Below are 54,966 nucleotides of genomic sequence, written 5' to 3' on the forward strand. Positions count from 1 at the left end.
TTTTAGTATTCCATGCTTTTAAATTTAGCTTGCAAAATAATTTTCCCGAAGGGAGCGTGGCATAGCCACTTTTTTTATATTGTTTCAGCAGTTGGTGCAGCTCTAAATATTAATATAGATATGATTATTAATACTTTTGAAATCAGTATCATGTCATAATATAATAGATTTTTGGTTGTTTTGTATCAATGCTTTAATTCTGTTTAATTTATTAGTATAATGATGAAATGACGTATTGGTAATTATTAAAGTAGAATCATTGTAAGAAAGAGGTTAATTAAATGAAGGAAATAGTTTTATGTACAGATGGCTCTTTTAAAAATAAAACACAGGCTAATGCTGCAATAATTTATGATAAATCAAATATTTATGATAAGACTCTGATATATAGAACAGGTAAAGGTAAGAACTCTGAAGAGGCTGAAATTAATAGCGTCATTCATGGATTAGAATATATAAAAGAATATAATGCAATTAATCAAGAAGATTGTTTAATAGAGGTAAGAAGTGATTTAATATTTCTTGTTGAGTTTATAAATGAGAAACTGTATAAAGAATGGAATAATAATGATTGGATTAATGGTCCAAGGGGGAGAGTGATAAAGACAGGTCCTAGGTTATGGTACAAACTTATGCTACTTATTAAACATTTTGGTGAGGAAAATGTCATATCTACAAAGGTTACTCAAAAAGAAGATGATATTCATAAGATAGTAGATAAAGTGGCTTATAATATGCTTAAAATAAATAACATGAAGCTACAAACATTTTATAAAACCACCATTAAAGATTTTTCAAATATAGCAGATTTAATTAATTCATCAGAAGTTATTAAAGTTCCAGAAATGAAATTAGATAAATCAAAATCTAAATTACCTTGGTGTGTATCTAAAAGAAATGCAAGAAAAGAGACTAAAAAAATGCATGAAATTGAGAATAAGCTTACAGATATGTCTTGGTTTGAAAAATTAAATGATAGGGTTGGATACATACCAACAAATAATATAATATTGCAAGAAGAAATACACCTAAATTGTTATCAAATGAATTTCAATGGAAAATTAAAAGAATATAGTGAAACTGATAAAGTAGATAAGCCTATTGTTATTAAAAAGATTTCCGAGGATAAATATGCTTTGGTAATGGGAATCCAAAGATATTTTGCAGCTAAAATACTAGATATAGAATTCATACCTGCTATTGTAACTGATTATAATAATTCTGATTTTAATATACAAATGCAGGAGCTAATTACAGATGAACAAATTGCTAAATAGAGAACTATATGATAAGGATTTGGAGTAGATATACGGTAAAAAATATAATCAAATGGGGAGAGCATTAAAAGAACCTAGCTGCAACTAGGTTTTTAGCTGTTATATATTAAACTTGATAGCTTTCAATAAAATTAATATGATCCAGTGCTTTAATAGTATGAAAACTTATTTGATGAGTAGGATATTTGAACTTCATTTCCTCAAAAAACTTCTGTTTATTCATTTGTCCTTGTGTGTATGCTTCTATATAGTCATATATTGTATCATCAGCCATTGGACCAATTACTACATCATATCTATGGGTTCTACCACTACGACAGTTCACAACGAACTTTAACCACTCATCTGCGTAATCATCAAACTTCTTTATATTTAAAGACTCAATATCTTTAAGTTCATAAACGCTAACTATTGGGGTATTAAATTTACTAGACCATTTTTCTGCTTGTTCTTGAATTTCAGTGCAATAGAAGCCCCATGAAAAATCTTTAGTAAATCTATGTTTACGAATCTCTGGAAATTCAATTTCCATGTAGCTACCTTGATATATTATCTTACTTTTTAAATCTATCATATATAATATCTCTCTTTATTATTTAATCATTTGAAACTCCAATATGAGTATATTCTAATTATATCGAAATATTAAAAACCTTCAAATTAAAGTTATCATAAAATAATGCTACATAGAAACCTAGATAGTACTACTCAAAAAACGAGTCTTTATATTTATGTATCTGGATTAAAGATGTGGGTGGCATTGTTATACAATCTATGTATATGTTGTAAATATATAACGAGAGATTATTAGGTTTATCAATTTAACATTAAATATAATCTAACTTATATTTTTCAAACAAAGTATGTATATTTAACATATATGGTTTTAATAGTGGAGAAAAGCTTAAAATAACTTCTTCAACATCTTTGCCATCTGTTTTGTACATTGCAGAACTAATCCAAGACAATTGAGTTAAAGTATCATCATCTTCTATTTCAAAAACTTTACCTATAAGACCTTTAGTTACTTTTGATAATTCAGAGTATTTCCTTTCGTCTTTCATACCAATAAGAGATGTAAATTCATCTACACTAAAAACATATTCTTTAGAATCTTCATCAGCTTCAGTTACCATACTAGCCAATGCAACAATTATTTTTCTTTCTTCTAAACTCAATTTAAATTCACTATTAAACAAATATTTCTTTATCTGATCATCTAAAGAAACACATTTCATCATATCACCTTCAATTAATAATACAAAAATTCTTTAATGTTAGATTTATTATAGCATAAATGAAGTTTAACACCATTTGATATGTATTGATTGTAGTTGACACCTGTTGATACATTGTACTTAATTATTTTCATTTTTAAAAGTTAAGAAATTTATATACTTATACCCTTTATGCCGAAGTATTTAAAAGTTAGAAAATTTAAGTTGGACTAAAAATAGATTTGTACTAGATAGATTTATTATAAAAATAGCAGAGATAAATTTTTATCCCTGCTTTTCATCCATTGTTTTTAGCTTGTCCAAACTAACCATGACATTGCACATCTAGGTTGTCCATCATATTTACCATTAATCGTTTTAAAACTTGGTTTCCAGTTTAGTTTTAAGCCATTTTGTTCTGCAAAATTTTCTGTAATACAAACAGCTTTATTAGCAATGTATACTGCTCCTTTGCCCATTGCTAGAAGTTCAACGTTTTTACCACTAATTAATGATAATTGGATACTGGTAGCTAGTTTTATTGGATCAGTTTTAGTTCCAACCATGCTAACATATGTTGGTTTTAAGTTGCTTATTACCATGATAAAATTCTCCTTCCTATTTTAAAATTCTTCTTACAATTCTTTTATAATCAAAGATTAAAGGTAATTTCAAATATATTTTAAGGAGATAAAACACAGAAAATTTTAGAGGTAAATTATACAAAAATATAGATTTACTAAATGGAGCAATTTACCACAGTACTGAAAATAGACTTGAGGATATTTAATTTAATATAATAATTACAAAGTAAAACAAAAGGAAAAGGACCATAAGATTTTGGCGAATCTTATAGTCCCTAAAATATAAATATTCACAGCTTTTATACTGCTTAAAACTAACAATTTAAGTATAGAACATTTTGAAATGCAATTCAAGAATTTGAGTTTTGTGGATATTAATACTTCCTTTAATTTTACTAAAAGAGTGGGAGGGAATATTATGAAAACAATGCAAGAAAAAATAAATGAGCAAAAAGCATATATAAAAAATCAAGTTATTAATGGTCAAAATAGAGATCATTTTAATGTAATTGACATGGAAGCAGGGGGAGGAAAGAGCATAGCAATACAAGAAGCATTAGCTGATCTTTATAAGATAGATCCAAGTAGAAAAAGCGTTTTAGTAATGAAGTTTATAGATAAAAATGAGGATAGTTATTCTGCTTGTAAAAGAATAAATGAACTAGCAGGTAAGGAAATTGCAATTGCTGTAAATCATGGTACTCTTAAAACTATGATAGATAAAATAAAAGATTATCAAGTGGTAATAATTACCCATGAAAAATATAAAAGATTAAGCATAAATTCAAAAGAAAGACAAGTTTTTACGCAAGGTAGATCTATTCTTGTATTAGATGAAGAAATTGATATGTTAATAACTAGTAAAAGTGATATATTCAGAATCAATTCCTTTAAAAATATGATTTCGCATAAGAAACAATTAAAAGAAATATATAATGAATGTGTTAGTCCAATAAAAGAAGCAATAGAAGAAGTAAGGGTTAGTGAAAATGGAGCAGAAGGAAGAAAATTTAAATTTTTGAATTATGATACTAATATGAAAAAGAAATTTAGGATGTTAAAAAATTTGATTGATCACTATATAACTGACGAACATGCAAGGCAATATCAAAAAAATATGTTGACATGCAAAAAGAGTGATATTGTTGATATGACAAAGAAGGATTTTGTAGGAGAAATCAAATTTATAGAACAGTTCTATAACGTTGTTTGCTATATAAATGCGGATAACATTTATACATATAATAATAAAATCAAGTATTGGAAGTTGGAAAATAATATTCTTCTTGACGCTAATGGTGGTTTTAATCATTGTTATAAACTGGCTTCACATTTGTTTAAATGTTCAAATCAAGCCAAGATTTTTGATCATTCAAGATGGACAGTGAATGTAGCTAATAATAATGTAACTAAAACAGCTGTTAAAAATTATTCCAATTATGAAGAAGAAATTGAAAGGTTAATAGAAACTTTAGCATGTAATGGCAAAGAAACGCTAGTAATAACATCAAAACAATATGAGGAAAGTTTGAAACAAAAATTAGAACATTGTGGGAAAGAAAAACAGGTTAAGGTTGAACATTTTGGCAACATAATTGGCAAAAATAATTGGAGAGAGTTTAGCCAAGTTTTAATACCAATAACTTATAATTTGCCAGAACATTTATACATTATGAAATATCTTTATTATAGTGACAATAACATCAATATTAATACTAATTGCAGCTCAAGAAAAAATATGATGAAACAATTTATTGATAAAGATTTAGAGAGAATAAGAGTGACATTTATAGCAGGAGAGATATATCAAGCAATTAAGAGAGTTGATAGGGATGTTACACGAGATACAGAGGTGTTTATTATATGTGCAGATGAAGAGGTAGTAGATCAAGTTAATGGGCAGTTAAAGAATTGCAAAAAAGATATATTCTTTGCAAGATTTGAGAAAAAGGAAATACAGAGGAAAGAATATGATACTAATAGTAGAAGAGAAAATTGTCATGCTAGTAATTTTATAAAATTATTAACAGAACTTAATGTTGGTAAATATAAAAAGCAAGATATAAAAGCAAAGCTAGGAATAACACAATCATCCAATTTTTCAAGAGTACTTACTGATCCAGAAGTTTTGGATTTTATTAAGAAGAAGAACATAAAGATAGAAAGAAATTCTATTGAAATTGTTGAGAGCAATTTAAGTTTATATAATTTTCATGGAGGTATAAATGTATGCCAATAATACCAGAAAAATTTATAGTTCTAGAAGATTATATACAAAAATTTAATATGATAAATTTTTATGCAATACCAAAGCCAATTCAAAAAATGATGGTATATAAAGAAAGTGATAATAAAGAGCAGGTTATATCGTTTTTAATATCATTCTTTTTAAATAACATGGGATATTCGTTAAATAAGGTACTTCAAATTATGTCGGCTTGGGAAAAATATAATGTGCCGACATATGAAGAAGTATACATGCTAGATATAATTAATAAAGTTTATGATAAACCAATAAAGTATACAGCAGAATTGTACAAGCAATTTGGATTTATTGATTTTTCTAATCATTCGGACAAGGGATGTGTTAAGTTACCAGTTGGGCTTATTAACAAGTTTGCTATTATACATGATTGTTCATTAAGGATATATATTGCAATACTAATGTTTTGCAAACTGAATAATGTAATTAGGTGTACCAAGAAAGATATTGAAAAGGTAGCTATGGTTTCTGAAAGAACAATAGAAAGACGAATAATTCAACTTTTAGATGAAGAATTAGTTGGAAAACAGGAGGAGAAGGGCATTATCTATTATTCCATAAAAGACAATATTATTATAAAAGATGGCTTTACAAGAGTTAGTATAAAACAGCTACAAAAGCTTATAGATCATAAGGATGAAGTTTCAGATGGATGTATTAAAGTTTACATCTGGTTACAACATCATATAATGCATGAAATTCCAGACTTTGAAAGTCATCAATACCAAATAAAAATAGGAGCTATGACCGGCAAAAAGGGAAATACCATTTCTAATATTACATCAATTCTAAATGAGAAAGGTTTTATTATTAAGAAAACATATAGAGAAGTACGTTTTAATCCTAATACAGGAAAGAGAGAGAAGATTTTAAGGTGCAAATATAGAATAATATAAAATTTAGAACAGGGAAGCAGGGGAATTAATTAACCCCTGTTTCTTTTTCTAATAGTATGAATATAGAAGATATTAATAATTAGTTATTTAAGAAGATAACTAATACTTATATATAACACTAATAACTTAAACCAAAAACAGTTTTCCTACGAAAAATCTGAAAACTTAAAAGAAACCATATAAATTAGTGTATTTAAGTTATCATTAAATTCTCTATTATATTTAAACTATATGTAAAATTAGTGATAACTTGATATAATGAAAATCCTTTAAATTGAGTGATGTCTTAAAATTAATAAATTATCCATGGTTATAGGGGAAATACCTTTAGGCAAGTAACATACTTTAAATTAAGTAAGTATTTATAACAACCAATTAATTTTCCATGGTATACTAAAATAAAAGGTTGGATTGTAAATTTGTAAGTCGTAGACTGAAGATTTTGAGTGTAAAGTCAAAACCATTAGTGTACTGTTTATTTAGACATATAAAGTTAGGTGTTTCGTATTTTTTTACAAACAATAATATAGTAGTATTATTTGAATTTTCTATAAACATGATGATATATTCATATTGTAAATTTAAATTTTGAAAAGTAAGGAGAATTTTCAATGACGAAATTTTATATTATTAAAAACAACCACCTAGTAAACGCTTTTGTTAATAATAAGTATATTGTAAGGCATGATTTAGAGTTTGTATCTATTGTTGAAAGTGCAGATATTCCGAAAGTACCATATGCTTTTAATAAAGGGTTTAATACTATTGAAGAACTTATAAAGACTGTTAATGAGCAACCTGTTGAGACTGCTTATTAGCAGTCTTCTATTTAATTATAAGATGAAAGAGGCATAAATTATTTCTAATTGAGAGAAAGATGAAGTATATAGAAATGGTAAGTATAACAGAAGGCAAAGATATATATGTAAATCATGCAGAAAAACATTCACTGACTTTACACGTTCATCAAGATATAATAGCAAGAAAGGCATTAAGAAATATATACAATATGTAAATTATATTATTGATTTAAATGGTTGCATTTCTTTAATATAAATCAACTTATAGGAAAAACTATTTATGGAATGCTCTCTGGAGGTGGTACTTTTGAAAAAAATAGTGTTTGTAATAAGTCTTTTAACAGTTATAACAACCTTTACATTCCCATGTTCTGCCTATGAATTGGCCATAAAACAACAGCCTAAAATTGAGCAATACGAAGTAACAGAGAACTCAAAGGAAATTATATATAGAGATATGGTTATTTCATTACTTATTCCATATATGCAGAAAGAAATAAATAACTATTACAAAGAATATTTAACCGAATTGCCAGTAATTTTTCCATATAGCGTTGACATAGTAAATGTTGATAGGCAAGGGGGAAGTGGCTATCTAATTAGATTAGAGGTTATAGCACACCCGTTTGTAGGACCAATTAACATTGTTGGTGATGATAGAATGATAATAGAAACTGGAGCATTTGGTTCAGTTTTGATTAAGAAATTTGAACACATTAAGAGTTATCCCCTGCCTTGGAACTGGCAACACATAATTAAAAAAGCATATTAAATATATTTAATGTATAAGTTAATATACATATTCATTAATGGAACTTTCAAATAACTTCCATCAAAAATTTAAAATAATGAGCAAAATTCTTAAACATAGCTTATTATTTAATTAATAAAAGTCAATTTATAAGTTTTAATACATTTACTAAATAAATAGATTACTTATATGAGCGTCATTTTTGGAGGGAATATCTATTTTTTATTTAGCTCTGTTAAATCATGTGTTGAGTTTTTAGTATATTAATGATATTAGGCAATTTCATGGGTTATGGGGAGGATGACTTTACTTTAGCGACAAATCTTGAAGTAGGCATAATAGAAAAAGTGAGTGATTAAGCTCCTTTTTTCTTTTTATTTAAATTTGTTTGGAAACTTTACTAATAACAATAAAATCATAAGTTAATTACTTATATGTAACACTAATGGACTAATGTAAATAGTTTTTCTACGAAGAAACTATGAACTTAAAAAACAATGTGAGTTCTATATTTTAAGTTATCATTAAATCCTCTATTAGTATATAACTATAAGAAGAATTAGTGATAACTTGCAAGAATGAAAATACTTTAAATTAGGTAAATTTATAAAATAACCAATTAATTCAAATTGGTCTACTTAAACAAAATTGGGTTGCAGAGTTCGCAAGTCGTAGGCTGAAGGGTTTGTTATTTACAATCTAATAGTGTATCTGATTAAAATTAAAAATTACTAAAAACACAAATGAACATATAAGTATAAAGGTAAAAGCTAATAAAAATATAAGAGCATAGTAATAAAACAACAAAAGAGTATAAGCAGTTTTATTTATTAGTGATTTGGTGTTTTTGTGACTATTCATAAAAACATAAAAGGATATACCATTAAATAAATATAAATTGTTTGGCATTAGCCTTTATTCGTTAACGATAGAAGTTATCATTTTTTTTCTCTATAAAATGCTTATAGTGAAGTTATGATGACTTTTTAAGTTAGATGTTGTTATAGATAGTTAGCAGCGAATGAAACAAAGAAATATACATTTACAACAAGAGAAGATATAAGGTAAAATGTAAGTGGGTGTGGGAACCTAAATCATTAAGCAAACGATATAGTTAAAAACAAAAAAATATATAGTTTAAGTGCTTAATGAGGCTATAAAGAATAATAGTGAATTTCAATATAAGACATACTTCTTTTATGAGGTTTATAAATATTAAATCATTTAGCATGAATGTATTTATAAATCTAATTTAGAGGTGTGTCTTTTTTATTTTTTATTAAGTTTTGTTAAGCAAATTAGGGGAAGGAGGTCTTGTTAATGATTAAAGTACAAATTGATGAACTAGAAAAAGATGTTGTAACATTAAATAGTGCTATTGAATCCTTTAAACCATACTCTGCTGATTTTATGACAGATAGTGCTAGTAGATTAAAATGGCAAAACTCTGACTTTATAAATAAAATTAGAGATACATTAGAAGTTATGACAGATACAAAAGCTCCAGAACTTTTAAAGAAGATACAGCAATATTCTGATGATGTTGAAAAGCTTGTTAAGGACTTTAGGAAGAAAGATGAAGAATTAAGCAAAGGCTTAAATATTAAGTAGAGGTAATAGTTATGGCAGAAAGATATACTAAAGAATATTCACAAAGTTTAGTTAATGGATATATTGAAGATATAGAAAAGCAAAAGAAAAATATATTACAGAGCTTAAAGGACATGGACTTTGAAAATAATCAAGTTAGAGATGAATTTGAGCATATCGTAAATAAACTTATTGGGAATTGTAATAGATTGATTGAAGATATAATGAACCATAGTAATTTTGAATAAATGACAGGGATATAAAGTTCAAGAAATAAAGGAGGGAAGTCTTTGAAACTTGATCTAAAGATAAATTTCTCTGTTATATTGGAGATTACAGAGAAAATATATACATATAGAAAAGCCCTTGAAACTATGCAGGAGGCTTTAAATAGAATAAATGGTAGATTAGAAAATGAAAATAGTGGAGAGGCTGTAACGGCATTGGTAGACAAGCATAAGGAGTTACAGAATGAAATAGAGTCTTGTAAGGTAGAGTTAGATACATTATATAGATTATTTGATGGATTTTATAATGATATGACAAGCATAATACATCCGATTAATTATGGAGCAGAGGTAAGAGTAGATAGGTTAGATATTTATTGTAATATGAAAACTATGTTTCTATCTATAAGTGCTTTAAAAGATTTAGTATCATCTGGACAAACAAGACTATATTTCAATTACTCATCAGCCTACTATACAACCAGTGCAAATCCATCTATAACTGCTGAAGATAAACTAAAGGAGGAAAATAACTATAGGAAAATTGAAGATATATGGGATATAATTAAGCAATATGGGAATTGGTTTGAAGAAGGTCAAGAGGATATAGAATACCAATTCAATAAATATGTGGTGGCTTATGAGGAAAGAGATAATGATTATGCGGAAGAAGCCAATAAATTGTATATTGAGAAATCAAATGTTTGGGATAGAACAAAGAATCTGGGCAAGGATATATATAATTTAGGAGCAGGTGTAGTAAATTTTGGAGAAGATCTACTTAATTTGGGTGAAGGAATTTTTCAATATGTAATGGGTGGTACAGGTTATTTAATTTCAAAGGTAACTGGAGATACTCCAAGTATGTTTGATTATACTGAATCCATTTTTCACGAGGACAATAAGAAGATAAGGTCAGTATTTAATAACCCATTTGGAGCAGTAGAAGATATGAGCCAACAAGTGTCTGATGAATATGAAGAAAAAGGGGCAGCACATGTAGTTGGTCATTATGGAGTTCCTTTTTTTGCAAATAAGTTGAAATTCAAATCAATAACAGCAAGTGCTACTGAAGGGCCTACAATAAGAAATAGAGTTCTTAATAATATAACTGAAAGTAGGATGGCTAGAGAAGCTTCAGATTATAAAAAATTTGCAGAATATGAGGCTGCATATCAGATAGCCATAAATAAGTGGAAACAAGGAACACCTATGAGTACAATTAACTATGAAATTTCTGCTAATGCGAAAACGCATTTAATTGCTGAACCTGTTCCAATTAGTGGGAAGAAAGGAGTTATTGGTACTCATAATGAAGTTGAATTCTATAAAAAATTAAAATCAACGGGTAAAGATATTAAAAATATGGTGGATCCTAATAATATTATTACTGATAAAAATTTTCCGGGAATAAAGAGTATAGAATATAGAATCCCTAAAGGTGATGGAAAAGATGGTTTTTTAGACGAATACAAATTTATAAAAGATCCAAAAACAACGTATAATCCTACAAGTTATACAGATGAAGAAATGTATGAGTGGGGGAAAGAAGCAATGAAAAATGGATATATGCATGGTTACTTAATTTTAGGAGAGGCTTCAAATGGAATGAAATTCATGGGATATTTTAGAAATGGTGAAGTTACTAATTTTTTCCCTGTTACAAGCTTTAATTAATATATAAGGAGAGTATTTATGGATAAAAAAAGAATTATGAATGAAGAATGGAATAAAAATTTTATTAGAGGAATTTGTATCAGTAAAACAAGAATAATGAAATGTATAGAGGTAATTTTGACAAAAGAAGATGTTGTATTTGATTCAGTTTGTATGATAGCTACCTACAATACATTTGATAATGGTGATCCAGAAAGATGTGAGGAAGATGAAGTTGTATTAAGCATGGAATTTCCGGGTTATCAAGAAGAAGTATCATATTTAAAATATAAAGAGTTTTTTTATTTGATAGAGTATGGAATAAAGGAAAAAATTTCTCTATTTATTGATTCAGATAAAGAAGCAATTTTAAAAGAATTAGGAAATGCAAGGAACTTAATATTAGAAAATTATTAAGAAATATAATTATATGCTAGAAAAAGATTTTAAAGCTAATTTAATAAAAAGTATTATTGAATTAGGGCTTAATGAAGATGATAATATAAAATTCACAATTACGCCAATAACAGAAGAAGGTAAAAATCATAATTCTAAAGATGATTATATGCGACTTTGGATAACAAGCGAGAAGAATTTAATGGGTAGATTTTTTGATTATGATGGAGTTGTAAATATATTTTCTGCCCCAGATTCACGCTATCCACTTTGGGTTACAGTTGAATTGAAAGAACAAAAAGATGATGAATATATAATTGAATTAAAATCTAGCCAAAGATTTAGAACTCCAAGTGTATTACAAAATCAAGAAACTGGACACCCACCATTTAAGGTAATTAAATAGAGTAGATAGATATAGAGTCAGCTTTAAATTATAAAGTTGACTTTATGTTTTTATTGAAAAGAAGGGGAATGTTAACTATCGAATTAGCATAATATTATTTGAAAAATTTTGAATTGAGAGGTAAAATGGTTTATATTAGTATAACTACATATTAATAGAAAGCGAGAAGGAAAATTGAAGTTAACAATATGCAGGAATATTGTAAAATATGATAAATTTAGAAATTATAAAATTATGTTAGATTCAAAATATATTGGTAGTATATATTCAAATGAAAAAAAGTCATTTGAGGTTTCAGAAGGCAAACATACACTTTATGTTAAAATAGACTGGTGTAGAAGTAAAAAAGTTGATTTTGAAGCTATTAATAATGATATAGAATTTGAGTGTGGGAATAGTATAAAGGATTTTTGGCATGGAGCTTTATGGATGTTTTATATAACAATTTTTAAAAATTCTTACTTATGGCTAAAGAGATTAACATAATAAAATAAAATGTGAATTAAATAGCCTTCTTTCTTATAAGTTTATTTAAGATAAGAGGTTTTATAGACTACTAATTTTACCATAGCTGATAAACAGTAAGAAATGATTTGAAATAGTATAAATAGGTGGGAGAAAATATAATGGGGATTATAGGAGAAATAGATACAAAATACGTATCAAAGGAGAATGGCAAAAAAACATATAAGATAAAAAATTTAGCTTCTTTTATAAATTTTTTAAGTGAGGTACATGGTGAGAGATTTTATTTTAGAGGAGAAGGGGGCAAATATGAAAACATAATTGCTTCTGGTTTAAGAAATATTAATATAAATATTGATAATAATAAGGAAATATCATTTAAAACAATGGTTAGAACTTTTTATCAAGAAATTGGTTCAAGAATTTCTGATTTAGATAGAAAAAGTTTTACAGCTTTTTCACAACATCATGGAATACCAACTAATTTAATTGATATATCAACATCACCTTTAGTAGCACTATATTTTGCTTGTTCTGATGACGCGAATAGTGATATAGGGTATATTCATATGATTGAAAAGAAAAATACATTAGATATATCAAATAGATTATATGAAGAGAATGAAATGGATATGGATATTTTTGATTTATTCATGGATAAAGATAGTATTACTAAAAATCGTAACATAAAAATGTTTTTAAATTTATTTTCAAATAATAATTATTTATTTGAAAAATTAATGTATGAGTTATTAGATATTTATTCAAATCATTTATATAAAAAGAGATCTAGATATAAAAAGATATTAAATGGAGAAGAAAAAAATAAAAGTAAACATTTAATTGCAGAATTAGTAAAAACCAAAGATGAAATTACATTAATGTCTGAAATTTATGATTATTTTACTAAATATGTAAATAAAAGAAAACCAAATATTTCACCAAAGAAAATAATTGAAGATACAAATGATTTTGAAGATATAAAAGAAATAATAAATGAATTTAATGCTCAACTTGATATAGTTGGGAAAGTTAACAAGTTATTTTCGATTGAATTGCCTAAAAATATAAATATTATATCTATGTTAACTACCATATATGTAGAGATTTTACCAATAGTATTGAATTTAATAAAAATAGGAGAATTAAATGCTGATTGGATTGATTTTTTGCCTATATTTACTTATAATCCTATTACTAAATTTGAAAGAATTAAGAATCAGCATGGTTTATTTATTTATCAAGGATATGTTAAATCTGATACTTTTCTTGGGTATAGTAGTAATTTAGTATTACAAAAAATTTACAAAGATATTACTGTGGAAATAGTTAACAAAAAGAAAATATTACAAGATTTAAATGTATTAGGTTATAATGAAAAATTTATTTTTTATGATTTTGATAGAATTGCAGATCATATAAAAAATAAGTACTCATGTTAATAATGAACAAAATTACTTAAAATATGAGTATTGTTCAAAAAAGATGGATATAAGTATAGCAAGAACAATGTTAGTTCTATTGCATATAAATTATAATAGAATCTAAAACAGTAAAGATATAGCCATGGGAACAGAGGATTATCTAATGATGGCATTATTTCTATGAACAATAACATTATGAAATTAGTACAATTTTTTAAATAATAAGAGCTTCTTAAAAAGTTAGCATTTTTCTATTAAAAATCTTATAAAAAAGAGGAGAGTGGGTACCTCTCATTCTATCTTAAAGCTATATTTTATTTGCCAAAGTAGTTAGCAATATTATCATTAAGTTCTACTGGTAAAGTACGGAATTCATAGCTAATGTTTCTATAATTAACATAATCATAAAGCGTGTAACTACTTTTGTTGTTTAATGCAACCTCTTTGAGTCCGTCTATATCACCTTTAGGTTAAACTTTTTGAAATCGTTAATAAGTTTTAGTAAAGCACATATATTGAATTTATTGTTAAATGATAGTATAACTTAATAAAATTAAAAGAAAAATATAAAAAATAAAAGCTAAAATTGAAATTTGGGCGAGATTAGACTTCGTTCACAATATGCTCTTCTTGTGAATGAATTATCCTCTCATTCTAAATTCTATCCGCTTGATTAGATATTATTCAATTGAAAATATAAAGTTTATATTTTATTTGCATTGTTAAGCTTTTTATCTTTACTATGTTTGATAAAAACTTAATATTAATCAGATTAATAAAATTTATCAAACATTTTTAAATTTAAAGAGATAGAAAATATAAGGAAATTTTAGGCGTAAAAAGCATAGGAATCCTAAATATAATGAAGGTATACCTTTGTGGAAAAATGTTTATTATAAACCATTAATATATATATTGAAAATCGAGTCTATGAGGGGAGTAAAAATAGATTTTGAAATATTAAATATTTTATAATCTATGTATAGAAACAAATGATAAAAAATCACAAGGAGAGATTACAATGAAGATTAACGAAGTTAAAAAACAAAAACAAGGAACTGAAATTCAGTTTGTGGGAAAAATAAATAAAATGGAAATCAAAAAACGTAAAAATGGACAGGATTATTTGCAAATTAGGATTAGTGATGATTCAGATAGTATTACCTTTCCAATCTGGAGTGAAGCGGAAAAATTAAATAAAATATTTAAAAGTGGACAAACTATAAATGTTAAAGGTAAACTAATTAGTTTTAATGGACAAAGTCAAATTTCATATCCAATTTTGACAATAGTGAATGAAGAAATAGAGAATTATAAGCTAATGCCTAAATATGAAATACCAGAAGAATTGGTTAAGTACTTTGAGGATACAATTAATAGTATGGAGTATAAATATAAGGAGATAGCAATTGCTGCAACAGGAGCTTTGGGGTATAACCAAGAAAGATGGGAAGCATTTACTCATTGTGTTGCAGGTGAAAAAAATTATGGAAATAAGATAGGGGGACTATTACTCCATACTATAGGAGTAATGAAAAACATAGAAGGAATAGTTGGAAATTATATTACTAATCCATTTAATGTTAATGCTGAAGAAGTTATAAATAAAGATAGATTAATGTTAAAAGCAGTCCTTCACGACATTATGAAAACTAAAACATATGAGTATAAAGGTATTATTAAAAGAAAAAATACTAAAATTAGTCATATAGAATTAGGGGTTTCCTATATCAATCAAATTAATATAGAGGTAGGCAACATACTAAATGAAGAAGAATTATATGATATTCAGTATAGTATATTGAGCCAATATGGTGAATATGGAGTTTATAAATTTAAAACTTTGGAAGATAAATTGTTACATATAGGTGATATGATAGATAGCCAAATTTCTATAGAAGTTCAAAAGAAAATATCATTTTAATAGTAAAAAATTAAATGTCTATTGAAAATTATAACCATTAGCATTAGCCTGTATTTGATATGTTTAAAGTTATCATTTTTTCTCTATAAAATACTTATAGTGTTATTATGATAACTTTATTATATTATTATTAGCAAAACTGACTTATATTTTTCGTAGAATAATTTAGTTATTATATTAACGATAATATACCTATATTACGGTAATCATATTAGGGGGAGGTTTTATAGTAGCTTTTCTAATTATGGAGTTTGGGATAAAGGGAACCAGTAGATTGGACTGCCGTTTAAATAGTATAGTAAATTTAGATAAGTAAAAATAGAATTTGTGAAAAGTAAAGAAAACATTAGATAATAAAAGAAAATGAAAAATAACTTGCGATAACATGGAAATGTGTTTATAATTATATTATTGTTAAATATCCATAAATTGTGACCTTCTGTGTAATCATAGGGTTATTTGAGAAAAATGACATGAGAGCGTCGGAAACTAACTTGTCATTTTTCTTTTAATTTTTAGTTCTATATAGATATTAAGATGAGATTAAATGACAGGAGATAACAATGAAGAAAAAAATTAATTTATATTTGGATGATCTTCGGGATTGTCCAGAAGATTTTGTAGTTGCTAGAAATATGGAACAAGCTTTGTATTATCTTGAAAATGATGAATATGAGGTTGAAATATTGTCACTTGACCATGATCTGGGGATAGATGGGGAAGGAAAATTATTATCATCTGGCTATGATTTAGTAAAATATTTTTGTGAAAATGGATTAAGGGCAAATTCTATATATTTGCATACTGATAATCCAGTAGGACGAGATAACATGTATTACACGCTTCTAGCTGCTAAACGAAGGAGATTTATAAATAGTATATCAGTTTATCCATATCCATATGTAAAAAACAAATACACAGAGGAATAAACTAATTATATCCTAATTCAATTTTCATATCTATTAATCCTCTCTCATTTAATTTATACTCTAACAAATCTATTTTTACTCAAATGTAAATTAAGGAAACAAATGATTTGCATAAAACAAGTATTTTTATATATTATGCAAGTTAAAAAAGTAGTGCTTTTTTATCACTACTTTAATATTGACATTAATTTTTTTAATCCATCTGGTAAAAGAAATTTCCTACACCAACTATTGTTTCATTCTTCATATCATCTGTAACTCCAATATAACGCAGTGTTATGGAGGGAGAACTATGGTTAAAGATTTCCTGTAATATAGCCACATCCTTATAAAGCTGATAGTGCCAAAAGCCGAATGTTTTTCGCAAGGTGTGAGTACCGATTTCTTCCAAGCCAATTTTTGAGGCTGTACCATTTAATATTCGGTACGCTTGTACTCTAGTAATAGGTTTATTATTTCCTTTACGGCTTTGAAAAAGATATTCTTCATCCTTCATATATTGAGTATATTTCTGTATATCCTTTTGTAGCTCTGGGTGAAGTTCAGATCTTTTAGGCTTCCGTGTCTTTTTTTCAAGTAAACTTATATAGGATTTATTTCTTACATCAGCTACCTTTAGAACTAAAATGTCGCTAATTCTTAAACCACAGGTAATACCTATGGTAAAAAGCATATATTCTCTCATACCTTTTTTTAATAATTGATTTTGCATTTCTTGAATCTTTTTTCTGTCCCTAATTGGTTGAACTAATTTCATACAATCTACTCCTTCTTCTGAATTAAAGAATTGTGATACATTTAATGTTAAAGTAGAAACTAATATGTTACATAGTAACGATAGCATATACCTAACTCTTGCAATAGAGGCATTTGTAAGTTTTTTAAAGTAACACATGTCTACATTTGTTACATTCATTGAATAAAACAGCAAGTTCTTATGGAGGTAATAGAAAACAGAGAACAGTTTCTCTGCAATTCTATATCCATTTTATGCTGCAATATTATTTGCCAAAACAAACCAACTAATCACACTCCTTTTTTCGCCATCATTATCTCTCGGCATAATTTTAAATGATGGTTTCCAATGTAACTCCAGTCCATTCTATACAGCAAAGCCTTCAGTTATACAAACTGCTTTAATTGCTATATAAACAGCCTTTTTTCCAATTGCTAATATTTTTACTTGTTTCCCTTCCATTAATGGTAGCTGTATGGATGTTGGCAATTTTACTGGGTCAGTTTTCATTCCAACTTTATTGATGTGGGTAATTTTCTGGTTGTTCATAGTCAAATTCCTCCTTAATAATAGATAATAAATGCTACAATTTCTTTATATAAAAAGACCAAATATAAAATCAAATACTTATTAAGAGCTTTTTATATAGAAATAGTTTTAATTTAACAAATAAAAGTAGATAGCCTCACAACTATCTATTAAAGGAAATTTTGAGATCATTATGCGGACTTGAAACTTTTGGTTTTTTATTTCTTAAGAAATAGCATGGTATTTTAAATATTTATAAGTGTTCTTAATCTTTAAGGATATTTTGTTCAATTCATTATCAGTGTTTATTATGTATTTTGGCGCTTCTCCCTCCCCATAGCGTTATCAAAACAATATGATTCTCCCTCTAACGCAGTAATAATAATGAATACTATTTAAGTAGGTAACTATAACTATTAACGCATAAAATGGGGAAATTGAGAAAAACTAAAAATAGTTGAAAAAATAAATTACTATTGGGATGTGTTGGAATATGATTTGGATTGGAGCTTAATTAATAATAAAAGAGAGTAACTTGTAAATGACAGAGGGGTGAATTTATGATACCAGAGTTTGCTGATAGAATTGATAGATATATAGAATCAAATAATTCATATGAAGGTCAACAAAGAGTATTTTTAGATGGAGATTATTATAATTTAAAAATCTATAGTTTACCAATAGAATTTTTATGGTTTAACGAGCAGAATGGTAGATTTATTGCAGAAAAGGCTATGAAGGAAAAAGAATTAGGTTTTAAAATAGATACAATGAATAGAGAACACAATAAATATATTTGTGAACTTTTATTACAAGGAAAAGCAAATTGTAAGGAATTAGAAAATGACCTTAAGAAATGTGGACAAAAGTCACCGGGATACATAAGTAATGATGGTTTTGTAATTGACGCAAATAGGAGATTAGCTCTTTTTATGACGTTACATACTCTTACAGGGGATAATAAATATAAATATATGAGAGTGTACCGTATCGATAAAGATTTATCACCAAAAAAATTATATAAAATACAAGTACAGTTGCAAATAGCAAAGGATTATAAACTGGACTATGAACCTATTAATAGATTATTAAATCTAAAGAAAGGTAGGGAATTATATGGTTTAACAAATAAAGAACTTGCAGATGTCCATAACCGTACAGAGAATGAGATAAAAACAGATTTTGAAGTTCTGACTTTAATAGATCAATTTTTAGAATATATTGGTGAAAAAAATGACTATACGAAGGTATTTGAACTCCATGATCATTTTGTTGAATTTAATAAGGAACTTAAACTATTAAAAAATAAAAAAGGGAATTCTGCAATGCAAAATGATGACGAAGCTATGGATATAATTAATAGAATATTAAAACTTAATACAGATAAATATGGGAAAAGTATTCCTAGAGATTATATTAGGAATATAAGCGATGGATTTATAGATAGCCATATTAAAAAAAATATTTTAGATAATATTATATATAATAAAAATGCTTCTAATGATCAAATATATTCAGAGATTACTTTAGCCTATGAGTTGATTAAAAATAAAAGAGCAATGAATACTCCTATTGAACTAGCAAAAAAGGCAAAAAATGTTTTAATGCAGATAGATAGAAGCAGTGATTTGGTAAAAGGAATAGACTTTAGGAATATTATGAAAGATGTACAAGAGTTAGTTAACTCCTACTTATAGGTGATTTATATGGTCAATATTGACAAACTTGGCAAAAAAATAATTCTGGATCTTGATAATAATATTTCTACAAGCAGAATAATGGTATTGTTGAATAACTATGGTTTTGAGTGGGAACATGGAAAGTACATCCATAATAATTACTATGAAATTCAAGAGTATTTACCAGAACTAATAGCGTATTTTAAAAAAAAAGGTGAAAGTGTTAACTTAACTTCACCAATCATAAATGTTATTAATGCTTCTAAAATTGAAATAGTAGAATTTGAAAAAGCAAAAAAAAATGGTAATGCAGTGAAAAAGTTAGGTAAATTACCTAGAATAGAAATACCTAATTTCCAGAGAGCTTTGTATCATTATCAAGAGCGATTAGTTCTTCAAAATCTTTTAGTTAGGAATTTTGCAAACTTTTCAGTACCGGGTAGTGGAAAAACTACAATGAATTATGCAGTTTTTGCAATTAGATTACAAAAGGGATTAACAAATAAAATATTAGTAGTTGGACCACCAAGTTGTTTTACTGCTTGGGAAGAAGAATATGAGGCGTGTTTTAAGAAGAAGGCTAATTCCTATTTATTAATAGGTAATGAAAGGGATAAACTATATAAAAACTATAATAATGCCATGTTATATTTGACAACATATGCTACAGCTCTAAAAGATGTTGATAAGTTGATTGATCTTCTATGTAAAGATAAGTTCACTCTAATTCTCGACGAGGCACACTATATAAAGCGATTTAATAATGGTTCTTGGGCTAGAGCTATATTGGAATTAGCACCATTTGCTAAATTTAGATCCATAAACACAGGAACTCCAACACCTAATGGAATAAAAGATATTTACAATTTAATGAAGTTTTTATATCCAAGTAATATATTATTTAATAGTAAAGAAAATTTTAAATATATATTAAAATCAAATGATGGAGTGAAAAAGATAAAAGAAAAAATTAATCCGTTTTTTGGTAGAGTAACTCAAAGAGATTTAAATTTACCTCCTTATGATGAAAAGGTGATTACAGTTGAAATGTCACCTATTCAGCAAAAAATTTATAATTTTATTGTGGGTAAAGCATTAAATGAACTTGCAAAAATTGGTCAGAAAGATTTAGATTTAGTAATTAGTTGGTTTGAAGCAAAGGTTATTAAATTACTAGAGGCAAGTTCAAATCCATCTTTGCTCATAAAAGAATTCTGTGAAAATGAAAATTATAATAGTATAGATCAACTAGATATAGTCTCATTAGTAAAAGCTTATTCTAATATAGAAAAGACCAATAAGTTCAAGAAAGTGATGGAATTGGCAAGTAACATCATAGGATGTGGAGATAAGGTAATCATTTGGAGCATATTTGTGGAAAATATAAAATTACTCAATATAGAATTTAAAAAAATAGGAATTCCATGCTATACCTTATATGGGGATGTACCAAAAAATTATAATGAAAATAAGGAGTTTAATAGAGAGAAGGAAATAAAGCTTTTTATGAAAAAAAATGAGGCAAGTATTCTTATTGCAAACCCGGCTGTTTGCGCTGAAGCAGTGTCTTTTCATAAAGAATGCCATAATGCTATTTATTTTGATAGGACTTATAATTGTAGTCAATTTATACAGAGTCGAGAGAGAATTTATAGAATAGGGCTTCAGCCAAATCAAATAACAAATTATTACCTTGTACAAAATAAAAATACTATAGATGAGTCTATACATAATAGACTTATTGAGAAAGGTAAGCAGATGGACGAATTGCTAGAGGAGGATTTATTTGATTTAAATTATAGTAATGATAAAGTTAGTGATAATTATATTGAAGAAGATATTAATTCATTAATAAAGAATCTTAATGGAGAGGGTATTAATGAAAAAATTTTGTGATATGATTTGGTTCGTTAAGCAGGTTCATAATTTTAATAATAAATATAGAACAAATATAGAACTAAATTATTTAAAAGATTTAATTAAGGATACAAGTTTAGGTGGAAATTTAATTCAACCTACTGAATTAATAGATAAATTAGTACTTTATAATTTAATAATACTAGATAAAAGTCAAAAAGTATCACTATCTGAAAATGGAGAAAAAATTATCAAGTGTAATAACACTAAAAAGTATATATTAAATTGTAGAGAGAAAAGTATATTGGCAAATGAATATATAAGAATTAATAAAAAACATATTAAACAAGTGGCTGAATGCTTTTTTAAGGAAAATTATAAAGTAGTATGTAAAGATAGTTGCATACGCTATGAGGAAAAGCAAATAATTGAAGATATGAAATTTTTAGATATAATAGTTTACTCAAATAATTTTTATTATCTTAATCATAATTATTTATGGTTATATCTAGAGGAGTGTAAAATGATTACTGAAGTAGAATTAAACGAACAGTTAATCAAAAACAAATGTATTGGAGATTTAAACGAGGAATTTGTATTAGGCTTTGAAATTAATAGATTAAAAAGCTTAAATTTATGTGCTCAAGCTAATAAAGTTAAACTTGTATCCCATGATTTTATTAATGCAGGATTTGACATACTATCTTTTAGCGACGATTCACTAAATTACAATAGATATATAGAAGTAAAGAGTGTAGGTAAAGGAAGAATATTTAATTGGACTATAAATGAAATTGAAATGGCAAGGTTAATTAGCCATAATTACTTTTTGTACTTGGTAATAATGAAAGAACCTTTAATTAATTTAGTAATTGTAAAAAATCCCATAGAAAATTTAGAAAAAATAGCATATGAAATCAAAGGAACTAATTATGAAGTTAGAATAATAGATAATATATTTGATGATTCTTTAGTAACTTCATTTAATGATATAAAGTTTATTAATATTTAGCTTTTATTAAAAACATTTAATTAAGAGGAAGGTTTATCTTCCTCTTTAAAATATCATAAAGTGTAGATACGATATTAATTATAGATTTAGCTTTTCTATTTGACTTCTTTTATGTGTTATATCTATGTGAGTATAAACTTTTGTAGAATTTAAATCTGAATGTCCCATGAGTTGCTGAATTGTTATTAGATCTATATTTTTTTAATCAATAAACTTGCAAATGAATGGTGTAGCTTGTGTATGGTATATCCTTTTTTTAGTCCAGTAAGATGAATATAATGTTAAAACATTTGTTGTAATGCTATTACAGATAACCTATTATTTCCATCAGATAAAAATAAACAGTTATTATTTAAAGGAAATCTAGATTGAAGGTAACACCAAAGAGTTTCTTACAATGTATCAGTCATAGCATAACACGTTGTTTTTTCCTTTTCCGTGGAGTATAGTAATTGTTCTTTGTCGAAAATTTATGTTTTTCCAATTCAAGTACAAAAGTTCTGATTGTCTCAAACCTGTGAATATAAAGGTTTCAAGTATAGTTTTATCTTGAAGTTTATGGCTATTTGAGTATTTATCTGGAGCCTCAAGAATCTTTTTTAATTCTTCTGAAGTTAAATAAATAGGAATCTTTTCTGGTTTCTTTGGTGCAGTTACAGAAGCAACAGAATTTTTTTACATATTCTTGGCTGATTAAAAATTAAAAAAAGTACATAAACTATTAATCTTTCTGTTTACAGTAGTGGTTTTGAAGTGTTTATCTTAATTTAAAAAGAATATATACCTACGAATTATTGATGTTATAATTTTCTCCACCTCTAAACATAAATTATTTAGCATTAGAAAATGTGTAAATAAATTCATCTCTCTTTGATATGCCTCTACAGTTAATGGAGAGCAATCTTCTTCTGATTTTAAGTAACTGTAAAATTCATTAGAAATTTGTTCAATATTCATTGTGCTAATCCTCATTTTAGTATGAAAAGCTCTGGCTTTATATAGCACATAAGTATAGATATGTGCTGCTTATATAGATCAATGATTTTTCAATGCCTTGAAAAGACTGAATTTATGAGAATTAGTCCAATGATATTTGATACATACAGAATTCGGCTTATGTATTGTTTTATATTATTCAGAGTAAAAATAGATTTTTATATATGAAATTTCATATAATATTGTTATAGGTGATTACTTAAATTTAAATAAACTTTATTAGGAGAGGGTATATATGAAACAAATGAAAAGTCCAGATCAATTTAAAAAAGAATTTGAAGAGGTATCAAAGTCAAGATTTATTCTATTAAATGAATATAAAACAAAAAGAACTAATATAAAAGTTAAGCATATAGAATGTGGTAAAGAGTTTGAAATATATCCAGAGAGTTTTTTGAAAAGTGGCAAGTGTCTTTATTGTAATAAAGGTGGAAGAAAAAGTCACGATGAATTTGTTAGAGAAGTTAGAGATAAATTAGGTGAAGAATATATGATTCTTTCAAAGTATATAAATAATAGAACAAAAATTAAAGTTAGGCATGAATGTTGTGGATCTGAATATGAAACATTACCATACAACCTCACTAGAGGGAAAAGGTGCATTAAATGTCATGGAAATACTTTAAAGACCAATGAAACTTTTGTTGAAGAAGTTAATAAATTAGTGAAAGATGAGTATACAGTATTAGGGACATATAAAAATAATAAAACTAAAATAAAGATGAGGCATAATATATGTGGAAAAGAATATGAGGTAATTCCTCATCATTTTTTAGGAGCCAAAGGTACAAGATGTCCACATTGTAATAATAGTTCAAAAATTGAGGTGCTTATAAAAGATTTTTTTGAAGAATCAAATATTAAATATGAAACACAAAAAACATTTAGCGGTTGTAAAAGTGGTAATGGAAAATATCTTCCTTTTGATTTTTGTGTTTATTATGATAAAGATAAGTTCTTTCTTTTAGAATATGATGGTGGTCATCATAGGGATGAAAGGTATGGAAAAATAAAGTTGGAGAAAACAAAAATTAATGATAGTATTAAGGATAAATTTTGTAGGGATAATAGTCTGGAGTTAGTGAGATTAAGATATAACATAGATAATATAGGATACATGGAAATATTAAAAAAAATTCTATTAGAAAAAGGTTTATTATAAGAAAATGTATTGTAATATAAGGAGAAATAAATAGCCTTCTTTGTATATGAGTTATAAAAAAGGAGTATAGTGTGGATATAATTCTGGGAAAATTATTGTATACAAATAAGTAAATATCCCTTATAATTTTTAATATAGATACGCTGAACAACGAGTGGATTACTGTTTAGTTAACAATGTTAAAATGGCTTGAATAAAGGGTTTGAAGGTAATGAACCAAACGGCACGTTTGAGGGGCGTGTGTACCAGTTACGTACGGGTTCAAGTCCCGTCACCTGCACCAATAGAAAAAGTCTATTACTTGATTTTAAGTAATAGACTCTTTTGAAAAATGGCTAACGATATAAAAAAACTATTGCACGTTTATTTAAGAAAAATTAGGTAAACGTGTAGTAGTTTTTTTAGTTAAGATGTGATTTTATTTCTGTATAATCTAATCCCTCCATAACATCATATAGCATTCTTACTGAATCATCATAAGGTATAATATTGTTTTTTTTCATATTAATATTATGCGCGAAAAAAGAGAATTCAATTGCGAATTCTCTTTTTTTATCGGCTAGTATCAAATTTATTTTGATACAGACACATATTTTAAGGTTAGAAACTATTTTTGTGATGAATTTTTTAATTTATAAACGTTTTGTAATGAAGTACTTGATTTATCTTTAGATGTATCCTTTAAATTCTTATTATTTAAAAGATTATTGCCATCAAGATTTATTGACTTTAAAGAACGTTCTTTAAAATTTAATAGTGATTGGTTAGATAATAGGGAAGTAGTATTATTAGTTGGAGTAGTATCTTTAGTAATGAAGTTAATTAGTGTTACATCATATAGTTCACTATTATCTGCAAATGGGATGCCACAATTAATAATTAGCTGATAACTTGAATTCTTTTCGTATTGACCATTTGGAGGATCTACTATTAAAGTTTGGTTATCAGATGCTAATTTTATTGATGCTGAAACTTGATTTCCAGTATTTGCATCAAAAACACCAACATAATCTGATAGGTTTGCATTTGAGGCAATTTGTTTAGGAAGTTTGTATTTAAATTCTTGAGTAATAGGTACTGCAGCATTTAAGTTGTAAGAACTCAATGAAGATACTCTAAAATTCATATAATCAATATAGAAATCGATTGGGTCTTTAAAATCACGAGTGCTTTCTACTAGTTTTATAGTATGTCTTCCTTGAGGCACAGAAAAACCTTTTATATCAGTAGTTCCAGAATTGCGAACAAAATCATAGCTACACTGTACATTATCACAAGATGCATAAGGATTGTTATCACCTGATTGCATTTTGTAAGTTCCTATATACACATAAGCAGTTTTTGCTTCATCGCTTGACCAAAAAAATACATCATATAAAGTATTAAGATTTCTATTACTACCTAGAGGTGTTAATTGGTTAACTAAGTCTTGAAAAGTAGGTAATGTTCTATCAAAATGTAAAGCATCAGCATATCCAAACAACATGCCACCATATACAGTCCCATTATCATTAGCTACAGAATTAGAATTTTTATTAATAATTGAAGTGTTTGTATTAGTTTTAGCCATTGTTACTGTTGAAGTAAGAAGTAGTGTGGATAACACACCTACTATTAAAGTTTTAAGTTTTAATTTTTTCATTTTTTGAATCCCCCCCAGAAAAATATAAATTATGAACAATTAAGAAAATGATTAATTCAGTTTTTTGTATTAAGGTCATTTTGGCAAAATAAATAAAATTGCTAAAAGTGTATTGTAGTAAAAACCATATTAGTCATTTTTGTAGTAAAGTACGTATTTATAATACAGTATTATACCAATTATGTAAATAATAAAGTTTTTTGTATAAAATTAAAAATAAAGGATGCAATTATTTGTTATTTATCTTTATATAATTCTCAAAGCAATAAAAAAAGGTAATAAATTAAATATATTGAAGATAAGTACAATATAAGAACTTAATAGCAGACTTTACGAGTATTTTGTTGAATAAAATATGAAAATATGGCAAAATAAGTATGAATTGAATTGAAAGAAGGTTTTAAATATGAGAAAAAATCTAGTAAAAGTATTAGGCCTAATTATGGTGGGAAGTTGCCTATCAACACTACAATTAACTTCTGTGTCAGCAAAAAGTGTACAAACTACACAAATTAATTCTTATGTATCAATGCCCCATCTAGCAAATGTAAGAATAGCTTCATATTCAGATGCTAATTCAACATATAGTACTAGTGGTGGAACAATTAGCAAAGGTGAATTACCATTTAGTTTTTTGACAACTAAATCTGGTTATGGTGGAGTAAGAGCTGTGTACATTGATGGTGTTGATATAATGGCTAAGTCAATATTTGAAAAAAATGGTGGGTGGACTGCAACTGAAATAAAAACAACAGTTAATAATGATTATATTAAAGGTTTAAAGACAGGAACTCATAAAGTTGTAATGGTTTGTTGGGATGTACAAAATGACTATACATTATCTGACTCATTTACATTTAACTTGGTAGATTAATTTTGAACTAGAAATATTAATTAAACCATGTAAATTAGGGGAAGTTAAATTATGGGTGAATCTTTTCTTTTTTAAACTAAAAATAAATATAAAAATGCAGAATGGCTAATAGGGGAAAGCCATTCTGCATTTTTACATTATCTATTTTTTGGGGGAATAAATAATGTTTTATTAACTTTATGAGTTTATTATATATCTATATTATGGCAATATAATGTCTATAGTGTGTGAATATTATGTGAAATACTATAGAGAATATGAAAAAAAACATAGTTTAAATTATTTTGTAAAATATATTATATTAGCTACAGATCTTTCGCCAGTTTCATCTGAAGGACTATTTACTAATCTACCATTAAAATAAAGAGTTGTTGATCCACCACCATCGAGATTATAAGCAATAGTTGCACCTCGATCAAATAATAAATCTTGTAATTCTTGTGTGGTAAGGCCTATTGAATATCCTGGCCTTTTTCCATCAGCAGTAATTATATAATATTCATTTATGGATACTTGCCCTATTGCGGTTCTAGGGTATGAACCATTTGGACTACCAAAGGTTATAGGTATCTTCTCACCATTATTTATTAATATTGGGCCAAAAGTAAAAGTGTGTTTAACTCCTTGTTGTATTAGTTCTTTCCCCGTTTTTCCACTAGTAGGTATATAAAAAGTCCCATCTCTTTTGATGCATAAAGGTGTTCCGTAACCTTCTGCAAGAATTTTGCCTTTTTGTATAATGATTCCTGAAGGCTTGTTGGTGTCAAAGAAAAATGCAGAGGCATTAATTCCAAGAATTCCTTGATTTCTAGAAGTAATTTCAGAAGTTTTTTCTCTTTCAGCCATAAAATTATCATGTCCAAAAGTTGTTTTTAATTGGTTTGGGGAATTAATTTTTACATGAGTGATCCAATACTTTATATTAGGATTAATTTTTACTATAGGTTCAATATCAATACTTAATGAATTACTTCTATAATGATACATATCCCATTGATTTTTTTGTTCTGGACTTATAATGATTTTATTTTTTTTAGATATGTCTGTAACTGTATTTTGCATAGAAGCTTGAATATCTGTATCATCATGATTTGATACTTCAACAATAGTATTTTTATTTGAATTAGCATAGTTAAACAATAATAAACTTATTAAAAAAAGACTAAACATAATTGTTGTTTTTTTATAATATATTTTTATCATAATTATCCCTCTAAACAAAAATAATGAATTAAATTTCATTAGTAACAAAATAGTGAATTAAAATTAGGATTTTAAATAGAAAAAGAACTAAGAATTGTACAAAAAGAATAATATTAATTAAATTTTTTATAAATATAATTCAAGAGAGTCTATATGAAAATTATAAATTACATAAGAAAATTTGTCTATTTTAACTTTTACAAATTTATATAAAAAAGAAAGGATAAATCTGTAGAAAATATATAGTTAGGAAATATATGTATGTTTTGTGTATGAAGCGCAATGAGTTTTAAGTATAAAAAATTTATTTATACAAATAATACTTTAGGTAAATAATTTTTTTATTACAGGAGGAAATAGATATGAAAGCAGAAAAAATGAGCAGACCTAATGATGGAATTAAATGTGTTGTTAATACTTGTCATTATTATATGTCAGGTGATCACTGTAGTGCTTCAAGAATAGAAGTTCAATCTAAAAATGCAAATAATTCACAAGAAACAGATTGTGCTACATTTATTAGAGAAGGAATGTAGAATCTGTTTTAATTTTTAAAATCCAAATAGTAAATTTATGAAATACCGTATTATTCTAAAAAGAATTTTACGGTGTTTTTCTTTAACAAAAAACTACTTTCTTTTGATTTTTTATGAAATTAGTGTAAAATATAATGAGATAATTATTGGAAAATATAATTATGAGGTGAATAAGATGGAAAAAGATGAAAGATACACTGAAGCATTATACATTGGTAGAGAAAAATGTATATCAAGTTTTTGCTTAGCAGCAATTTTTTTTGTTGCACTAACTATATTATTAAAAGATAATGAAAAATTAACAAAATCTATTATAACTATTATTGTTATTACAGGAGCTTCTACTGTTAGTATATTAATTTTAGCAGTCCTGAAAATATATGAAGCAGCTTACTATAGGATAATGTGTTTGTTTTTTATTGTTGTTACTTTTGTTAATGTGAGTAATTTAATATTAAATGATCAGTTCAGCAACAGAGGATATGTCACTATGTATGCAAAGGTTGTAGGGTATACAACATTACTGTTACTTTTGGTAATTACATGCTTAAGAATGACAGAATGTGTATATGAAACAAGAAAGCGGCAGATAATTAAATATATATTTGGAGCTATTTGTATTGTGTTAACTAATATTAGTGTAGTTTTATACAATAATTATGGTTTTATCCAAATTAATAATTTGCTTATTTTATTTTTTACTTATTTAACTAGAAAAAACTTAAAAGGCTTTAAGTTAATAAATGAAAAGAGAATAAATACTATGTTATTTATTAATTTCAATAATATAGCCATTAGTTGTTTAAGTATTATAAACATTTTTTTTAATGGGAATTACATGATATTTGATGTGATAATTAGAATGCTAATTTTTTCAGGATTTATGAATAATTTTGTAATGGCAATAGATAAGTTGTTAAATGGACCATACAAGGTTTTATTTGGTGATTTATATAAACAAAATGCAGAGATGAATGAACTTAATAGTGAAGTTGTTAGAAAAAATAGAGAACTTGAATTTTCACAAGCTATAATTAGAAAAAAAGAAAAAATGTTCAAAACCTTTTTTATCAGTGTTCCAGTTCCTTTAGCTATTGTATCAAACAAGGGAAGAGTTATGTTTATCAATTCTAGCTTTCAAGAACTAGTTGAAGAAGATAATATCAAAAACATAATAAATAAAAAGATATTTTCCATAGTAAAGAGTAAAAATGATGAAAATATTAATGAACTTTTTATGAAAAATCATAGTATTATTAGTGGAGTGGTTGCAGGCAAAAAAGAAGAAAAATATGTAGATATGGAATTTGTAGATATATCAAACAGCGATGAGGAAACTCTTATTATTTTTAATGATGTAACTTCAAAAATAAAAATAGGTAAGCTAAGGGCGGAAATGGAAAATAACATTTTCCAAGAAAGAATAAAGAGAGATTTCCTATCTAACATATCACATGATTTGAAGACTCCAATAAATGTAATTTATTCTGCAGCACAACTTATAAGCGTTTATGTAATGGCTGGTAATAGAGAGGCTTTGAAAAAATACAATTTAATATCAAGACTTAATTGTATCGGATTAATTAGACTAACAAATAATCTTATAGATAGTAGTAGAATTTATTCGGATTATTTGTCTGCCAATATGCAAATTGGAAATATTGTAGAAATAGTAGAGGAAACAATAACATCTTTAATAGATTATGCAAAAAATAAAGATATTAATTTGTTATTTGATACAGATGAAGAGGAACTTTTTGTTAAATATGATGAAGAATTTATTCAAAGGATAGTAATTAATATTGTATCTAATGCAATTAAATTTTCAAGGGAAGGAGGAAAAATAGAAGTAATTATAAAAAGCGTTGAAGATAAAGTGAAATTATTAATAATAGATAATGGAATTGGAATGGAAGAAGAATTCATAGAAAAAGCTTTTTCAAGATATTCTATGGGAAAAAATAATGAAAGTAGAAGTGAAAAAGGGACAGGCATAGGACTATTTGTAGTTAAAAAATTAGTAGAAAAACAAAATGGAGAGATTTCAATAAGAAGCAAAATAAATGAGGGGACTAGAATAGAAATAGAATTCAATAAGGAGTTATGTAATGCTTGATAAGGATAATATTGTTATAGATACATATAAAAATAAGGAAAAGAAGATAATTACATTTTGTTCGGTGATTGCACCAATTTGTTTTATGCTATTAACTTCAATATCTGTTGAAAATGGAGAGAAAATATTAGTTTTATTGGTTGAAATATTTTGTACTTCTTTAGGACTCTGTGTTGGAGCAATATCATTTTTGAATAAAGAGTTAAAAGAAGGTCCTTTTTATAAAAATATAGGAATAGGATTTTTCTTTATAGGATTAATGACATTTAGTATTGTTATTATGCTGTTATTATACGATTTTAAAAGTGTAATTACTAATGAATTGTTTGTAACATTGAAAGTTGCAACATATTATTTGGAGTATTGCGTAATAATTTTAGCTTATTTATTTGCCATTAGTAAAAATTCCATAAGTTTTAATAAGACGCTTTACAGTATGATATTTTCTGTATTTGTAATTATTGGAATATCAATTTATATGAATAGAAGTATTAAATCCTTTATATCAAATGAATATTCAGAAGTGTTGTTTGTATTTCCAGTAGCTATATTATTATGTGTAATAATTTGGTTAGATAAAAAATTTCTAAGCAAAAAAGAAAAATGTCTTATTTATGAATTTATAGTATGTATTTTAATTCATCAAACAACATTTATTGCTTACTGCTATATGGGACATGGTTTAATATATTTAGCAGGTATATCAAAATATTTTGCTTATTATATTTTATTTGATTTTAGTTCTACATATGTGTTGAAAAAGTCATATATAGCTATGAAAAAAAACCTAATAGAAGCACAAAAAACAGAAAAAGAATTAAATAATTTGTTAAAGAAGAGAAATAAGACATTAGTTGAATTGGAATATCTAATAGAAAAAAGTGGGAAAAGGTATGGGGAACTTATTGAAGGAATTTCTGATGGAATAATAATATTTTATTTTGATAAAATATATTATATAAATTCAGAGGCAAATAACATAATTGGAGGAATTGGAGATAGTGAATTAAAAGATATAAGATTTAATGATTTTACTGAAAATATACTTCCAAAAAAATTAATTGTAGATAATTATTCTGTAATTAAACAAAGAATTGATGAAGTAGAACGAAAAGAAATAGAAAGTTTTAAGTTTGAAGTAGCTAGTTATTCAGGAATTCAGTATGAAATGTATTTTTTAAATATAGATAGTATAAATAGATTAGTTTATATGAAAAATGTTACTGAGACAAATAGAAATTATGAGTTTAAAAGAAAATATAAGGAATACATGGAAGCTGAAGAATTAAAAAATGAATTTTATTCAAATATTTCTCATGAGCTTAGAACTCCAATAAATTTAATATATTCAGCTCTTCAATTATGTGAAGTTAATTTAAATGATGATAAATTAGAAACTATTGAAAAGCATAATGAAACTATAAAGCATAATTGTTTAAGATTAATAAGAACAATTAATAATTTTATTGATACTAATAAAATATCAGAAGGTTATTTAAACCCAAATATGAAAATACATAATATAGTTTCAGTGGTTGAAAATATATCCCTAGCATGTAATAAATATATGGAAAAGATAAATAATAATTTAATATTTGATTCAGAAGAAGAAGAATTTTATGTTGAATGTGATAAGGATATGATGGAAAGGGTAATATTAAATATATTATCTAATAGTGTTAAATTTGGACGTGATGGTGGGACAACTACGGTGAATATATCTGCCTATGAAAGTGAAGTAATAATAAAAATAAGAAATAATGGATATACGGTAGATAAAGAAGTAATGCCATATATATTTGATAAGTTTACAAAAATAAATAAATCTCTAAATAGAACGACAGAAGGAAGTGGCCTTGGATTATATTTAACCAAAGCCTTATTGGAATTGCAAGGTGGTATAATAAGTTTAGAATCTAATGATGACATAGGAACTGAGTTTATTATAAATTTACCTAGATCTTATGATGAAGAAAGATGTGAGTGTGAAGAAGAATTTGAAATGATGAATCCCACAAATGAAAAGGTTGATATAGAATTTTCAGATATATATATATAATTTTTAGCATAATAAAAATCCTATAACATAATAGTAAATAAAGCGATATGTTTTTGAAAGGTGATTATGGTTAATATTTTTAAAGTTAATGGGAAATTTAAGTTAATACCATTAATAGTACTTACTCTTTTACCTTTAGTAGGTGCTTATTTAGTAAATTTAGTTACAAGAAATGGTGTAGCTATATATGGACAGTTAGAAAAGCCTTTTTTTGCACCTCCGCCTATATTATTTATGATTATATGGCCTGTGCTCTATATACTTATGGGATTTGCATCATATAGGATTTATATGATTAGGGAGTCAGGAAAGGACATAGGAACAGCTCTCTTTTATTATTTAATTCAATTATTACTTAATTATTTTTGGAGCTTTATATTCTTTTCATTTAGACTTTATGGACTAGCTTTTATAGAATTAATAATACTTTTAGTATTTATAATTATTACCTTTATAAAATTTATAAAACTAGATAAAATAGCAGGAATATTGCTTATTCCGTATATAATTTGGGTTAGTTTTGCAGGTGTTTTAAATTATTTTATATGGGCTAAAAATGAGATGTAATAAATAGGAAGAGATTACTTGTAATTATAGGTAATCTCTTTAATTTTGTATAGTTATTGATTATAATGAATAAAAGAGATTAATTGAAAGTAGATGGGAATAAATATGAAGGTTACTATAAAAGACGTAGCAAAAGAGGCAGGGGTGGCCACTTCCACAGTTTCTAGAGTATTGTCCAATAGTGATAGGATAAGTGATGAAACTAAAGAGAGAGTAAATGAGGCTATAAAAAAACTAAATTATATACCTAATATTATGGCTAGAGGTTTAGCTAACAATAAAACAAATATATTAGCAGTGGTAGTCCCACAAGGTGCAGAAGATTTATTTGAAAATCAATTTTTTATTCAAGCTATGAAGGGAATAAGTATCTGTGCTGAAAAGAGGAACTATTATATAATGTATGCTTTCCAAGATAATAAAAGCTGTGATGATAGCTGGATAAGAAGATTTACAGATAGTAATTTAGTAGATGGGATATGCCTATTAAGGGTTAGAGAACATGATAAATACATTGATTATTTAAAAGAAAATAACTTTCCTTTTGCTGTAATAGGTAGACCAGAGGAAGCTGAAGGGGTATTTTGGGTTGATAATGATAACTTTAAAGCCATGTATGATTTGGTAAATTTATTATTGGATAGAGGACACAAGAATATTGCTTTTATAGGGGCGCAGGAGAGCTTGAATGTTTCTATTGATAGATTAAGAGGATATAAGGAATCATTAACTAGTAGAGGGTTAAAAATTAATGATAATTTGATATACATAGGTAGAGAATTTAATGAGAAATGTGGAGAAGAGGGCTTAAAAGAAATTCTAAACAAGGAAGTGCCTACAGCAGTTGTGGCTACAGATGATATGATAGCATTTGGTGTTCAAAACATGCTAAAGGAAAAAGGGTTGGATAATATTTCAGTTGTAGGATTTAATAATGTTCCTTTATCAGTACATAGAAATCCACCTCTAGCATCAGTGGATATAAATTCAGAAAAACTTGGATATCATGCTACTAAATTATTGATTAATAAAATTAATAATGAAGATAAAAGTAAAAATTATTATATAATTGATACTAAATTAGTTGAAAGAGAATCTCTTAAGTAAGTGAAAACTCCTAGTATTTAATATTAATGATTTGAAGGCGATGTTACTATATACAAAAGCTGTATCGAAATAAATTTGATACAGCTTTTGTTTTATCTAAAGTTTATAAATATTTTTTATCGCTAATAATTACAGTAATATAGTCTATTTGGTTGTCTTTACTTGACCATTGCTATCAACTTGGACATTACCTTCATTGCTTTGAATATTTACATTACCAGAACTATCTACATTTACTTTTGTATCTCCATTAGTTACGTTTACATTTCCATCTTGAACTTTAACGCTTCCATCTTCTCCTTGAACATTAACGTTACCTTTGCTATCAGTTGTTACACTAGAATCTTTCTTTGAATCTGATTGAGTAGATTCTGAACTTTGACTTGGGGTGCTTGTTTTTTCTTTTGTGTTATTTTCCGTATTCCCACATCCGGCTAAAAGAAGTACAAGTGATAATAACAAAAATGATATACTCTTTCTCATGTTGCCTCCAATATATTTTTTTAAGTTTAAAATTATGACAATTTGATTATAAAATATTTGTAGAATATAGTCAATATATGAAGAACAAAGAAAGAAGCTTATTTTTAACCATTCTTAGTCTGATTTTAGAAGTAATTAATCTAATATAATTTATAGTAGTAAGCTACAAGAAGAAAAAATATGGTTTTATATGGTATAATTATCGTGAAATAATATTAAGTTATAAATTAAATTTTAAAATGAATTGGGGAAATAAATATGAAAGATTATATTATAAATGAAAGTACAAAAGAAGAGTTTGATTTGGTTGATTATGGAATAGTGGAATATAATAAAAATATCAAGCATGGATATGAAGTTTTTGGCGTTTTAGATTATTGTATTATTGATCATAAACGTTATTATATGAAAAAAAATCTATAAAATATGTGTGAAAAAAATTTTATTCATGCAAGCGATTGCATAAAAATAAGGTAATAGTAGATAATTTTAAATAATCAAATAAATTGATAAAAAACAGCAAAGTATAGGCTTTGTAAACTTTTTCTTAGGATGGTATATTAATTATAGAAAGTTTGTTCAAAAAAATTATAAATAGATATTGTTATGTAAAATTAAGCAAGCGTTTGCGCAGGAGGTATTTGTGAAGAGAGTATGGTGGAAAGAAGCTGTGGGGTATGAAATATATCCAAGAAGCTTCAAGGATTCTAATGAAGATGGTATAGGTGATATTCAAGGTATAATATCTAAATTAGATTACTTAAAGGATTTAGGTATTGATGTAATATGGATATGCCCTATGTATAAATCACCTAATGATGATAATGGTTACGATATAAGTGATTATAAAGATATTATGACTGATTTTGGGACAATGGAAGATTTTAATGAACTACTAGAAGAAATTCATAAACGAGATATGAAACTTATTTTAGATTTAGTTGTAAATCATACAAGTGATGAGCATCCCTGGTTTATAGAATCAAGATTATCAAAAGATAACCCTAAAAGAGATTGGTATATATGGAAAGATGGAAAAGAAGATAGGGAGCCTAACAATTGGGAAAGCATATTTAATGGTTCAGCTTGGGAATATGACGAAAATACTAAAGAATATTATTTACACATTTTCTCAAAAAAGCAACCTGATTTAAATTGGGAAAATAAAGAGGTCAGAAAAGAAATATATGAAATGATGAACTGGTGGTTACAAAAAGGAATAGATGGATTTAGAGTTGATGCTATAAGTCATCTTAAAAAAGAAGAAGGACTTTTGGATATGTCGAATCCAGATAATTTAAGATATGTTTCTTCTTTTGATAAACATATGAATGTAGAAGGAATTCAAGATATACTTCAAGAGATAAAAGAAAATACTTATAAAAATTATGATGTTATGACAGTTGGTGAAGCTAATGGGGTAAGCTCTGATGAAGCAAGTGAATGGGTAGGAGAAGAAAACGGTAAATTTTCAATGGTATTTCAATTTGAACATCTTTATCTTTGGAATAATGATAATAATCAAGAATTTAAGCCAAAGGAACTTAAAGAAACTCTTACAAGATGGCAAAATGCTTTGGATAAAGATGGTTGGAATGCATTATTTATAGAAAATCATGATATTCCAAGAGTAATTTCAAGTTGGGGGGATGATAAGAAATATTGGAGAGAAAGTGGTACAGCATTAGCTTTAATGTATTTTATGCAAAAAGGAACACCATTTATATATCAAGGACAAGAGATTGGTATGACTAATGCACCATTCAAATCTATTAAGGAGTTTAATGATATAAAAAGTATTAATAGTTATAAGGAAATGGTAATGAATGGAGAGGATGAAAAAAAAGCATTAAAGGTTATTAAGGCAACCTCAAGGGATAATACACGCACTCCAATGCAATGGAATCGTACAAAATATGCTGGATTTACAAAGCATAAACCTTGGATAAAGGTTAATGAGAATTATAGAAAAATTAATGTAGAAACTGAAATTAGATTTGAAGATTCTATTTTTAATTTTTATAAAAAGATGATTAAGCTTAGGAAAGATAATTTGACATTAGTATATGGAAAATATGAACTGATATTAGAGCATGATGATCATATATATGCATACACAAGAACCTTAGATGATGATAAATATATTATAATAACAAATTTATCAGATAAGCTTGTTAATTATAGTTATTCTAAAGAAGAACTTTGCTATGAGAAATTAAAGATAAGTAATTATAAGGTAGACATTCATGATAATATGACAGAATTTATGCTAAAACCTTATGAAGCTAGGTTATATAAAATTTAGATAGATTTTGAGGAGGAGTTAAAGTGGAAAAGAGTAAAAAGAAATTTTTATCCTTTGATTTTTGGCAAAAGTTTGGTAAGGCATTACTTGTAGTTGTAGCTGTAATGCCTGCAGCAGGGATTATGATATCTTTAGGAAAAGTAGTTGCCATGGTTACAGACATAGGTGCCATTGATGTAATAGGAAGAGTTATGGAGGATATAGGGTGGGGAATTATAAATAATTTACACATCCTATTTGCAGCAGCTATTTCAGGATCTTGGGCAAAAGATAAAGCAGGTGGAGCTTTTGCAGGGGTTATATCATTTATATTAATCAATAAAATCACTGGATCAATTTTTGGAGTAACTACAGCTATGCTTTCAGATAATACAGCAACAGTTAATTCTCTTTTTGGATCACAGCTAGTAGTTACAGATTACTTTACTAATATACTTGGGTCTCCAGCATTAAATATGGGAGTGTTTGTAGGAATAATTTCAGGTTTCTTAGGTGGTACTATTTATAATAAGTATTATAATTTTAATAAACTACCTAAGGCTTTAGATTTTTTTAATGGTAAACGTTTTGTTCCTTTTGTTGTAATAGCAGGTTCAGTAGTGTCAGCTATTATACTTTCAATACTTTGGCCATTTGCACAGGGTGCATTAAATAGCTTTGGGGTTTGGCTTGCAAAATCAAAGGATACAGCACCAGTGTTTGCACCATTTGTTTATGGTACATTAGAGCGTTTGTTATTACCTTTTGGACTTCATCATATGCTTACTGTTCCAGTAAACTATACTGAACTTGGTGGTGTATATCATGTTTTAACAGGAGCTAGTGCAGGTAGTACTGTAGCAGGACAAGATCCTTTATGGTTAGCATGGGTTACAGATTTAGTTAATTTAAAAGGTTCAGGAGACACAAGTGCATATAATAATTTGTTAACAACAGTTACTCCAGCAAGATTTAAAGTTGGCCAAGTAATACTTTCGTGTTCATCATTACTTGCAGTTGCTCTTGCCATGTATAGAAATGTTGATAAAGATAAGAAGAATAAATATAAAAGCATGTTCTTCTCAGCTGGACTTGCAGTGTTTTTGACAGGTGTTACAGAACCAATTGAATTTATGTTTTTATTTGTTTCTCCAATTCTTTATGTAGTATATGCAGTATTAACAGGCATAGGATTTGCATTGGCTGATTTAATTAATCTTAGAGTCCATGCGTTTGGAACTATAGAATTATTAACTCGTACACCTATGATGATTAATGCAGGACTTACTAGAGACTTAATTAATTTTGTTATTACATGTGTTGTAATGTTTGGAGTTAACTTTACTGCATTTAATTTCTTAATTAAAAAATTCAAAATAGCTACACCAGGACGTTTAGGTAATTATATAGAAGATGAAGAGAGTAAAGTTGATTTAGAAACTTCAAATGATTTACAAGCTATAAATATAATTTCACTGCTTGGAGAAAAAGATAATATTGAAGATATAGATGCATGTATGACAAGGCTTAGAGTAACTGTTAAAGATATAAGTAAGGTTGCTCAGGAAAGTGAATGGAAAAAAGATGGAGCACTTGGACTCATATTAAAGGATAAAGGAGTACAAGCAATTTATGGACCTAAAGCTGATGTACTAAAGTCTAATATTCAAGATATTTTAGGTATATAATTATGAAACTGCTAACATTAAACTGTCATTCATGGCAAGAAGAAAAGCAATTAGAAAAAATAAAATATTTGGCTAAGATTATAGTAGAAAATGATTATGATGTTATAGCTTTGCAGGAAGTAAGTCAAAGGATAAGTATGAATGGACAAATAGCTAAAGACAATTATGTATATATTTTAATGAAAGAATTAAAATCTTTAGGTGCAGATAAATATGAGGCTGTATGGGAATTGAGTCATATAGGATATGATATATATGAGGAAGGACTAGCATTACTTACAAAGCATAAGATAATTGATTATGAGAGCTTTTATGTATCTAAGAGCAAGGATGTTAAGGATTATAAAAGTAGAAAGATTATAAAAGCTAAAATATGTATAAATAATTATGAGTTTCAATTTTTATCTTGTCATCTTGGTTGGTGGCAGGATAAAGATGAATCATTTAAAGATCAAGTTGATAAATTGTTTGGAAATATTAATGAAAAGGTTGAAACTTTCATTATGGGAGACTTTAATAATGATGCTTTCATAAAAGGAGAAGGTTATGATTATTTATTAAATAAAGGTGTTTATGACACTTATCATTTATCTAAAAAAAAGGATAATGGGGTAACAGTTAAAGGGAGAATAGATGGTTGGGAAGAAGATTTTGAAAATAAACGTTTAGATTTAATAATTGTTAATAATAAGGTAGATATTAGAAGTTCAAGAGTAATCTTTAACGGAAAAAATAAAGATATAATATCAGATCACTATGGAGTTGAAATAATATTGTAATAAATAAAAGTATAAAAAGTATTGAATTTTAATAATTATAAAAATATAATAAACTATGATGCAGATAGTTTGTAATGTATAAATATAGAAAAATAGGCATGGTGAGTGCCTATTTTTTAGCGTGTAGTGAAAATGATTGAGAGTTGAGAATTTTTCATTCTCAATTAATTAAGACGAAAGGAAGTATTTATGGGGAAAGTAATTATTGCAGAAAAGCCTTCTGTAGCCAAGAATATAGCAGAAGCATTAAAGGTTAAAACTAGAAAAGATGGATACTTTCAAGGTGAAGGATACTATATAACTTGGGCATTTGGCCATCTTTTCCAATTATATGATGCAAAGGATTATGATGAAAGTATGAAAGGTTGGAGAATGGAAAAATTCCCATTCATCCCTGAAAAGTTTAAATACAAAATTAAATGTGATAATGCAGATAGGTCAGCTGTAGATAAGGGAGTTCAAAAGCAAATAAACATAATAAAAAGTTTAATAGAGCAAGATGACGTTGATGGAGTTATATCTGCAACTGACCAAGACCGTGAAGGGGAACTTATTTCTTTAGAAGTCTTTATGTACCTAAATGTGGGGAAACCAATTTATAGATTATTACTTAATGAATGGACACCTGATGAAGTTAAAAAAGGAATGGAAAGCTTAAAGGAAAATATAGAGATGAAGTCCCTTCAAGATGCAGGTATAAGTAGACAGTGGGCAGATTGGATTATTGGAATAAACTTAACATCAGTAGCAACACTTAGATATAATCCGAATGAGAGAAAAATTCTAAATGTAGGTAGGGTTTTACTTCCAACATTAAAGATAATTTATGATAGGGATAAGGAAATAGAGAATTTTGAATCTTCTACATACTATAAGTTAATAAGTACATTCAAAACAAAGAATAATGAAGAATTTGAGGGAACTTATTATATAGAAAATAATGAAAAATTTGAAGATAAGAAAATAGTTGAAGAGCTTAAAAAATTATTAAAGGATAAACAAGCAGAAATAGTTGAAAAACAAGTTGAAAAGAAAAGAGAGTATGCACCACTATTATTTAACTTATCTAATTTACAAGGATATATAACAAGTAAGTATAAAGGTTGGACTTCAGACAAAGTTTTAAAGGTAGCACAATCATTATATGAAAAGAAATTTACTACTTATCCTAGAACAGGGAGTGTTGCATTAGATGAAAGTTTAAAGGAGAAGACAAAAAAGGTTCTGGATTCAGTAAAGCAAGGGTTGCCATATGAAAACAAAATAAAGTTTAGTGAGAGTAAAAGAATATTCGATAATTCAAAGGTAGAAAGTCATAGTGCCATTACTCCAACTTACATTAAACCAACAGGACTTTCTAAAGATGAGGAAATAGTATATACAGCTATTAAAAATAGATTTATAATGCAATTTATGCCTATAGCACAGTTTGAAGAAACAAAACTTACATCAAAAATTCATGATGAAATCTTAAAAGGTGAATTTATTTCTAAAGGAAAAGTTCAAATAGTGGAAGGATGGCGAGTTGTAGAAAAGATAGAAACTAAAGATACAATACTTCCTCTAGTAAATGAAAAAGATGTGGTTGATGTGGTTGATGGTAAAGTAAATACAGTGACTAAAAAACCTCCAAAGCTCCATAATGAAAAAACATTATTAAGGGTTATGGAAACTTGTGGTAAAAGCTTTAAAGATGAAGAGGATTCCGAAGAGATGATGGCTTCTATCTTAAGTGGATTTAGTATAGGAACACCAGCTACAAGAGCAGAAACTATAAAGAAGCTTAAGGAGGCTGGATATATTAAAGCAAAAGGAAAGAGCTTAACTTGTACTGAGCTTGGAAGAACTTTAGTGGAAATATTCCCTGTAAAGGAACTATTGGATCTACAATATACAGGTAAACTTGAAAAAACTTTATCAGATATAGAAAAGGGAAGATTTCAAAAAGATGATTTCTTAAATATGATAAAGGAATTTACAGTTGGCGCAGTAGAAGATATTAAGAAAGATACATCAATGCTTAGTAGCTTTAAAGTAGAGTTACCAGAAGGAACAGAAAGCCTGGGAAAATGCCCTATATGTGGTAATGATGTTGTGGAAAATGAAAGGAATTTTGGGTGTGTTAATTGGAAAAATGGTTGTAAGTATACTATATGGAAAGATGATAAATATATTACTTCTAGAGGAAAGACTGTTTCTCCAGAAATGGTAAATCTTCTTCTTAAGAATGGTAAGGTTGGGTTTAGAAATCTAAAGAGTAAAAAGGGAAGTACTTATTCTGCATATTTTAGATATGAAAGAAATCCAGAAACCGGATATTTTAATTGGAATGTTGAATTTATAAATTAAAAAATGATTTGATGGACAAATCATGGTATTTATTATTATAGGTACAATGATTTGTCCATTTTAGTTTTTTAAGGTGTTGTATCAATTTTTTTTTGTGTATGTTTCAATAGGAAATATAGCTACAATTTGATTGTTTTTAAACTCATAATTTGTATTTGCTATAGGATTTAAATTGTTAAGTAAATTCATTCCTACTAAATAAATTTGATCAGCAAATATTCTTGGAGGTTGGATAACAGTACCTGTCATAAAACCTTTATCAATCAGAGCTTTAACTTCTGGCAATCCGTCTATTCCAAGGACTGGAATATATTTAGTCATATCACCTGTATTATATCCATACTTTTGTAGTGCTTCAATAGCGCCTAGTGCCATGGAATCATTATTTGATATTATAGCTTCAATCTTATCATTATATTTACGAAGTAGATTTTCAATAGAAATTTTAGCTGTATCTTCCGACCAATTAGCATTAATATGTTCTAGTTCTTTAATTTTTATTCCTGAATTAGTAAGAGCTAAAATAAATCCTTTTGTCCTTCCAAGGGTTACTTCATTTTCTAAAATACCTTGCAAAATAATATAGCTTAGGATATTATCATTATTTTTATCTAAACTATTTTTTTTTGTATTCCATAAATCAGCCAAGATGTTACCTTCAGCCATGCCTGCTTGTTCTGAATTAGGTATTATAAAGGCAGCCTTGCTATAAATGCTAGAAACTTTAGAAACTATATCAGTAGGAATTCCAAGTAGTATTATGGGAATATTTTTTTGCTTAGCTCTTTCAATGACATCTGTGAGTGTTTTTTCATTTGGATTAATCATACTAATTGCCAATAAATCAACATTTCGTTTTAATTCATAATTTATTAGTTCATTTTCTATAGATTCATTGTTTTGCGAATCTAAAAAAATGAAATTTACTTTATCTTTATTTTCATTCTGTATATTTATTAAATTTTCTTTTGTTAATGCAAAGAATGGATCTCTCAAGTTTGTAAATAAAATTGCAATATTGTAAGTCTTTCTATTATTAGTATCAAAATTTGTGTTAGCAGAGGTAGTAAAATTTTCGTTACTAGTTAATGTAAAGATCATTAATATAATCATGATAAATATGAGTAGTTTTTTCAAAAATTTCATTATAATCCTCCCAATTAATATCATAATTTGTTATTAGAATTTATTAAAATTGTAGATCAATCTAGAGTAATTATTTATGAAGCTTTATTTGTATATACTTCAATAGGAAATGGAGTTATTATTTGGCCATCCATAGATTGATAATTTGTATTTTTTATAGGGCTTAAATTGTTAGATAAGTTTATTCCTACTAAGTATATTTGAGTAGCAAAAATTTTTGTGGGTTGGATAACAGTACCAGTCATATAGCCTTGGTCAATTAAATATTTTGCTTCTGGCAATCCATCAATACCTATAATTGGAATATATTTAGATTTGTCACCTGTATTATATCCATATTTCTGTATTGCTTTAACAGCTCCTATTGCCATAGAATCATTATTTGAAATTATTGCTTCAATTTTGTTGCCATATTTAAGAAATAGATTTTCAATAGAACTTTTAGCTGTATCTTCAGACCAAAGGGCATTAACAATTTCAAGTCTTTCTGTATTTATTCTTGAACTTGTTAAGGCTGAGATAGAGCCAGTTGATCTTCCTATAGCTACTTCATTTCCTAAATTGCCTTGTAATAAAAAATACTGTAATACATTATCAGTATTTTTATCAATACTTCTTTTATCATTGTTCCACAAGTTGGCAAGAATGTTGCCTCCAGCCATTCCTACTTGCTCTGAATTAGGAGTTATAAAAGCAGATTTATCATAAATTTTATAAACTTCTGAAACAATATCAGAAGAGATTCCAAGTAGAAGTATAGGTATATTTTTTTGTTTAGCTCTATCAAGCATATCTTTAATTATAGTATTACTAGAATTAACAGGATAAACTACTAGTGAATCAATATTTTTTTGAGATTGAGAATTAATAATTTCATTTTGTATTGATTCGTTATATTGAGAATCAAAAAATATAAAATGAACCTTATCTTTATTTTCATTTTCTATCTCTTGTAAACTTTTTTTTGTTAATGCAAAAAATGGATCTTGAGAATTTGCAAATATTATAGCAATATTAGTTATTTTTCTATAATTTAAGCCTGCACTTGTACTAGCTGATATAGCGGAATTTATATTAATAACTAATACAGAAGACATTATTATAACAATGATAAATGATAGTGTTTTTTTTAAAATTCTCATTGTAAGCCTCCAAATTAATATTTCAACTTGATATTAGGATGCGTTTAAATATAGTATTTATTCTATATATCAATATTGGTGTCTTCTATATTAAAAAGAATTAAATGATTAAAAATTATTTTTAAATATACAAATGCTAATAATATACAAAAAGCAGGAAATTTTAAATCTTTAAAGAATAAATAACAAAGTAGTATAAAAAAACGAAGGAGAATAAAAATGGAATTTTTTCAAGGACTAATTAGTAATTATAGTCAGTTCTTTTCTTTACATGCATTAATTGAGACATTAACAGATCCATCAAATTGGATGGTAATAATTAGTTTAGTTATTATAGAAGGTTTGTTATCTTCAGATAATGCAATAGTACTGGCAATAATGGTTAGGCATTTACCAAAGAAACAACAAAAGAAAGCATTGTTTTATGGAATATGGGGAGCATATATTTTTAGATTTATTGCAATAGGTGTTGGAACATATTTAATTAAAATATGGTGGGTAAAACTAATAGCTGCTTTCTATTTATTAAAGATGACATTTGATCATTTTTATAAAAAAGCAGATGAACAAGGAATAGATGAATCCAAAATTATAAATAAAGGTTTTTGGGCCACTATTGCAAGTGTGGAATTGATGGATATAGCATTTAGTATAGATAGTGTTTCAGCTGCTTTTGGAGTATCAGAGGAGATTTGGGTACTATTTCTTGGAGCAATTTTTGGAATACTTGCTATGAGAGGTGTGGCACAGATATTCATATCTCTAATAGAGAAGATTCCAGAACTTGAAAATTCAGCATACATACTTATTGGATTTATAGGAGTTAGGATGTTGTTAAATATGATTAATGTAGAAATACCTAATGCAATTTTCTTTGGAATTTTAATAGCTATTTTTGGTGGAACTATACTTATACATCATATTAAAGGTAAAAATGGAGCTGAATCAGAAAGTGCTGTTGATAAAGAAGATTAAATTAGTTTATAAGGAGAACAAATGAAAAAGCGAATAATTCTATTTACAATAATTATTATTGCAATCATAGGAATAGTGGCAATCCTAGCATATTTTGGAGTTTGGTGGCCAACTAGATTTTTTGTTAGTAAGTATGAAGTTAAGGGAATTGATGTATCTAATTATCAAAAGGATGTTAATTGGGAAAAAGTTGCTGAGAATAAAAAAATAAAATTTGCTTATATTAAGGCTACTGAAGGAATGGATTATCAGGATAAATATTTTCAAAAAAATTGGGAAGGTGCTTCAAAGACACAATTGTATAGAGGAGCATATCATTATTTCACTATAACAAGTTCAGGAGAAGATCAAGCAAAGAATTTTACTAATCTAGTTCCGGCTGAAGAAGGGTGCCTCCCTCCGGTTGTTGACATTGAGGAAAAGGGCCTTGATAAAGACCAATTTAAGAGAGAATTAAAGGACTTTATAAGAGTATTGGAAGAAAAGTATAAGCAAAAACCTATAATATATACAGTACATCCTTTATATGATGAATATATTAAAGGTGATTTTGAAGAATATCCTATTTGGATTAGAGATATTGTTAAACCTCCAAAATTAAGCGATGGAAGAGAATGGATTATTTGGCAATATTCAAGCAGGGATAGGATAGATGGTATTGATACATATGTAGATGTAAATGTACTTCAAGGAGAGTTGTGCAAGTTAATTGAGAATTGAGAATGTTAGAATAGGAATGTGTAAAATATGATATTTAAAGAATTTGGGAATAAAGGAAATCCTATTATTATTTTTATTCATGGGGGAGGTTTATCATGGTGGTCATGGGGAGATTAGTTTACTGTATCCTAACCAATATATTGATTTAATAGAGGAACTTTTTATAAATATAAATAAATCCTCTAGTTCGAATAAAGGTTAGTGAATTGTAAAAGGTGCTATAATATATATAATAAAACCAATCATAGGAGGCGTATCTTTGGAGGAAAGTGCTTTATTAAAAATAAAAAGAGGTTATCTAAATGAAGATTTTAAATTTTTTCACTTAAAAGACAAGAAATCAGAAGAATATAGTTTTCATTATCATGAATTTAATAAAATAGTTATTTTTATTTCAGGAAATGCAACCTACGCCATTGAAGGTAAGTACTACAAACTTAGACCTTGGGATATTCTTCTTGTTAGCAGTAATGAAGTACATAAACCAATTATAGATTCTGAAGAGTACTACGAAAGGATAGTGATTTGGGTAAATTCTAATTATTTAGAGAAACATAGCATTGATAATAGTGATTTACTTTCGTGTTTTCACATTTCTGCAAAAGAAAAGAGTAGTTTGCTTCGTTTAAGCTTAGATAATTTAAATGTAATTAAAGACAACATATTTTCTTTGGAAAAATCAACAGGAGATATAGAATTTGGAGGAAAAATACTTAGAAATTCTTTATTTGTTCAATTTATTGTTTACATAAATAGATTAATGATTAAAACTCAAATAAAAAAAGATGAAGGAGATATTAGATATGATCAAAGGATTGTAAGTATCTTATCATATGTTAATGAGAATTTAAGTGGGGATTTATCCATAGGTAGCATCGCTGAGAAGTTTTATATAAATAGATATTATTTAATGCATAATTTTAAAAAAGAAACAGGATATACACTTCATAACTATATTATTCAGAAAAGACTTGCCAAAGCAGCGTCTCTTATAAAACAAGGTTTACAGGCCACAAATGTTTCAGTACAATGTGGTTTTCAGGATTATTCAAGTTTTGTAAGGGCATTCAAGAAAAACTTTGGGCTATCACCAAAGCAATATTATAAAGCTGTTGAAAGGATAAAACAATCTTATATAAATAATATTGATGAAGATATGGACAATTATTGGGAGGAATAATGAATAGAAAATATATTATTAAATTTGGATATCTTATAGTCTTTTTTTGTTTTTTAATAGGTTTAATATTTAGAATAGAATGCATTTATATGGAGGAATCTCATGGGTTAATTGGAGTAGGAGGAATTTTATTACTACTAATAATTTGGGATAAAATATTACCTAAAAATAAGAAAAAAATATCAGGTGATTCAAAGCGAAATTGAATCACCTGATTTTTAGATTATATAAATAATTGCTAACAGAAAAATTACCTTATAAGAGTATATACATAATAAGAAATGCTATATACAATTGGTGCAATAAAAACAGTGATAATTCCTGCAATTCCAATAGATAAACCACTCATAGCACCCTCTATTTCTCCAATTTCCAAAGCTTTAGATGTTCCAACTGCATGAGAAGAAGTGCCTATTGAAACCCCTATAGCTACACTATCTTTAATATGAAATAACTTGCATATAGTAGGACCTAGTACTGCACCTATTATTCCTGAGATAATTATGGCTAAAACAGTTATTGGAACTATTCCTTCCATTTGATTTGAAAGTTCTATACCTATTGGAGTAGTAACTGACTTTGGCAATAATGATTTGATTAGTGCTCCATTAAGTCCCATATAGTGGGATAGAACAACAACAGATAGCATTCCAACAATAGAGCCAAATAAAATTCCTATAATTATTGAAGCGGCATGTTTTTTTAATAGTTCCATTTGTTTATATAAAGGAACTGCTAATATAACAGTTGAAGGTCCAAGGAACATATTTATAAATTTAGCTCCTGAATTGTATGTATCAAAGTCTATTTTAAATGCCAATAAAAAGGCTATTACTATTCCTATTGCAATTAGAAGTGGATTGAAAACAGGGATATTTGTTTTTTTGTATATGTATAATCCAATTTCAAAAGCAGCTAATGAAAGTATAATGCCAAAAAGTAAGTTGTTTGTAAGAGCTCCCAAAATTATTCCTCCCTTTGTTCTTTTTTAATTCTTCTTGAGATAAACTGTACCATTAAGCCTGTACTAGCTATGATTATTATTGTTGTAATAATGCAAACTATTATAAGTTTAAGCCAAGTATCTTTGATTATTCCAAATGACGACATAAGCCCAACACCAGCTGGAATAAAGAAAAATGCAAGATGGTCTAAAAGAAAATTTGTTACAGTTTCAATTTGTTCAAGTTTTATAATTTTAGTACATAAAAGTATTAATAAAATTATCATTCCTAATATATTTCCTGGAATAGGTAGACTTAAAGCTGTTGAAAGTACTTCTCCTAATAGATAAATTCCTAGTATAATAATTGCTTCTCTAAAAAGTTTCATTTTTGTCCTCCTTATCCTGAGTATATATATAATGTAGCACTTTGAAATATTTATGTAAACTTTCATAAATGGCAATAAAAAGCGAAGAGTGGTGAAAAATGGAGAAAGTTCTTGTGAAAATTCTTTGATTTGTTTTATATCTTGTTTTAGGACAAGTATTTGATTTAGAAAAAAAATTTTATTTGCAAAATTTAAGCAGATATAATAAAAAAAGCTAGTAATTTGACTGATTTTATCAAAGAGAGATTTTTATAATAATATAAAAAGATTCTTAGAAGAAGTCTAAGAATCTTTTACATACCTTTTCTCTACAAAGAAAACTAACTTGTACATGATAAATGCTATTATAGATAAAATGATTATACTCATCATTACCATATCAAGTTGTGATATTTGCCCACCATATACTATTAAGAATCCTAAACCTTCACGAGCAACTAAGAATTCTCCCATAATTACTCCTACCCAAGATAAACCTACATTTATTTTTAAGGCAGAAATTAAAATTGGTATAGAGTAGGGGATAATTAAGTATCTTAATATCTGAAACTTACTTGCTTGAAAAGTCTTCATAAGCATTAACTTTTCTGTATCAACTTCTTTAAATCCAGTATATACACTAATAATAGTAGTAACTATTGAAATTAATAGAGCTATGACAATTATTGCTGTAATACCGTTACCAACCCAAAATATAATAATTGGAGCTAAGGCAACTTTGGGAAGTGCATTAAGGACTACCAAGTAAGGGTCTAAAACTTTTGCTGCAAAAGGGCAAATCCATAATATTATAGCTACTATAGTACCAAGTATAGTTCCTAAAGTAAAGCCTAATATAGTTTCATAGCAGGTAACCCAGATATGGGTAAAGAGTGAACCAGTTTCATATATGCTTATTAAGGAGTTAATCATTCTGCTTGGACTTGAAGTTAAAAATGGATCAATCCATTTATAGTCTGCAGCTATTTCCCAAAGACCAATAAATAAAACTAATATAAAAATTCTAAAAAAAGTTACTTTAAATTTATTAAATTTTAATTTTTTTATATAGTGTTCATGTTCACTTGTCATTTGCTATCTAGCTCCTTCCATAAGGTGTCGAAGTATTCTTTAAATTCCTTTTCGCTTCTCCTTTCAAAAGGGGTTGCATCATTATTGTTAAAGTTTATTTTAATATCAGATTTTACTGAAGCTGGTCTTTTGCTTAGTACAATAATTCTATTTGATAGGGAAATAGCTTCACTAATATCATGTGTAACCATGATAGCAGTCTTTTTTTCTTTTTTTATGATATTTTGGACATCATCACAAACATTTAGTCTTGTTTGATAATCTAATGCAGAGAAAGGTTCATCTAAAAATAGAACTTCAGGATTTAAAGCAAGTGTTCTAATTAGTGCAACTCGTTGTCTCATTCCACCAGATAGTTCTCTTGGATAGTGATCTTTAAATTTAATTAAATCGTATTCTTCTAATAAGTTAAGTGTTCTTTGTTTGTTTTCATTAGTCATTAAGTTTTTTATTCTAAGGCCTAAGGTAACATTGTTCCAAACAGTATCCCATTCAAAAAGATGATCCTTTTGAAACATATAGCCAATTTTATTCAAATTTTCATGTATGTCATTTTCTTTAAATAATATTTCACCTTTAGAAGGCTCTAGTATTCCACATAAAATATTTAGAAGTGTGGATTTACCACAACCAGATGGTCCAAGGATACTAAGAAATTCACCATCTTCAACTTTGAAGTTTATATCATCTAATGCTTTAGTCTCCCCTTTTAATGAATGATAGCTCATAGATATATGATTAATATTGAGTAAATTCATTGTTTCACCACCTTTTTTTATGTATAATAGGTGAAATTTATGATGATGGAAGTTTGAGGATATAAACTTCCATCATCCAATCTAGTTCGTTCTGAATTTAATTTTTAACTTTCTCAGCAAAAGAATCATTAACTATTTTGTCATAAGTTGGTCTTGAGGGTATCAATGATGAGTCATAGGATTGAATAACGTCCATCAACTTGTTTAGGTCATTTTCTTTTAGTTTAGGATCTGCTGAAAAAGCATCAATTTTTTTATAATTATCTATTACTTTAACAATGATGTTTCTATCAGTACCTGGAAAATAGGACTCAATTGATGAAGCTATTTCTTCGCTTGAGTGTGTTTGAACCCAATGTTGCCCTTTATATATTGCTCTGGTGAATTTTTCTATAGTTTCAGGATTTTTATCCATATATGATTTTGTTGAGAAGAAACAAGTGTATGCTATATTACCAGTAGATTCACCAACAGATGCTACTATACTGCCACTACCTTCAGATTCTAACATTGATGCTGTAGGTTCAAATAGAGATACATAATCAGCTGAACCAGATTTAAAGGCACCTGCTGTTGCTGTAAAGTCAATATTAGTCACCATTTCTACATCATTTTTAGGATCTATTCCATGATTTTGCATTACATGTTCTAGTGCCATTTCTGGAACTCCACCTGGTCTACCACCTATTATTTTTTTATTTCTCAATGATTCCCAAGTAAAGTTTGGTTCAGATTTCTTCGAAACTAAGAATGAACCATCTTTTTGGGTAAGCTCTGCAAAAAGAATAGGGTAGTCTTCTCTACCTTGGTTATTTATATAAATAACCTGTTCAGGACCACAAAATCCGATGTCTGCATTATTACTAAGAACATTTTGCATTACCTTATCTGCACCTTGACCTGTGGTGAGATCAATGTCTAGTCCTTCATCTTTAAAGAAACCTTCATTTAAAGCAACATACATTGGAGCATAAAATACAGAACGAACTACTTCGCATAAACGAACTTTTGTTAAAGTACTATCACTTTTTCTATTGCAACTAACAAAGAGGGAACTAAGGGTAAAAATAAAGGCTAAGATAAGTGATAGTTTAGATTTTTTCTTCATCTGTATGTCCTCTTCCATTAATACTTCTGATGTATAGTATGAAGTTTAATGGAATAATGTTAAAGTAATAATAAAAATAATTAATATATATTTTGTTATATAAAAATAATAAGTGAGATAAAAGGGCTACACAAATGCATTCAGCACATTAAAATAATAATTATTGTGCAGAATGCACCTAACTAAGTGCAGTATAGGACTAGAATGTTATTGAGGGATTATTTAAAATAAGATTATAGCAAACGGATAAAACTTAATTAAAGGAAAAGGGGGAAACGCAAGATGAGAAAATCAATATATATAACTATATTTTCTTTTGCAGTTATGTTAGGAATAATAAGTAGCAATAATATAAAAGTACAAGCAGCTGTTACTGTAGCTAGTATGGATTTTGATGCGAATAATAAAATAGATATTTTAGATTTAGCAAGCTTAGCTGAACGTTGCAATATACCAAAGACAACTTCAACTGCTAAGTATGATTTAAATGGGGATAATGTCATTGATTTGTATGATCTAGTTGAAGTTTCTTCAGTAGTTGGAACAAAAATAAATAGAGTCCCAGATAATACAAATATAACTAGTAAATTTACTGATTTTAGTTTTAGAATATATGTATATAACAAAATAGGTAAATCTATATTTCAACCAATATTATATTCTGATGTAAAGAATATAACCTCATTAACTATACAAAATAAATGGATAACAAATTTAAATGGTATTGAATATTTTACATCATTAACTAAATTATCTGTTAATTATAGTTTACTAACAAAGTTAGATTTAAGCAGCAATATAGAATTAGCTGAACTAAATGTTGATAACAATTATATATCAAATTTAGATTTAAGTTTTAATTCAAGATTAACTAGCCTATCTTGTAGCTATAATGAACTGACTAGCTTAGATGTAAGTAAGAATAAAAGATTAATTTATCTGAATTCATCTTTAAATTATATAACAAACTTAGATGTGAGTAAAAATGCAAAAATAACAACTTTAAAGTGTGACAATAATCGAATATCAAGTTTAAATTTAAGTAATAATAAAGAATTAACAGATTTGAATTGTAGTAATAATAAGTTATTGAGCTTAGATGTAACTTACAATACACTATTGAAAAATTTAAATAGTACTAACAATCAATTGACAAGCCTTGATTTAGGTAATAATGGGGTATTAGTGAATTTGTATTGCAATGAAAATAAGATAAAGAGTCTTGATGTAAGTAAGAATGTGAAATTAGCCAATTTAGATTGTTCAAAGAATGAAATAAAAGTTTTATATTCAATAAAAGATAGTTGGAAAATTGAAAATTATAAATTCCAATATAAAGATGAAACTCGTAAGAAAATAATAAACGATTTAAAAATAACAGTTAGACAATATGCATAATATAAGGGAGCTAGACTAAAATCTAGCTCTTTTGTTATATAGAATAATATAAATCTTTCTAAATAGAGGTATATTGTAACAAATTATTAATTATAGTATTATAGAAATAGACTTATTAAGGAAAGAAGAGATGAAAATGTATAACGTTAAGTCAAAAATTGCAACAGAATTTATTGATAATGAAGAAATTTTAGAAAGTATTGAATATGCTAAAGATAATAAAAATAATAAAGAACTTATCAATAAGATTCTAGAAAAAGCAAAAGAATGTAAAGGCCTTTCTCATAGGGAAGCAGCAATTTTGCTTGAATGTGACTTAGAAGATGAAAACGAAAAGATGTACAAGCTGGCAAAAGAAATAAAGCAAAAGTTTTATGGCAATAGAATCGTTATGTTTGCACCATTATATCTTTCTAATTATTGTGTAAATGGATGTACTTATTGCCCATATCATCATAAAAATAAACATATAACAAGAAAGAAGCTGACTCAAGAAGATATTAAAAATGAAGTAATTGCACTTCAAGATCTTGGGCATAAAAGGCTTGCATTAGAAACTGGAGAAGATCCAATCAATTCTCCAATAGAATATGTTCTTGAAAGTATAAAAACAATTTATAGTATAAAACATAAAAATGGAGCAATACGAAGAGTTAATGTAAATATTGCAGCTACAACAGTTGAAAATTATAGAAAACTTAAAGAAGCAGGAATTGGCACATACATTCTATTTCAAGAAACTTATAATAAGAAAAGTTATGAAGAGTTACATCCAACAGGACCAAAACATAATTATGAATATCATACAGAAGCTATGGATAGAGCAATGGAAGGCGGAATTGATGATGTTGGACTTGGAGTTTTATTTGGATTAAACATGTATAGATATGATTTTGTTGGACTATTAATGCATGCAGAACATTTAGAAGCAGCTATGGGAGTAGGGCCACATACAATAAGTGTACCAAGAATAAGACCAGCAGATGATATAAACCCTGAAGAATTTACTAATGCAATTTCAGATGATATGTTTGCTAAAATAGTGGCAGTTCTTAGAATTGCAGTGCCATATACAGGACTTATTGTTTCAACAAGAGAGTCGCAAAAGTCAAGAGAAAGAGCACTTCAGCTTGGGATATCTCAAATAAGTGGAGCATCTTCTACAAGTGTTGGTGGATATGTTGAAAAGGAAAAAGAAGAGAATAATTCGGCTCAATTTGATGTAAATGATAATAGAACTTTAGATGAAATTGTTAACTGGCTTCTTGAAATGGGTCATATTCCAAGTTTTTGCACAGCTTGCTATAGAGAAGGTAGAACAGGGGATAGGTTTATGAGTCTTGTGAAATCAGGGCAAATAGCAAATTGTTGTCAACCTAATGCTCTTATGACTTTGAAGGAATATCTAGAGGATTATGCCTCAGATGAAACTAAGAGAAAAGGTGAAGAAATGATAAAAAATGAAGTTCCTAATATACCAAATGAAAAGGTTAGGAAAATTGTTTTAGAACACCTTGAAGAGTTAAAAGAAGGTAAGAGAGATTTTAGATTTTAATAATAAGTAAAAATTAAGAAACAGAGTTGAGTGAAAACTCAGCTCTCAGAGTGTCGACAAAGTCGACACTCTTTCGTTTTTATAATAAAATATTCTTGGGTGATAAAAATGTTAACAAA

At 27.1% G+C, this 54,966-nt stretch carries 52 protein-coding genes and 1 pseudogene; 36 read left to right on the top strand and 17 right to left on the bottom strand.

Going from position 1 to position 54,966, the window contains the following annotated elements; genetic code table 11:
• Positions 1-281 precede the first annotated feature (281 nt).
• A complete protein-coding gene (locus NNC19_RS15690; RefSeq protein WP_310939614.1) occupies positions 282-1,277 on the top strand; it encodes a ParB N-terminal domain-containing protein in 996 nt (331 codons plus the stop codon).
• Between the two features lie 106 nt (positions 1,278-1,383).
• On the opposite strand, the gene NNC19_RS15695 is transcribed toward NNC19_RS15690, so the two are convergent.
• The 3 genes from NNC19_RS15695 to NNC19_RS15705 form a co-directional block, all read right to left on the bottom strand.
• Positions 1,384-1,851, bottom strand: a complete 468-nt coding sequence (locus tag NNC19_RS15695) for a DUF3990 domain-containing protein (RefSeq protein WP_310939615.1) — start codon at positions 1,849-1,851, stop codon at positions 1,384-1,386.
• 253 nt (positions 1,852-2,104) lie between these two features.
• Complete coding sequence (locus tag NNC19_RS15700) at positions 2,105-2,518, bottom strand: replication initiation protein (RefSeq protein ID WP_310939616.1); 414 nt, start codon at positions 2,516-2,518, stop codon at positions 2,105-2,107.
• 287 nt (positions 2,519-2,805) lie between these two features.
• The gene (locus tag NNC19_RS15705; protein ID WP_310939617.1) at positions 2,806-3,096 is read right to left on the bottom strand and encodes a stage V sporulation protein S; all 291 of its coding nucleotides are present in this window, start codon (positions 3,094-3,096) and stop codon (positions 2,806-2,808) included.
• Positions 3,097-3,496: 400 nt separating this feature from the next.
• On the opposite strand from NNC19_RS15705, the gene NNC19_RS15710 reads away from it, so the two are divergent.
• The 14 genes and pseudogenes from NNC19_RS15710 to NNC19_RS15775 all read left to right on the top strand — a co-directional run bounded on the left by NNC19_RS15710 (position 3,497) and on the right by NNC19_RS15775 (position 16,805).
• A complete protein-coding gene (locus NNC19_RS15710) occupies positions 3,497-5,317 on the top strand; it encodes a DEAD/DEAH box helicase (protein WP_310939618.1) in 1,821 nt (606 codons plus the stop codon).
• The gene (locus tag NNC19_RS15715) at positions 5,308-6,237 is read left to right on the top strand and encodes a hypothetical protein (protein WP_310939619.1); all 930 of its coding nucleotides are present in this window, start codon (positions 5,308-5,310) and stop codon (positions 6,235-6,237) included. The genes NNC19_RS15710 and NNC19_RS15715 overlap by 10 nt, the downstream gene beginning before the upstream one ends.
• 611 nt (positions 6,238-6,848) lie before the next feature.
• The gene (locus tag NNC19_RS15720) at positions 6,849-7,055 is read left to right on the top strand and encodes a hypothetical protein (protein WP_310939620.1); all 207 of its coding nucleotides are present in this window, start codon (positions 6,849-6,851) and stop codon (positions 7,053-7,055) included.
• Positions 7,056-7,119: 64 nt separating this feature from the next.
• A pseudogene (locus NNC19_RS15725) lies at positions 7,120-7,263 on the top strand (IS1595 family transposase); the annotation flags it as partial.
• A 72-nt stretch (positions 7,264-7,335) separates the two neighbouring features.
• Complete coding sequence (locus NNC19_RS15730; RefSeq protein ID WP_310939664.1) at positions 7,336-7,809, top strand: DUF3888 domain-containing protein; 474 nt, start codon at positions 7,336-7,338, stop codon at positions 7,807-7,809.
• Positions 7,810-9,108: 1,299 nt separating this feature from the next.
• Positions 9,109-9,399: a hypothetical protein gene (locus tag NNC19_RS15735; RefSeq protein ID WP_310939621.1), complete on the top strand. Its 291-nt coding sequence runs from the start codon at positions 9,109-9,111 to the stop codon at positions 9,397-9,399.
• A gap of 11 nt (positions 9,400-9,410) precedes the next feature.
• Positions 9,411-9,626 (top strand): hypothetical protein, encoded by a 216-nt coding sequence (locus tag NNC19_RS15740; protein ID WP_310939622.1) that lies wholly within the window; start codon positions 9,411-9,413, stop codon positions 9,624-9,626.
• 42 nt (positions 9,627-9,668) lie between these two features.
• Positions 9,669-11,282 carry a CdiA family toxin C-terminal domain-containing protein gene (locus NNC19_RS15745; protein WP_310939623.1) on the top strand — a complete coding sequence of 538 codons (1,614 nt, stop codon included), beginning with the start codon at positions 9,669-9,671 and terminating at the stop codon, positions 11,280-11,282.
• A gap of 18 nt (positions 11,283-11,300) precedes the next feature.
• The gene (locus NNC19_RS15750) at positions 11,301-11,678 is read left to right on the top strand and encodes a hypothetical protein (protein ID WP_310939624.1); all 378 of its coding nucleotides are present in this window, start codon (positions 11,301-11,303) and stop codon (positions 11,676-11,678) included.
• 13 nt (positions 11,679-11,691) lie between these two features.
• The gene (locus NNC19_RS15755) at positions 11,692-12,063 is read left to right on the top strand and encodes a hypothetical protein (protein WP_310939625.1); all 372 of its coding nucleotides are present in this window, start codon (positions 11,692-11,694) and stop codon (positions 12,061-12,063) included.
• Positions 12,064-12,297: 234 nt separating this feature from the next.
• A complete protein-coding gene (locus NNC19_RS15760) occupies positions 12,298-12,549 on the top strand; it encodes a hypothetical protein (protein ID WP_310939626.1) in 252 nt (83 codons plus the stop codon).
• A 140-nt stretch (positions 12,550-12,689) separates the two neighbouring features.
• Entirely contained in the window at positions 12,690-13,970 is a 1,281-nt protein-coding gene (locus NNC19_RS15765) for an FRG domain-containing protein (protein WP_310939627.1), read from the top strand.
• A 1,003-nt stretch (positions 13,971-14,973) separates the two neighbouring features.
• Entirely contained in the window at positions 14,974-15,876 is a 903-nt protein-coding gene (locus NNC19_RS15770) for an OB-fold nucleic acid binding domain-containing protein (RefSeq protein ID WP_310939628.1), read from the top strand.
• A 563-nt stretch (positions 15,877-16,439) separates the two neighbouring features.
• Positions 16,440-16,805 (top strand): cyclic-phosphate processing receiver domain-containing protein, encoded by a 366-nt coding sequence (locus NNC19_RS15775; protein ID WP_310939629.1) that lies wholly within the window; start codon positions 16,440-16,442, stop codon positions 16,803-16,805.
• A gap of 193 nt (positions 16,806-16,998) precedes the next feature.
• Here NNC19_RS15775 and NNC19_RS15780 read toward each other — a convergent pair whose 3' ends face one another.
• Both NNC19_RS15780 and NNC19_RS15785 read right to left on the bottom strand, forming a co-directional pair.
• Entirely contained in the window at positions 16,999-17,562 is a 564-nt protein-coding gene (locus NNC19_RS15780) for a site-specific integrase (protein ID WP_396136444.1), read from the bottom strand.
• Positions 17,563-17,907: 345 nt separating this feature from the next.
• Positions 17,908-18,090 (bottom strand): stage V sporulation protein S, encoded by a 183-nt coding sequence (locus NNC19_RS15785; RefSeq protein ID WP_310939631.1) that lies wholly within the window; start codon positions 18,088-18,090, stop codon positions 17,908-17,910.
• Between the two features lie 539 nt (positions 18,091-18,629).
• On the opposite strand from NNC19_RS15785, the gene NNC19_RS15790 reads away from it, so the two are divergent.
• The 3 genes from NNC19_RS15790 to NNC19_RS15800 are packed head-to-tail and all read left to right on the top strand — an operon-like array spanning position 18,630 to position 22,617.
• Positions 18,630-19,766: a hypothetical protein gene (locus tag NNC19_RS15790; RefSeq protein ID WP_310939632.1), complete on the top strand. Its 1,137-nt coding sequence runs from the start codon at positions 18,630-18,632 to the stop codon at positions 19,764-19,766.
• 9 nt (positions 19,767-19,775) lie between these two features.
• A complete protein-coding gene (locus tag NNC19_RS15795; RefSeq protein WP_310939633.1) occupies positions 19,776-21,644 on the top strand; it encodes a DEAD/DEAH box helicase in 1,869 nt (622 codons plus the stop codon).
• Positions 21,628-22,617 (top strand): DUF3883 domain-containing protein, encoded by a 990-nt coding sequence (locus NNC19_RS15800; RefSeq protein ID WP_310939634.1) that lies wholly within the window; start codon positions 21,628-21,630, stop codon positions 22,615-22,617. Before NNC19_RS15795 ends, NNC19_RS15800 begins: the two co-directional genes overlap by 17 nt.
• A 402-nt stretch (positions 22,618-23,019) precedes the next feature.
• Here NNC19_RS15800 and NNC19_RS23530 read toward each other — a convergent pair whose 3' ends face one another.
• Positions 23,020-23,247: a tyrosine-type recombinase/integrase gene (locus NNC19_RS23530; protein ID WP_396136445.1), complete on the bottom strand. Its 228-nt coding sequence runs from the start codon at positions 23,245-23,247 to the stop codon at positions 23,020-23,022.
• 132 nt (positions 23,248-23,379) lie between these two features.
• Positions 23,380-23,574, bottom strand: coding sequence for a site-specific integrase (locus tag NNC19_RS15805; RefSeq protein ID WP_310939635.1), 195 nt, complete (start codon positions 23,572-23,574; stop codon positions 23,380-23,382).
• Between the two features lie 274 nt (positions 23,575-23,848).
• Between NNC19_RS15805 and NNC19_RS15810 the strand changes: the two genes are divergently transcribed.
• Complete coding sequence (locus tag NNC19_RS15810; RefSeq protein ID WP_310939636.1) at positions 23,849-24,775, top strand: hypothetical protein; 927 nt, start codon at positions 23,849-23,851, stop codon at positions 24,773-24,775.
• A gap of 607 nt (positions 24,776-25,382) precedes the next feature.
• On the opposite strand, the gene NNC19_RS15815 is transcribed toward NNC19_RS15810, so the two are convergent.
• Entirely contained in the window at positions 25,383-26,417 is a 1,035-nt protein-coding gene (locus NNC19_RS15815; protein ID WP_310939637.1) for a hypothetical protein, read from the bottom strand.
• A 406-nt stretch (positions 26,418-26,823) separates the two neighbouring features.
• On the opposite strand from NNC19_RS15815, the gene NNC19_RS15820 reads away from it, so the two are divergent.
• Complete coding sequence (locus tag NNC19_RS15820) at positions 26,824-27,291, top strand: hypothetical protein (RefSeq protein ID WP_310939638.1); 468 nt, start codon at positions 26,824-26,826, stop codon at positions 27,289-27,291.
• A gap of 279 nt (positions 27,292-27,570) precedes the next feature.
• Here NNC19_RS15820 and NNC19_RS15825 read toward each other — a convergent pair whose 3' ends face one another.
• A complete protein-coding gene (locus NNC19_RS15825) occupies positions 27,571-28,494 on the bottom strand; it encodes a phosphodiester glycosidase family protein (protein WP_310939639.1) in 924 nt (307 codons plus the stop codon).
• A 362-nt stretch (positions 28,495-28,856) separates the two neighbouring features.
• Here NNC19_RS15825 and NNC19_RS15830 point away from each other — a divergent pair, with 362 nt between their 5' ends.
• The 5 genes from NNC19_RS15830 to NNC19_RS15850 all read left to right on the top strand — a co-directional run bounded on the left by NNC19_RS15830 (position 28,857) and on the right by NNC19_RS15850 (position 34,879).
• Positions 28,857-29,030, top strand: a complete 174-nt coding sequence (locus NNC19_RS15830) for a DUF1540 domain-containing protein (RefSeq protein WP_310939640.1) — start codon at positions 28,857-28,859, stop codon at positions 29,028-29,030.
• A gap of 175 nt (positions 29,031-29,205) precedes the next feature.
• On the top strand, positions 29,206-31,146 hold the full coding sequence (locus tag NNC19_RS15835) for a HAMP domain-containing sensor histidine kinase (RefSeq protein ID WP_310939641.1): 1,941 nt from the start codon (positions 29,206-29,208) through the stop codon (positions 31,144-31,146).
• Positions 31,139-33,205, top strand: a complete 2,067-nt coding sequence (locus NNC19_RS15840; protein WP_310939642.1) for a HAMP domain-containing sensor histidine kinase — start codon at positions 31,139-31,141, stop codon at positions 33,203-33,205. Before NNC19_RS15835 ends, NNC19_RS15840 begins: the two co-directional genes overlap by 8 nt.
• Before the next feature lie 66 nt (positions 33,206-33,271).
• Positions 33,272-33,772, top strand: coding sequence for a TspO/MBR family protein (locus tag NNC19_RS15845; protein ID WP_310939643.1), 501 nt, complete (start codon positions 33,272-33,274; stop codon positions 33,770-33,772).
• Positions 33,773-33,877: 105 nt separating this feature from the next.
• Complete coding sequence (locus NNC19_RS15850; RefSeq protein ID WP_310939644.1) at positions 33,878-34,879, top strand: LacI family DNA-binding transcriptional regulator; 1,002 nt, start codon at positions 33,878-33,880, stop codon at positions 34,877-34,879.
• A 144-nt stretch (positions 34,880-35,023) separates the two neighbouring features.
• Here the strand turns inward: NNC19_RS15850 and NNC19_RS15855 are convergent, their stop codons facing one another.
• Entirely contained in the window at positions 35,024-35,362 is a 339-nt protein-coding gene (locus NNC19_RS15855; RefSeq protein WP_310939645.1) for a hypothetical protein, read from the bottom strand.
• A gap of 258 nt (positions 35,363-35,620) precedes the next feature.
• Between NNC19_RS15855 and NNC19_RS15860 the strand changes: the two genes are divergently transcribed.
• The 5 genes from NNC19_RS15860 (at position 35,621) to NNC19_RS15880 (ending at position 42,462) form a co-directional block, all read left to right on the top strand.
• Entirely contained in the window at positions 35,621-35,785 is a 165-nt protein-coding gene (locus NNC19_RS15860; protein WP_310939646.1) for a hypothetical protein, read from the top strand.
• A 220-nt stretch (positions 35,786-36,005) separates the two neighbouring features.
• Positions 36,006-37,667 carry an alpha-glucosidase gene (locus NNC19_RS15865; protein ID WP_310939647.1) on the top strand — a complete coding sequence of 554 codons (1,662 nt, stop codon included), beginning with the start codon at positions 36,006-36,008 and terminating at the stop codon, positions 37,665-37,667.
• Positions 37,668-37,690: 23 nt separating this feature from the next.
• Entirely contained in the window at positions 37,691-39,334 is a 1,644-nt protein-coding gene (locus NNC19_RS15870; protein ID WP_310939648.1) for a PTS transporter subunit IIBC, read from the top strand.
• A 2-nt stretch (positions 39,335-39,336) separates the two neighbouring features.
• On the top strand, positions 39,337-40,113 hold the full coding sequence (locus tag NNC19_RS15875) for an endonuclease/exonuclease/phosphatase family protein (RefSeq protein ID WP_310939649.1): 777 nt from the start codon (positions 39,337-39,339) through the stop codon (positions 40,111-40,113).
• 189 nt (positions 40,114-40,302) lie between these two features.
• Positions 40,303-42,462, top strand: a complete 2,160-nt coding sequence (locus tag NNC19_RS15880; RefSeq protein WP_310939650.1) for a DNA topoisomerase — start codon at positions 40,303-40,305, stop codon at positions 42,460-42,462.
• Positions 42,463-42,543: 81 nt separating this feature from the next.
• On the opposite strand, the gene NNC19_RS15885 is transcribed toward NNC19_RS15880, so the two are convergent.
• Both NNC19_RS15885 and NNC19_RS15890 read right to left on the bottom strand, forming a co-directional pair.
• Entirely contained in the window at positions 42,544-43,608 is a 1,065-nt protein-coding gene (locus tag NNC19_RS15885; protein ID WP_310939651.1) for a substrate-binding domain-containing protein, read from the bottom strand.
• 74 nt (positions 43,609-43,682) lie between these two features.
• Complete coding sequence (locus tag NNC19_RS15890) at positions 43,683-44,750, bottom strand: substrate-binding domain-containing protein (RefSeq protein ID WP_310939652.1); 1,068 nt, start codon at positions 44,748-44,750, stop codon at positions 43,683-43,685.
• A gap of 219 nt (positions 44,751-44,969) precedes the next feature.
• On the opposite strand from NNC19_RS15890, the gene NNC19_RS15895 reads away from it, so the two are divergent.
• From NNC19_RS15895 to NNC19_RS15910, 4 genes are all read left to right on the top strand, one after another.
• A complete protein-coding gene (locus NNC19_RS15895) occupies positions 44,970-45,725 on the top strand; it encodes a TerC family protein (RefSeq protein WP_310939653.1) in 756 nt (251 codons plus the stop codon).
• A 21-nt stretch (positions 45,726-45,746) separates the two neighbouring features.
• Positions 45,747-46,445 (top strand): GH25 family lysozyme, encoded by a 699-nt coding sequence (locus NNC19_RS15900; RefSeq protein ID WP_310939654.1) that lies wholly within the window; start codon positions 45,747-45,749, stop codon positions 46,443-46,445.
• A 259-nt stretch (positions 46,446-46,704) separates the two neighbouring features.
• Positions 46,705-47,625 (top strand): AraC family transcriptional regulator, encoded by a 921-nt coding sequence (locus NNC19_RS15905; RefSeq protein WP_310939655.1) that lies wholly within the window; start codon positions 46,705-46,707, stop codon positions 47,623-47,625.
• Positions 47,625-47,831: a hypothetical protein gene (locus NNC19_RS15910; protein ID WP_310939656.1), complete on the top strand. Its 207-nt coding sequence runs from the start codon at positions 47,625-47,627 to the stop codon at positions 47,829-47,831. The genes NNC19_RS15905 and NNC19_RS15910 overlap by 1 nt, the downstream gene beginning before the upstream one ends.
• Positions 47,832-47,875: 44 nt before the next feature.
• Here the strand turns inward: NNC19_RS15910 and NNC19_RS15915 are convergent, their stop codons facing one another.
• From NNC19_RS15915 to NNC19_RS15935, 5 genes are all read right to left on the bottom strand, one after another.
• Positions 47,876-48,589 carry an LrgB family protein gene (locus tag NNC19_RS15915; protein ID WP_310939657.1) on the bottom strand — a complete coding sequence of 238 codons (714 nt, stop codon included), beginning with the start codon at positions 48,587-48,589 and terminating at the stop codon, positions 47,876-47,878.
• Positions 48,590-48,591: 2 nt separating this feature from the next.
• Positions 48,592-48,957 carry a CidA/LrgA family protein gene (locus NNC19_RS15920; RefSeq protein ID WP_310939658.1) on the bottom strand — a complete coding sequence of 122 codons (366 nt, stop codon included), beginning with the start codon at positions 48,955-48,957 and terminating at the stop codon, positions 48,592-48,594.
• 282 nt (positions 48,958-49,239) lie between these two features.
• Positions 49,240-50,028, bottom strand: a complete 789-nt coding sequence (locus NNC19_RS15925; protein ID WP_310939659.1) for an ABC transporter permease — start codon at positions 50,026-50,028, stop codon at positions 49,240-49,242.
• A complete protein-coding gene (locus NNC19_RS15930; protein ID WP_310939660.1) occupies positions 50,025-50,786 on the bottom strand; it encodes an ABC transporter ATP-binding protein in 762 nt (253 codons plus the stop codon). The genes NNC19_RS15925 and NNC19_RS15930 overlap by 4 nt, the downstream gene beginning before the upstream one ends.
• Positions 50,787-50,883: 97 nt before the next feature.
• A complete protein-coding gene (locus NNC19_RS15935; RefSeq protein WP_310939661.1) occupies positions 50,884-51,894 on the bottom strand; it encodes an ABC transporter substrate-binding protein in 1,011 nt (336 codons plus the stop codon).
• A 282-nt stretch (positions 51,895-52,176) separates the two neighbouring features.
• On the opposite strand from NNC19_RS15935, the gene NNC19_RS15940 reads away from it, so the two are divergent.
• Together NNC19_RS15940 and hydG are read left to right on the top strand one after the other, a co-directional pair.
• A complete protein-coding gene (locus NNC19_RS15940) occupies positions 52,177-53,292 on the top strand; it encodes a dockerin type I domain-containing protein (RefSeq protein ID WP_310939662.1) in 1,116 nt (371 codons plus the stop codon).
• 136 nt (positions 53,293-53,428) lie between these two features.
• Positions 53,429-54,847 carry a [FeFe] hydrogenase H-cluster radical SAM maturase HydG gene (gene hydG / locus NNC19_RS15945; protein ID WP_310939663.1) on the top strand — a complete coding sequence of 473 codons (1,419 nt, stop codon included), beginning with the start codon at positions 53,429-53,431 and terminating at the stop codon, positions 54,845-54,847.
• Positions 54,848-54,966: the final 119 nt, after the last annotated feature.

Origin of the sequence: Clostridium sp. SHJSY1, from assembly GCF_031626875.1 — a bacterium.
Taxonomy (GTDB): domain Bacteria; phylum Bacillota; class Clostridia; order Clostridiales; family Clostridiaceae; genus Clostridium.

Coding starts and splice junctions, on each gene's coding strand:
- NNC19_RS15690 (WP_310939614.1), top strand. CDS start 282: ATGAAGGAAATAGTTTTATGTACAGATGGCTCTTTTAAAAATAAAACA.
- NNC19_RS15695 (WP_310939615.1), bottom strand. CDS start 1,851: ATGATAGATTTAAAAAGTAAGATAATATATCAAGGTAGCTACATGGAA.
- NNC19_RS15700 (WP_310939616.1), bottom strand. CDS start 2,518: ATGATGAAATGTGTTTCTTTAGATGATCAGATAAAGAAATATTTGTTT.
- NNC19_RS15705 (WP_310939617.1), bottom strand. CDS start 3,096: ATGGTAATAAGCAACTTAAAACCAACATATGTTAGCATGGTTGGAACT.
- NNC19_RS15710 (WP_310939618.1), top strand. CDS start 3,497: ATGAAAACAATGCAAGAAAAAATAAATGAGCAAAAAGCATATATAAAA.
- NNC19_RS15715 (WP_310939619.1), top strand. CDS start 5,308: ATGCCAATAATACCAGAAAAATTTATAGTTCTAGAAGATTATATACAA.
- NNC19_RS15720 (WP_310939620.1), top strand. CDS start 6,849: ATGACGAAATTTTATATTATTAAAAACAACCACCTAGTAAACGCTTTT.
- NNC19_RS15735 (WP_310939621.1), top strand. CDS start 9,109: ATGATTAAAGTACAAATTGATGAACTAGAAAAAGATGTTGTAACATTA.
- NNC19_RS15740 (WP_310939622.1), top strand. CDS start 9,411: ATGGCAGAAAGATATACTAAAGAATATTCACAAAGTTTAGTTAATGGA.
- NNC19_RS15750 (WP_310939624.1), top strand. CDS start 11,301: ATGGATAAAAAAAGAATTATGAATGAAGAATGGAATAAAAATTTTATT.
- NNC19_RS15755 (WP_310939625.1), top strand. CDS start 11,692: ATGCTAGAAAAAGATTTTAAAGCTAATTTAATAAAAAGTATTATTGAA.
- NNC19_RS15760 (WP_310939626.1), top strand. CDS start 12,298: ATGTTAGATTCAAAATATATTGGTAGTATATATTCAAATGAAAAAAAG.
- NNC19_RS15765 (WP_310939627.1), top strand. CDS start 12,690: ATGGGGATTATAGGAGAAATAGATACAAAATACGTATCAAAGGAGAAT.
- NNC19_RS15770 (WP_310939628.1), top strand. CDS start 14,974: ATGAAGATTAACGAAGTTAAAAAACAAAAACAAGGAACTGAAATTCAG.
- NNC19_RS15775 (WP_310939629.1), top strand. CDS start 16,440: ATGAAGAAAAAAATTAATTTATATTTGGATGATCTTCGGGATTGTCCA.
- NNC19_RS15780 (WP_396136444.1), bottom strand. CDS start 17,562: ATGAAATTAGTTCAACCAATTAGGGACAGAAAAAAGATTCAAGAAATG.
- NNC19_RS15785 (WP_310939631.1), bottom strand. CDS start 18,090: ATGAACAACCAGAAAATTACCCACATCAATAAAGTTGGAATGAAAACT.
- NNC19_RS15790 (WP_310939632.1), top strand. CDS start 18,630: ATGATACCAGAGTTTGCTGATAGAATTGATAGATATATAGAATCAAAT.
- NNC19_RS15795 (WP_310939633.1), top strand. CDS start 19,776: ATGGTCAATATTGACAAACTTGGCAAAAAAATAATTCTGGATCTTGAT.
- NNC19_RS15800 (WP_310939634.1), top strand. CDS start 21,628: ATGAAAAAATTTTGTGATATGATTTGGTTCGTTAAGCAGGTTCATAAT.
- NNC19_RS15805 (WP_310939635.1), bottom strand. CDS start 23,574: ATGAATATTGAACAAATTTCTAATGAATTTTACAGTTACTTAAAATCA.
- NNC19_RS15810 (WP_310939636.1), top strand. CDS start 23,849: ATGAAACAAATGAAAAGTCCAGATCAATTTAAAAAAGAATTTGAAGAG.
- NNC19_RS15815 (WP_310939637.1), bottom strand. CDS start 26,417: ATGAAAAAATTAAAACTTAAAACTTTAATAGTAGGTGTGTTATCCACA.
- NNC19_RS15820 (WP_310939638.1), top strand. CDS start 26,824: ATGAGAAAAAATCTAGTAAAAGTATTAGGCCTAATTATGGTGGGAAGT.
- NNC19_RS15825 (WP_310939639.1), bottom strand. CDS start 28,494: ATGATAAAAATATATTATAAAAAAACAACAATTATGTTTAGTCTTTTT.
- NNC19_RS15830 (WP_310939640.1), top strand. CDS start 28,857: ATGAAAGCAGAAAAAATGAGCAGACCTAATGATGGAATTAAATGTGTT.
- NNC19_RS15835 (WP_310939641.1), top strand. CDS start 29,206: ATGGAAAAAGATGAAAGATACACTGAAGCATTATACATTGGTAGAGAA.
- NNC19_RS15840 (WP_310939642.1), top strand. CDS start 31,139: ATGCTTGATAAGGATAATATTGTTATAGATACATATAAAAATAAGGAA.
- NNC19_RS15845 (WP_310939643.1), top strand. CDS start 33,272: ATGGTTAATATTTTTAAAGTTAATGGGAAATTTAAGTTAATACCATTA.
- NNC19_RS15850 (WP_310939644.1), top strand. CDS start 33,878: ATGAAGGTTACTATAAAAGACGTAGCAAAAGAGGCAGGGGTGGCCACT.
- NNC19_RS15855 (WP_310939645.1), bottom strand. CDS start 35,362: ATGAGAAAGAGTATATCATTTTTGTTATTATCACTTGTACTTCTTTTA.
- NNC19_RS15860 (WP_310939646.1), top strand. CDS start 35,621: ATGAAAGATTATATTATAAATGAAAGTACAAAAGAAGAGTTTGATTTG.
- NNC19_RS15875 (WP_310939649.1), top strand. CDS start 39,337: ATGAAACTGCTAACATTAAACTGTCATTCATGGCAAGAAGAAAAGCAA.
- NNC19_RS15880 (WP_310939650.1), top strand. CDS start 40,303: ATGGGGAAAGTAATTATTGCAGAAAAGCCTTCTGTAGCCAAGAATATA.
- NNC19_RS15885 (WP_310939651.1), bottom strand. CDS start 43,608: ATGAAATTTTTGAAAAAACTACTCATATTTATCATGATTATATTAATG.
- NNC19_RS15890 (WP_310939652.1), bottom strand. CDS start 44,750: ATGAGAATTTTAAAAAAAACACTATCATTTATCATTGTTATAATAATG.
- NNC19_RS15895 (WP_310939653.1), top strand. CDS start 44,970: ATGGAATTTTTTCAAGGACTAATTAGTAATTATAGTCAGTTCTTTTCT.
- NNC19_RS15900 (WP_310939654.1), top strand. CDS start 45,747: ATGAAAAAGCGAATAATTCTATTTACAATAATTATTATTGCAATCATA.
- NNC19_RS15910 (WP_310939656.1), top strand. CDS start 47,625: ATGAATAGAAAATATATTATTAAATTTGGATATCTTATAGTCTTTTTT.
- NNC19_RS15920 (WP_310939658.1), bottom strand. CDS start 48,957: ATGAAACTTTTTAGAGAAGCAATTATTATACTAGGAATTTATCTATTA.
- NNC19_RS15925 (WP_310939659.1), bottom strand. CDS start 50,028: ATGACAAGTGAACATGAACACTATATAAAAAAATTAAAATTTAATAAA.
- NNC19_RS15930 (WP_310939660.1), bottom strand. CDS start 50,786: ATGAATTTACTCAATATTAATCATATATCTATGAGCTATCATTCATTA.
- NNC19_RS15935 (WP_310939661.1), bottom strand. CDS start 51,894: ATGAAGAAAAAATCTAAACTATCACTTATCTTAGCCTTTATTTTTACC.
- NNC19_RS15940 (WP_310939662.1), top strand. CDS start 52,177: ATGAGAAAATCAATATATATAACTATATTTTCTTTTGCAGTTATGTTA.
- hydG (WP_310939663.1), top strand. CDS start 53,429: ATGTATAACGTTAAGTCAAAAATTGCAACAGAATTTATTGATAATGAA.